Source organism: Streptomyces sp. NPDC059477 (genome assembly GCF_042749375.1).
Taxonomy (GTDB): Bacteria; Actinomycetota; Actinomycetes; order Streptomycetales; family Streptomycetaceae; genus Streptomyces.
Map to the genome: position 1 here is coordinate 1 of NZ_JBHYUG010000036.1, position 57,671 is coordinate 57,671.

Genomic DNA, 57,671 nt, shown 5'->3' on the forward strand with positions numbered 1-57,671 from the left:
TTTCACTCGGTGGCTGGGTGGCCCCCCGGGGGGTGGTTGGGGGGGGGGCGCCGCCGCCCCGCCCCTCCCGGGGGCGGCCCCGGGGCCGGGTCTAAGGCCGCGCTCAGGTCTCCGGGAGGTACGGCACCGGCTCGCTCGCGCCGGCGGGCACCGTGGTCTCGGGAGCGGTGGAGGTGTCCGCCCCCGCCGTGTCGCCGGTCGCGGCCGGGGCGGCCGGGGCCGACGGCAGGGTGAAGGTGAGCGGCTGCCCCGCCGAGGCGGTCCAGCCACTCACCGCGCCCGCGTAGGCGTCACCGAACGCCGAGCCGCCCAGCACGGTGCCGGTCGGCAGGGTCGCGGTGACCTCCACTCCGTTCGGCGCCTCGACGGTCACCGTGTCGCCGACGCGGTACGCGGTGACCTGACCGGCGGCGAGTGCCGCGGCCCAGTCGGCGCGCTGCTGCATCTCGATGCCGAGGTCCTTCATCGGAAGGTTCACCACGGGAGTGTTGTCGGCGAACAGTGCGTCGTAGCCGTCGAGGACACCGTCGAGGACGGGGTAGGCGATCCGGTCCTCGGCCAGGTTCGACTGGTGGATGAAGTGCGGCTGGAGGTCACCCGCCAGGACATGCCCGAGGGCGGTACGGGTCTCCAGCGGCACGATGTAGTCGGCGTAGCCGGTGGTGATGTCCAGCGGTGCCGTGAGGCAGGTGCTGGTGGCCGGATTGTCCTCGCAGATGCCACTGCCGCCCTGTGCGCGGCTGGTGTAGATCCAGTTGTACTCGTCGACCTGCTCGGCGGCACGCCCCGCGTTGTAGAAGATGTTCATCGGGTAGCGCGAGACGGTCGTCGCAGGACCGACCTCACGCTGTACGGGGTCACGGGAGTTGTCCGAGGCGATCCACTCGACCCCGTTCGCCGCGAGCGCGGGAGCGAGGTTCGGGTTGTCCACCGGCTGCTGCGGGGAGATCCGCAGACCGGAGTGCTCGCCGGTCACCAGCTCCTCGTTGTCCAGCTCAAGTCCGGCCGTCTCGCCCCAGACGCGGTTGGTGGCGATCTCGTCGGAGATCTCGGTCTCGCTGACCCACTGGGTACTGCCGTCCGCGTTGGTGGCGCACACCCATGGCACCACGGTCACGTTCTGCACACAGCCGAGGAACGGGTGCGAGTAGGTGTGGTTGATCCAGCGGAAGCTGTCCTTGTCCTCGATGAACTCGTCCGCTAGCTCGTCCACGCCGGCGTTGTCCTCGCGCTGGGTCACGCTGCCCGCACCGTTGTAGACCATGTCGAGCGTGATGCCCTGCTCCTGCTGCCACGCGACGGCCTGGTCGACGTCCGCCGCGGTCATCCGGATCGGATCGGACACACCCTCACCCGGCGGGCAGTCGATGTCGCCCGGCGTGCAGTTGAGATCGGAGTCCCAGCGGTCGTCGGCCGCGAACACATCGTCGACATGTACGGCGAAGTAACTGCGGGAAGCGCCGAGGTGCACCCCGCCCGTCATCCACTCCACGATGCCGCGCGCCAGCAGCCGGAACTGCTGCTGGTACTCGTTGTAGACGAAGGTGACGACGAGTTCGCGCCGCCCGTCGTGCCGGTACTCGCCGACCAGCGAGCCACGGGTCGTCTGCCCCGGGATCGGCGCGTCGACATAGGTGGTGAAGTCGGCGCCGGGCGCGGGTGCCGACAGATAGGCGTAACTCTCGCCCACGGTCGGCGAGTTGTCCTCGAACGGCACGGCACCTTCGAGATACCCGAACGGCCCCGCCGCCCCGGCCGCGGTGACCTGCGCGGTGACCCCGTCCACGCTGCCCGAGTAGCCGCCGTAGACCGGGTATTGCAGTCCGGCCTCCGGGCGGGCGTAGGTGTAGGCGTCGACCTGCGGAATCGCGTACGTCTGCTCGTAGGCGACCAGTGCCGCCATCTCGGCGCTGCCGGCCGCGAACGGGTTGTCGTTGGGCAGCACGACAGCCTGGTACTTGGCGCGCGGCACGCTGCCGGCCGTGTCCGCGAGGAAGTCCGCGTTGATCACGGGTCTCGCGGGATCGGTCAGGTCGATCTCGGTGTACGGCGTTCCGGCGGTGCCGAGTTCGGACGCGATGGCGTCGGTGGCCGGGCCGCCGTCGCTGACGATCAGGACCCGCAGGTCGATGCGGGGCGTGACGGTGTCGGCGTGTGCTGTGGCCGGCGCGACCAGTGCGGCGATGGCCGCGCCCACGGTGAGCGCGGCCGTGCGTATGGATCGCTTCATGCGATGAATTTCCCTCCCCTGGCAGGGGTGGGCCACCGCTCCCCCAAAGAGCGGACACCCCCCCCATGCGCCGCGCCACGCCCCCTGAGACGTTCGTTCGCTGACGCACTCGCAGCGTCCATAGTGATGTTCTTGTGTAGCTTTTGTGGTCACGCAGCGGAACGTGGCGGAAAAGCGCGGGCGACGAATGGGCGCCGAATCGGCCCGCGAGGCCCGTCCGGAGCGTGCGTTCCCGCCAGGATCGGACCCAGATGGATCACGTGTTCGCAGGTCAGGGCTTCTGGCCGCGGATGATGTCGGCCGCGGCGTCTTTTCCCCGCCGTGGCCGCACGTCTTCACCTGGCTTGTAATCGTCTCTGTATTTCGTCTGGTTTACGGTCCATGTGGATCTCGGCATGCGGATGGCGGCCGGCCACACTGTCGGCCGCCTGTGAACCGCCTGTCCGTCAGGTGCAAAGCACCCGGGTCTCCGGGGTGTAGGCCGGACCGCCGCTGATGCTCGTACTGTCGCTGAACTCGATGTAGTAGTACGAGTAGAAGCCGATGTTGCCGTTGCAGCCGGAGGCGGCGTCGACGGACAGGGTGAGGGTCACGGTCCGGCTCTGGCCGGGCGGGATCGTGGCGCCGTAGTTGGTGCCGAGGTTGGCGGGGCCGGTGCCCGAGCACGGGACGGGGCCGCCCGTGGTGGCCAGGGTGCAGCCGGTGAAGCTGTACAGCAGGTCGGGCCGCTGGGTGGTCAGCCATGTCGGGTCGATCGTCTGGTAGACGAACCAGACGTCGTAGCTGTGGTTGTTGGTCAGCGTCATCGACAGTTCCACCGAGCCACCGGGCGTGGTGGTGGCGGCGGACGTGCTGAAGGTGACGTCGGCCTGCGCGGCCGGAGCGGCACTCGCGGACGGCGTGAGGCCGAAAACGGCCAGCGCGACGGCGAGAACGGAGGTGAGTCCGAAGCGTCTGAGCAGAGTTGATCGCATGGCCAGGGAGGCTAGGCAGACCGGATGCGCAGCGTCTGCCCCGAGGCGCGCCCCGAAAGGGCCGCACGGCCGAAAGTGCGCGATGCGTGAAGGCGATGTGAAGGCGTCGTCACGTGTTGTGCGATCGGTATCCGCGCACGCCACGGAGTGTGAGGAGGTGGGGGACCGAGGGGCGGACGGGACTTGGGCGAGGAAGTGCGGCCCGCGACGGAATTGGCGAGTTTCCCACTGGGCGCGGTTTTCCCGTCACACCTCATGTACCGCCGATGTTCACACGGGTTCTACCTGCGGTAGGGCATGGGCCGGGCTGTGAAGACCTGCGTGGCCGCTTGGCGGTAGCCGGCCAACGTGTGTACCTGTCCGTGGCGGACATGGCGACCGGCTCCCTGCCCGTCGCATGTGTGTTCTGGAGGGACGCGGCACGGTTGTGCAACGCACGTTGTCGGCGCGCGGGTTCACACCTGCGTACTACTTCCGACCGCTGCGGAGGGCTGGACGAGAACGCCCGGTGTCGCGGCGAACTCGCACGAACGCAGCGACGAGAGGGGTGGCAAACGCCCCGGCCCGTGGGGGGTTTACGTCATACCCGGCAGGTCTGGGATGGGATTGATGCCGGGACATCCACGACGGGGAGCGTTGTGGCATCCGCCGGGTGCTCCGCGGCGGTGGCTGGTCCGATGAGTCAGGGAGTTGCCGGGCTTGCGCGCGGCGCCACAGCCGGCCGCTCTCCGGATCGCGCGTTCCCTGCTGTAACGGCCCATCGCGCCCGTCCACGTGATCTGGGCGGACTTGTTCGCGGTTCTCAGTCGATACAGAACTCGTTGCCCTCGATGTCCCGCATCGGGATGCAGGAATCGGTGCCGTCGTACAGCGTCCGCACGTGCACCGCGCCCAGCGGGACCAGTCGCGCGCATTCGGCCTCAAGTGCGGCGAGGCGCTCCTCACCCACGAGTCCGGTGCCGACCCGTACATCCAGATGCACCCGGTTCTTGGCCGCTTTCCCTTCGGGGACGCGCTGGAAGAACAGCCGCGGGCCGACCCCCGAGGGGTCAGTACAGGCGAACCATGAGTCCCGCTGCTCCGGCGGCTGCGAGAGCTTGAAGTCGTCCCACGTGGCAAACCCGTCCGGTGGCGAGGGTACGACGTACCCCAGCACTTCGCACCAGAAGCGAGCGAGGCGCTCGGGTTCCGCGCAGTCGAAGGTGACCTGGAACTGCTTGATCGATGCCATCGGCCCACCATAGGGGCACATGCCGCTCACCGGGATCCCAGGGCTTCATCGCCCGGTCCGGGACGAGGCGCGCGGGACGTGAGCAGCAGGAACGGACCAGATCACGCCCTGGGACGACGAGTGAATCGGACCGGAGCACCTGAGACGGGGGCCAATTCGCAGGCTGGGCACGCGGTTGGGCCTTGGTGCGGTGGCGGAGCCCGGGAACCCTTGTGATGCGGTCGCGGGGATCTCAGGGGGGCCAGCCGGACGTCGGCGGTCTGTCCGGGGCCGAGTTCCTCCGCGGACTCCACCCACAGCCGCGCGATGCTCAGCTCTCGTTCTCCGCCGGTGGTGCGGTTGCCGATGTCCCACATCGGTCTGAGCCGGCCGTCCCCGGCGAAGGCACTCGGGCGCCCGCCCTTCCTTGCCTCTGGGAGTCTCAGCGTCGCCCTGACCGTGCCGTGCCGGACTTCCCGGCGACGCCACTCGCTCCAGCGGCGACTGCGGTCGAGCATCATCTGCCGGGCGGCCTCGGCGAGAAGCTCCCAGAAGCCCGGGGGGACCGGATCGACATCCCCGAATTCGATGAGAAGGCCGAGCACCATCTCCCACTCCTGGCGCCCGATGTCCTCGAAACCCTCCGCATCGAACGGACGGGACAACGCACATGCAGAGGGTCACAGTCCGGCGTCGTGGTTTCGCTGGGTCTCGGCGCGGGCCCGGTCCTCGGCGCTGAGGCGGGTGCCGAGGTGGCCGTTCTCGACCAGGGTGGCGAGGGTGTCCATGATGACGCGCGCGCCGAGCTGGGACGTGGTGTCGGCGCTGTCGTAGGGAGGAGAGATTTCCACCAGGTCCATGCCGATGAGCCCCTCCTGGGCCACCATGCGTACCGCCTTGAGGGCTTCGCGGGGTGTCATACCGCCCGGCTCCGGGGTGCCTGTGCCGGGTGCGTAGCCCGGGTCGACGACGTCGATGTCGAAGGACAGGTAGACCGCGTCGACGTCCTTCCAGGCGATCTCCAGGGCGATCTCCATGGCATGGTCGATACCGAGTTCCTCGACGTCGAACATGGAGATGACGGTGGTGTCGCGCTCTGCGGCCACCTGGACGCCGGAGTGGTTCCCGATCCAGCCGCCGATCCCGATCTGAACGAGGTTGGCGGGGGGTACGTTGGGCAGGTCGGTGGCGTGCGACCAGTGGGTGGTGTGCATCCGCTCGTCCATGGTCGTCACAGCGGTGTCGATGTGCCGGTCGAAGTGGATGATGCCGAGTCTGCCGTCGATGTGGCCGGCCAGCGCCTTGGCGTCCGGGTAACCGATGGAGTGGTCGCCGCCGATGATCACCGGGAAGGCGCCGGTGTCGAGGATGTGCGCGATGCCGCGCTCGACCTGGTCGAAGGTCTTCTCGATGTTGGCGGGGATGACGAAGATGTCCCCCGCGTCCCCGACCGTGAGTTCCTCCAGCAGGTCCATCCCCAGATCCGGGCTGTAGGAGTCGTACAGGGCGGAGACGCGCCGTACAGCCTGGGGCCCGAAGCGTGCCCCGGAACGGTAGGTGGTGCCCATGTCGAACGGGGCGCCGACGACGGCGACGTCGTAACGTCCGATGTCGCGTACGTTCTCGACATAGGGCGACTTCAAGAATGTAGGAATGCCCGCGAACATGGGGTCCAGCCCCCGGGAGAACAGCGAGATGTCACGGTCGTTGATCGATGGCGCGGCGGTCAGGCCCAGATCCAGGCTCCGCTCGGTCAGCTCCCTGCGCCTGCGCTCCGGTACGTCCTTCAAGCGCCGCCGGGCACGCATCCCCGACAGAGCCGCGCGGCTGTGTGTCTGCCCGCTCCCGCGCATGGTCGGATTCGGACGCAAGGGGTTCTGGTGATGCCGCTCGTTGAAGGGAACGCCGCGATCCATGAGACACCTCGCCCGTGGACGGAGCAGAAGAAACCGCACCGGGGCCCTGCGTGCCGGGGCGGCCGACACGCCGCAGCCCTCTCACTCCACCAGACTGCGGGAGGGGGCTCCGCCACGCCACTGGGGAGTTACGTCCGGCTCAGGGCCCACCACAAGGGCGCACGCTGGTCGCGCCCGCCCTGGGTGGCCGGACAGCCCGCACCGGGGTGGCGGGGGACCCGTGCGGATCCTGTAGGTGCCGCGGGCACGGGTCGCTGTAGCTTGAGGCGGCGACCGGGCGAAGGTGCAGCCGGTCGTACCGGGCCGAGGCCGCGCGCTCGATCTCATCGGTGATCACAGTGGGCAGCTCCGGGCCGATGCCGACTTGGTGCCATACGGCGCCGAGCCGAGCGGCGACGAGCGGTCCGACCGCGTCCAACGGCTCGGCGACGACCAGGTGCGGAGCCCACTCGGTGGCCTGCCCGATGCCCTCCTCGACGGCGAGGTCGACACGGGCGCCGTCGAAGACCTCACCGATGGCCGAGGGCGACGCATGGAACACATCGGCACCGGTGCGGCGGCCCGCCTCCTCGGAGAACCGTCCGGCATGACGCCCGCGGCGAGGAACTCCACTTCCGGGGGTAGTTCCTCGCCGACCGCGGCCCGGAACTCCGCACTGGACAGCAGTCCCACGGTGTGGCCGGCACTGGCCGCCGCCTGCATGAGCGGAACCAAGGGCAGTATGTGTGTTCGGTGCCCGCGCCGCCCGTGCGGCGGCGGCGGCCCGGACGGCGCGGGCCCGTCAGGCCGGTCGGCTGGTTCAGCCGTGGTACGGGGCGGCGGTGACGTCCAGGACCCAGGTGACGCCGAAGCGGTCGGTGAGCATGCCGTACAGCGGGGCCCACTGCGCGGGCTCCAGGGGACTCACGATGGTCGAGCCCTCGGCGAGCTTGCCCCACAGGGCGCTGACCTCCTCGGCGTCATCTCCCCGCACGGAGACGAAGAACGGGTTCTCGCCCTGGTTCCAGGGCAGTTGCGAGGGCACGTCGTAAGCCATGACGTGGAAGCCGTTGTCGCCGGTCACCTCGCCCCACATCACCCAGTCCGCCTCGCTCTCGTTCCGTACGGCGCCCGCGTCCTTGTAGGTGACCGCGACCGTGCGTCCGCCGAAGACGGACCGGTAGAAGTCCAGCGCCTCACGCGCGGTGCCCCGGAAGTTCAGGTGGGTGGTGGTCGTGACGGACATGACCTGCTCCTTGCCTCGATGTGACAGATGCGCGCCGTCCGGTGCCGATGCCCGGCGGCGGCTGCCGTGACCAGGGGGGTATGCCTCCCGAACGGCTCGTGTGCCACGATGGCAGAGGTAGAGGACAGGATGTGTCCGGTACTCCAGGAAGTGTGGGTGTCATGCATAAAACGTCCGCCCGGCTGCTCGCGCTGCTCTCGCTCCTCCAGACGCCCCGCGACTGGTCCGGCGATGATCTCGCCGAGCGTCTCGGCATCACCTCCCGCACCGTGCGCCGTGACATCGACCGCCTGCGCGAACTCGACTACCCGATCACGACCGTCAAAGGACCCGCCGGCGGCTACCGCCTGGAGGCAGGCACCCACCTGCCGCCCTTGCTGTTCGACGACGAGCAGGCCGTCGCCCTGGCCCTCGCGCTGCGGACCGCAGCCGCCGGCACCACCGTCGCCGAAGACGCTGCCCGCGCGCTGGCCACCCTCAGCCAGGTCATGCCACCCCGCCTGCGCCACCGCATCGACCTGCTGCACATCACCGCGGTCCAACCGCCCCCGGCGTCCGGCGACACCCCCCAGGCCGACGCTCAGGTCCTGATGGACCTGAGCCGCGCCATCCACACCCGCGAGGAACTGCGCTTCGACTACACCCCCACCTCAAGCACCCTCACCTCAAGCAGTCCCAGCTCAAGCGCCTCCACCTCAAGCAGTCCCACCTCAAGCGCCCCGGCCTCAAACACCCTCACCTCAAGCGCCCCGGCCGCCGACACCCGCCGCGTACAACCCCACCACCTGGTCACCTGGCGTCATCGCTGGTACCTGGTGGCCTGGGACCTCCACCGCGAGTACTGGCGCACCTTCCGCGTCGACCGCATCAAGCCCCGCACACCCACCGGCCCCCGCTTCGCCCCGCGCGACCTCCCCGGCGGCACCACCGTCTCCACCTTCATCACCAGCCGATTCCGCGGCAATGACGGCACCACCACCGACTGGCCCTGCCAGGGCGAAGTCATCCTCCACCTCCCGGCCGCCGACGTCGCACCCTTCGCCCAGGACGCGATCGTCGAGGAACTCGGCCCCCACCACTGCCGGCTCACCCTCGGCTCCTGGTCATGGACTGGACTCGCCGCCGCCATCGGCCGCTTCGACACCGACATCGAGGTCATCGGCCCGCCCCAACTGGCCACCGCCTTCGGAAACCTGGCCACCCGCTACGCTCGCGCCGCCCGCCCCACAGGACCCGAGACCGTCCCGGCACCGTGAGACGGCCGACGTCGACCTTGCCCTCGGCCAACCCGCCACCCGGCCTCCCCTCCGGGGGAGAAACCGGCACCACACACCGGCAGTGCCACCCGGCCCCCCACTTCACGGACCCCCATGGATGACCACGCCGGGACGCGATCTCCCACCGCGTCCCGACGAGTGACCCCTAGGACAACGACGAAGGCGGGGTCGGTCGCAGGGCGGAGGCAGCGCTGGTGGTGGCGGGCGCCGGGTGCGATCGGCCGAAGAGACCTATCAGGGCCGTGAGCGCGGAGAGGGCGCCGAGGGTGGCCCAGCCTGCGCCGTAGCCCGCGGTGGGGACGATCTTTCCGAAGGCGATGGGGAGGGCGAAGCCGCCGATCGCGGCGAAGGTGAGCATGAGTCCGATCGCGGTGCCGATGTGCTCGGGGTCCACGCGTGAGATCTCGGCGGGGACACACAGCCACGCCGGGAAGCTGAAGAGGAAGACGAATCCGATCAGGGCCGAGAGGAACCACAGCAGGGGAGCCGACCGGACCGGGACCAGGAAGAGGGCGGCACTCATGGCGAGAAACGGCACCACCATGATCAACCGGTAGTTCCTGAGCCGGTCCGCCGCGTAGCCGCCGAGCAGACTGCCCGGAATGCCCGCCAGGGCGAACACCGCGCCGAGCAGCCCTCCTTGGCCGCTGGTGAACCCGAGTTCGTCGATCGCGTACTCACCGATCAGCTGTGACGCGGTGATGTAGGCCCCGTACACCCCGACCATGGCCGCGCCATAGATCCACAGTTGTCGGTCCCACAGTGCCTTGGCGAGGCCCTCTCTGGTGATCTCGGCGCCGGCGAGTCCCGCCACGTCGGGCGGGGTGGCGAACCACGCGGCGACGGCAGCGGCCACGAAGAGGTTGAAGACTCCGCAGACGATCAGCATCGTTCGCCAGCCCACGGCGTCGGTGAGGGCGACGCACCCGTACAGGCCCAGTGCGGCCCCGACGCTGAACGCGGCGCCTCCGGTGATGCCCAGCGCGAAGTTGATCTCATGGTTGCGGAACCAGACACTGACCGCGCTCACCGACACCGAGAGGAAGATCGAGCCGCCGATGCCCGCCAGCACGCGGTAGATGGCGAGGTCGGTGTACTCGACGGCGATTCCGGAGAGTATGCCGCCGACGCTCTCCAGCGCTATTCCCAGGATGAGGGTGCGCTTGAGACCGAGCCGGGTCGCGAGCAGGCCCGCGGGGATGTGGACGACGCCGTACCCGATCAGGAACAGGGCGATCAGGAAGGCCAACTGGGTGAAGGACGCGCCCAGTTCCTCGCTGACCGGTGTGAAGGCCGAGGCGATGTTGAACCAGTTGAGCGTCAGACCCACGTAACCGGCCACCAGGAGGGCGAGCATGCGCCATCGGGCGGCGTAGATGTCTTCGGACATGGCGGGAGATCCCTTCGAGTAGGTGCGCCCCGTGCGCGGGGCAAGTGGGGGGACCGACCGTCAACCGTGGGGGAGGAGGGAAAGTGCGTTGTGCGTGTACGGGCGGGAGAGGGGCGAGCGGTGCTCGGCGCCTCTCCCGCCGGCCTGCCGGGGACGCCTACCGGGCTATCGCCCTCTCACCGCGATCGCCTCGAACTCGACGATCAGCTCCGGCTGCACCAGTCCCGCGACGAACACAAAGGTCGAGGGCGGGCGGGTCGGCAGCCACCGGTCGCGTACCGACCGGATCTCTTCGAGCGCCTCCGGCCTGGCGATGAAGCCGGTGATCTTGACGATGCGGTCCATCGAACTGCCCGCCGCCTCCAGGGTGCGCGCCAGGTTGGCGAACGCCTGCTCGGTCTGCGCGCGCGGATCGTCCACGCCGACGACGTCGCCCCGCTCGTCCCAGCCGATCTGTCCGGAGGTGAAGACGAGGTCGTCCACGGTGCCGGCCCAGTGCCAGGCCGTGCCCGACAGGACCCCGGGCACCTCGGTGACGAGACCGAAGTCCGCGGCCATGTCAGTCCTCCTCGACGAGCGCGATCGCCCGGACCGGTCCGGCGGTGCCGCCCGCGATCTTCAGAGGCATGGCGATCACCTGGAAGCCGTGCGGGGGCAACTGGTCGAGATTGGCCATCTTCTCCATGTGGACGTATTCCTTCTCCAGGCCGAGCAGGTGGCAGGGCCAGAGGAACTTGGGGTCGTGGCCGTGCTCGTGGTAGTCCGCGGCCCAGGCGGCGTACGGCCGGTCGTAGCTCCACGCGTCGGTTCCCACGGTGGTGACACCCTGGTCGAGCATCCACTCCAGCGCCTCGCGGCTCATACCTCCACCACGGGTCATGTACGCGTCCGTACCGAAGTACTTGTCGTTGCCGGTCATCGACAGCACGATGTCGCCGGGCTTGAGGGTGTAGTCGATGTCGCGGAACTTCCGCTGGAGAGTGCCGAGGGACACCTCCTCGCCGTCCGCGCAGTCCTGGATGTCGATGACCACCCCGTCGCCGATGCACCGCTCCAACGGCCATTCCTCGATGGTCTTGGGGCGGGAGCCGTCCGCCATCACCGGACCGAAGTGCCAGGGGGCGTCCATGTGCGTCCCTGTGTGGTCGGTGATCTCCAGGTTGCAGATGGCGTACGCCTCACCGGGAGTGGGCCAGTCCTGCGGGTCGATGTCGTAGTTGTCCTTGTTCCACTTCGCTCCCTCCGCGTGCGGAACGAGGGTGACTCCCTTGCCGTCGAGGGTCGGATCGGTGTCGACGGTCATCGAGAGGTCGACGATTCTTCTGGCCACGGGACTGCCTCACTATCCGTCTGTATCCACTTAGTGGATATGGAGTCAGGTGGTTGGATGTTGTGTCCGAGAACGTAAGGGTCGTGGCGGAGCCCCGTCAATGGGGGTGCGCCTTTCAATGGCGGTGCGCCTGCTTCTCCTCGCAGGGGCCACCCGTGCGGGAGCCCTGTACGAAAGCCTCGACCCGGGTGCGCAGTTCCCCGGTCGGGGCGAAGCACGCACGACGTAGGGCGGCGGCGTCGCAGGAGGGCCGCAATGGCGTCGGATCGAGCACGTCGCCGACGATCCGCTTGTTGGCGGCGGTCGCCACCGGTGCGAGCCGGGCCGCACGCCGGGCCAGGCGCAGTGCGGCCTCGACATGGCACCGCTCGTCGGTGATTTCCGTGACGGCTCCGGCCTGCCATGCCCGGTGCGCGTCCACGTACCGCCCCAGCAGCAGCATCTCGCGGGTCAGCGAGCCGCCCCAGACCGAGGCGAACCGTCGTATGCCGGTGTCGGAGTACACCAGGCCGAGATCGCCGGCCGGTATGCCGAACGAGGCGCCACGGGTGGCGACGCGTGCGTCGCAGCAGCAGGCCAGCTCCAGGCCACCCCCCAGGGCCGGACCGGTGATCGCGGCGATGACCGGGAAAGCGGCGTTCCTGATCGCGTCGAACACGGCGTGGGTGGGATGGGCGATCAGTTCCTCGGCGCGCGGTTCGAACCCGGGTCCGGCGACGCTGTGCAGGTCGTAGCCCGCGCAGAACGCCGGTCCGGTGCCGGTGAGGACCACGGCACGGGCGTCGATGCCCTCGAACGCCCGGGTCAGCTCGTCGAGCGTGCGGGTGTCGAGTGCGTTGCGGCGGCCAGGCCGGTCGAGAGTGACGACGGTGATGCCCGGTTCCGCCTCGTCGACGCGGATGCGCGCGGGCGTGCTCCGGTCACCGGTCATTCCCGCCCGCCCGCTGTTCGGCCAGCCGCAGGAAGGGTTCCAGCGCCCGGGGGTCGGACAGGGCGGTACGGTCCACCACGCGGTCGGGCTCCGCCCCCATCAGCAGCCGCTTCACCGGGACCTCCAGGGGCTTGCCCGTCCGGGTACGGGGTACCGCCTCGATCTGGTGGACCGTGTCGGGAACGTGCCGTGGGGAACAGTCCGCGCGCAGCCGGGCCGCGATCGCCCGGCGCAGTTCCTCGTCGAGTTCGCGCCCCCGGGCCAGGACCACGAACAGCTCCAGCCGTGACGTTCCGTCCCGATGGGGGAGATCGACGGCCAGGGCGTCGACCACCGCGTCGAGGGTCAGCACGGACCGGTACAGCTCGCTGGTGCCCATGCGGATCCCGCCCCGGTTGATCGTCGCGTCCGACCGTCCGTGGACGATCACTCCGCCGTGCGGCCCGATCTCCAGCCAGTCACCGTGGCGCCACACGGGCGGGTCGACGGCGTAGTGGCCGAAGTAGGCGTCGTGGTAGCGCGTGCCGTCGGAGTCCCCCCAGAATTTCACCGGCATCGAGGGCATCGGCGAGGTCAGCACCAGTTCGCCCATCTCGCCGACCACCGGACGGCCATCCTCGCTCCAGGCGGCGACGGGAGCGCCGAGCGACCTGCGCTGCAACTCGCCCCGCACCACCGGCAGCGTCGGCACCCCTCCGACGAAGGACGTGCACACGTCCGTGCCGCCGCTGCTGGAGAACAGCCAGAGATCCGGGCCCAGTTCCTCGTAGACCCAGTCGAAGAGTTCCGGCGTGAGCGGAGAGCCCGTGGAACCGACCGCGCGCAGCCGCGCCAGTCGTCCGTGCGCGCGCGGCCGTACGCCGTCGGCCCGGGACGCCGCCAGGAAGCCGGCGCTGGTGCCGAAACAGGTGGTCCGCGTGGCCTCCACCACGTCCCACATCGCCGCCGTGTCAGGATGGCGCGGGCTTCCGTCGTAGAGCACGATCGCGGCGTCGGTGAGCAGCGCGCCGATGAGGAAGTTCCACATCATCCACCCGGTGCTCGTGAACCACAGGATGCGGTCATGTGGGCGGGCGTCGACGTGGAGGTGAAGCTTCTTGAGATGTTCGAGGACGATGCCGCCGTGCCCGTGGACGATCGGCTTGGGGACACCTGTGGTGCCCGACGAGTAGAGAATCCACAGCGGGTGGTCGAAGGGCACCCTTTCGAACGAGAGCGGCCCTCGCTCGCGGCAGAAGGCGTCCCAGGTGAGGGCGGAGCCGAGTCCGGTGAGTGGCCGGCCGGGACGCAAGTGGTCGACCACGACGACCCGGTCGAGCGTCGGCAGCCCGCGCACCAGCTCACGCACCGGGTCCAGGCGGTCGACCTCACGTCCGCCGTAGCGGTATCCGTCCACGGTGATCAGTACGCGGGGGCCGATCTGCCGGAAGCGGTCCAATGCGCTCGCCGCTCCTGTCTCGGGAGCGACCACCGACCAGATCGCCCCGAGACTCGTCGTCGCCAGTAGCGCGACGACCGCCTCGATCGTGTTCGGCAGATACGCCGCGACACGGTCGCCGCGTCCCACTCCCGCCGCCACCAGTCCGGCCCTGGCCCGTGCCACACGGTCGTGCAGCTCCGCCCAGGTGATGTCGACGGGCGGTCGGGACTCCGCGGCGCACACGATCGCCACCTGCCCGGGATCGCGGCCGGTGAGGATGTGCTCGGCGTAGTTCAGGGCCACGCCGGGGAACCAGCGGGCACCCGGCATGGTGCGACCGTCGAGCACGATGGTGGGATCGCCGTCGGCACGTACGTCGAAGAAGTCCCAGATCGCTTTCCAGAACGCTTCGATGTTCTCGACCGACCAGCGCCAGAGGGTGTCGTAGTCCGCACAGCCGACGCCGCGCTCGCTCGCCAGCCAGTCCTGGAACCGGGTGAGTTGGCTGGAGGCGATCCGCTGCTCGGAGGGCGTCCACAGCACCGGCCGCTCCTCATCGGCCGCGTTCAGCATGCGAGGACCTTCATCAGATGCTCGGTGTACCGCATGAGCTGGTGATCCTTTCCGGGAGAGGCGATCAGCTGAAGCGCCATGGGGCGGTGGCCCGCCCCCAGCGGCACGGAGACGGCCGGGAACCCGTAGGCACCGGCGGCACGGGTGAAGCGTGAGACGTCGGCCACCGCCGCGGGCTCGGTGACCGCCGGCGCCGTCATCGGTGCCGTGGGCAGCATGATCACGTCGACATGGGTGAAGACGCGCCGAGCCTGGCGGGTCGCCAGCGACAGGGCCGATCGGGCGCGCTCGTACGCGTCCACCGTCATGCGGCTGCCGTGATCGAGCGCCGCCCGTACGTCCGGCTCGTCCGGCTCGATGCGACCGGCCCACCGGGCGGCCAGTTCGCGGGTGAGGACCGGGCCCATGCCGCGTGGCCGCAGCTCGAACCCCACCTCGGCGACCGGGTGACCGAGACCGGCGAGGCGATCGACGGCGGTCCGGAAGGACTCGGCGATCCGGGGCTCCAGGGGGCCGTGCTCCGCCAGGCCCGACGGCACCCCGATGCGTGGCGGGGCACCGCCGCGCCCGGAACCCGGCCGGCCGGCCACATCCGGCCCGTACGGCCCCCCAGCCACATCCAGCCCGTACGGCCCGCCAGCTACGTCCGACCCGGCAGCCACATCCGGCCCGCCCGGCCCGCCCGGCCCGTCCGCCACACCCAGCGCCTCGGCGGCGGACCGGCAGGCGCGGAGCGAGGTGGCGAACACCCCGACGCTGTCCATCGAGGGGGCCAGCGGAGCGCAGCCGTCCAGAGGCACGCTGCCGTGCGACAGCTTCACACCGACCACGCCGCACCACGCGGCGGGTACCCGCACCGAACCGGCGGTGTCACCGCCGATCGCCAGCGGGACGATCCCGGCCGCGACCGCAGCCGCCGACCCGCCGGACGAGCCGCCGGGCAGGGCGCCCGGCACCGCCGGGTTCGGGCACGGCGGCCTGCCGGGAGCCTGCCCGGTCATGCTCCAGGCGAGCTGGTCCATCGCGGTCTTGCCGATGACGACGGCGCCGGCCGCCCTCAGCCGCCGGACGACCGCCGCGTCCGCCGCAGCCCGGTGGATCGGCGTACGCAGCCCCGCGGTCGTGACCAGACCCGCCACGTCGAAGCTGTCCTTCACCGCGACCGGCACACCGGCCAGCGGCCCGACCACCTCCCCCCGCGCCACCCGGCGGTCGATCTCACGGGCGGCCTCCACCGCCCGATGGTCGACCGCCCAGAAGACGCCATCGGCCTCGATGGCCGCCGCGAGCGACCGCCGGCACACCCGCTCCGCGGACAGGGCACCCGAGCGCACCGCCGCCGCGATGGCCGTCGCGTCGCCGGGCAGATGGCCCGGTGCTGTGCCCTTCCGGGTCATGGGGTGCTCCCGGAGAGGACCGGCGGACTCGTCATGGGTCGCACCTCCCGACGGCTTGGGCGACGAGGGAGCGCGCGGGGCCTGCCGCGCCCGCCCGGCCGTCCGGCGGCTCCCGGGCATGGCGCCCGCAGGAGCGGCCTCACCCGGGGTTCCCGGCGGATACGGCCAAGGCGTCACGCGCCTTGAGGAACGGCTCGATGGGCAGGCGGGTGATCCCGGCGCCGACCTGGCCACGGCCCGCTTCCCGGTGCGCGAAGCCGTTGTTGACGACCGGGGTGATCCCGGTCCGGCAGACGAGGCCGACATCGATGCCCACGGGCGTGCCCCGGAAGCCGTCGAAGGGGATCAGGAACCGCCCGCTGCTGCCTCGGCAGATCCGCCGCATCGCCCCGACCAGCGCGACGGCCTCGTCATGGGTGCCCCCGATGAACGAGCTGATCGCCGGGGCCGCGGTCAGGGCGAACGCGCCGAGGCCGACCGTCTCCGTGATGAAGGAGTCGCCCATCGCCGGACAGGCGTCCGCGACGGTGAACCCGGGGAACACCTTCGGTTCGCCCACCGGGGCGGGCGAGGTGAACCAGCCGTCCACCCCGCTCACCCGCAAGCCCAGCGTGCGGCCGTTCGCGCACATCGCGGTGACCAGCCCGCGGGTGTCGTGCGCGCCGTGCGCGGCGTCCCCGAGCACCTTGGCCGCCGCCATCGAGAAGGCGAGGAAGGTGTGCGGATTGCCCGCGAGGAACTCCAGCACCGCGGCAGCCGTGTCCGCGTCGGGGGACACCCGCACGACGGCGGGTGCCAGACGGGCCACGAGGGCGGCGGTGGCGGCGACATTGCGGTTGTGGCACTCGTCCCCGCGCCGCAGGCCCTCCGCCTGGAGAGCGGTGATGTCGACACCGCCCTCGCTCTTGAGCGCCGCGTCCAGCACCGGGGCGAGCACGTCCCCCATCCACCGCAGCCGGGCCAGGACCCGGCCGTTCGTCGAGCCGAACCGCAGCGCCTCGCCGAGGCCCTCGTTGAGCGGGGCGAACGCGGTCCGTCCGTCCTCGCCCGTCACCTCGACGACGGGGGTGGCGGGGGAGACGACGCCCGCCATCGCCCCCACCCCTCCGGCCGAGTGGCACGGCAGCAGGGTCAGGCCACCGGAGTCGAGCAGTTCGCCCGCCGCGCGCAGATCCCCGGCCTCGCCCTCCAGGACGAGTGCGCCGAGCAGGGCACCGCGCATCGGCCCGGGCGGATCGTCCTGGCCCAGCGGGGGACCCGCGTGCAGGAACGTCCTGGCGCCGACGGCGTCCGTCACCTCGCCCGCCCGCCGGACGCCGGTCGCCACGGCCCTGCCCTCGGCGAGCAGTCTCCAGCCGTCGCGGTTCCTCATATGCGCGGCGGTGTCCACAGGACCGGGTCGCTGGCCGGTGTCATCTTCGCGAGCACCAGTTCGTCGAAGGCGTTGGCCGTTCCCCACTGGTCCTGCTCCTCCGGCGTGGTGCCCCAGACCTTGGGTGTCCAGCCGTGCTCCTCGTCGATCCGGATCAGTTCGGTCGTGTACTCCATGACGAAGCCGCTCGACGGCTCCTGGAAGTACGAGTACGTGTTGTCCCCGGCGCCGTGCCGTCCGGGACCCCACAGCGGCTGGACGCCGGCGCGCATGATCCGGCCCGTTCCGCGCATGAACTCGTCGAGGCCGTTGAGTTCGAAGGACACATGGTTCAGGCTCGTGTGCTTCGACCTCGCGAACGCGATGATGTGGTGCCAGCTCCCGGTGCGCATGAAGCAGAAGAAGTCCTGGAGCCAGTCGGAGATCTTGAAGCCCAGCACCTCGCCGTACCAGGCGACCGTCCGGTTCACATCAGGGGTGTTGAACACCACATGGCTGATGAACTTCGGCCTCGACTCGCCGCGTTCGACCGGCCGGTGGGCGCGCTGCTCGACCTCGGTCGCCAGTTCCAGGGCGCGGCCGTCGCAGTCGAAGAAGGCGCAGGCGTAGCCGCCGCCCAGCTCCGGCCGCTCGCCGGGCTCACGGATGATCTGTGCGCCGCTGCGGGCCACGCGCTCGAACAGCACGTCCACCCCGGCCCGGTCGCGCACGTCGAACGTGGTCAGCTCGATCCCGGCGACGTCGTTCCCGCGCAGTTTGACGATGTAGTTACTGGGACACCCGGACCCGAAGTAGCTCCGGCCCCGGTCCTCCTCGACCAGGTCCAGCTGCCAGAGGTCCCGGTAGAAGCCCCGCGCCACCGGCAGATCCGCCACGGCGATCGCGACGGACCGCACGCTCGTGATCGGATGGGGACCGGGGGGCGAGGCGTGGGCAGGGGCGGACGGGGTGGACAGGGACATATGACTCTCGCTTTCTGGCCGAGGGCTCGGCCGTCTTCGCCCCCGGCGGGGGCGGTGACCACGCTCACCAGTCAGTGGCGATGTACTTCGATTCCATGAATTCGAGCATTCCCTCGAAACCGCCCTCGCGGCCGAGACCGCTCTCCTTGACCCCGCCGAACGGCGCAGCGGGATCGGAGAGCAGACCGCGGTTGACGGCGACCATGCCCGCCTCCAGTTCGCCCGCCATCCGCAGCCCTCGGCGCAGATCGGAGGTGTAGACGTACGCCGCGAGCCCGAGAGGGGTGTCATTGGCGGCCCGGACGACCTCGTCGTCGGTGTCGAAGGCGATGAGAGCCGCGACGGGGCCGAAGATCTCCGCACGGACGATGTCCGCCCCGGGCGGGACGTCGACGAGGACGGTGGGCGCGTAGAACGCCCCTTCCCGCCGCGGCCGTTCGCCGCCCGTGAGGATCCGCGCCCCCGCGGCCACCGCGGACTCCACCAGGGCGGCGACCTTGTCGACGGCACGGTCGTTGATCAGGGGACCACATTCGCTCGCGGGGTCGGTTCCCGGGCCGACGGCCAGCGCGGCGAACCGGTCGGCCAGACGACGGGAGACCGCCTCGATGAGGGAGCGGTGGACATAGACGCGGTTGGCGGCGGTGCACGCCTGCCCGCCATTGCGCATCTTCGCGATCATCAGACCCTCGATCACCTCGTCCACGTCGGCGTCGTCGAGCACGATGAAGGGCGCGTTCCCGCCCAGTTCCATGCTGGACTTGAGCACCGTGTCGGCGGCTTCGCGCAGCAGGACACGTCCCACCTCGGTGGAGCCGGTGAACGACAGGGCCCGCACTCGCGGGTCGTGCAGCATCGCGCGCACCACCTCGCCGGACCGGCTGGTGGTGACGACGTTGATCACACCGTCGGGCACACCCGCCTCCGCGCACAGCCGGGCGATCAGATAGGCGGTGAGCGGGGTCTCGGCGGCCGGCTTGAGCACGACCGGGCATCCGGCGGCCAGCGCCGGCGCGATCTTCCGGGTGGCCATGGCGGCGGGGAAGTTCCACGGGGTGATCAGCACGGCGACGCCGATGGGCTCGTAGGCCACCATGATCCGATTGGTGCCGCCGGGCGAGACGCCGAGGTGGCCCGCCGCCCGCACCGCCTCCTCGGAGTACCACCGGAAGAACTCCGCGGCGTAGGCGACCTCGCCCCGGGCGTCGGCGAGTGTCTTGCCGTTCTCCGCCGAGATCAGCCGGGCGATGTCGTCCGCGCGCTCGGTCATCAGCTCCCAGCAGCGCCGCAGGATCTCGGCCCGGTGCCGGGGGCTGGTCGCCCGCCAGGAAGCAAATGCCCCGGCTGCCGCATCGACGGCCGCCAGGCCGTCCTCGACGCTGCCGTCCGGCACGGCGCCGAGCGCCTTCCCGGAGGACGGATCGCGGACCTCGATCGGGTCGCGCGGGCGGCCGGGCGGCGCCGCGCCGATGATGAGATCGGGGAACAGTGGTTCGGTGGACATCGTCATCGAAGATCCTTCGCTCTTGTGGCGGGGGAGCGGCATCAGGCCGGGTTGCGGCCGGTGAAGAACTCGTGGTCCGGGGAGTCGGTGACATCGAGACCGCCGGCCACGGCGGCGGCGCGGAGCTGTGCCATCTGGCCGTCGTTGATACGGGACAGCGGCGCACGCATGGGGCCGCCGTTGAACCCGTTGAGCCACCCCTGGTACTTCCACAGGTAGCGATGGACCATCGCGGTGCCCGCCACGGCCTGTCCGACGACGGCGGAGTCGGCCTCGCGCACCGGGTGGATCCGCCAGTAGATCTCCATCGCGTCGTCGAAGCGGCCCTCGCGCATGAGATCGAAGTAGCGTGCCACCCAGGGGCCGTACGCCTCGTAGTTCGAGGTCCCCATCCACTGCATCCCGTACATCGAGTGCCATGCCGGGGAGTTGGACTCGATCGGGTCCATGACGATGACCTGGTCGCGGTACTTGTGGAAGATCTCGGCGATGCCGCCGACCCCGGGTCCGCCGACCTCGCTCTTCACCGCGACGACATTCGGGATCTCGTCGATCATCCGGCCGATCAGCCGCGGTGAGAAGTGGCTGGGGTGCAGCCGGCGGAAGTTCCACAGGTGCATGGCGAAGACGATGACGCCGAGGTTCGTGCTGTCGGCGACGGCCTTGGTGTAGTCGAAGACCTCCTGCTCGGTCCGCGGGTAGAAGGTGAGCGGGTAGGACAGCAGGACGTACGTCGCACCGCGCTTCTCCGACTCCTGGACCAGGCGGATGTTGTCCTGAAGGGTCGGCAGCGCGGCGTGGACGACGATCTGGAGGTCGTCCCCGGCCTCGTCGACCGAGATCTCGGTGATGCGGAGCAGTTCCTCGAAGGTGGTTCCGCACTCCGAGACGATGAGCGCGGACGACATCCCGAGCTGCTTCTCCAGGTCGATGTCATGCCGGACGGCACGCTCGTTGACCTTGCTCAGATCGCTGGTGAACGTCGGCAGCAGGCATCCGCAGATGCCCTTCATGTTCTCCTTGGCCCAAGCGCGGGCTTCCAGACGTGAGTAGCTCATGGACGGATCTCCGTTCGACGGGACTGACGCGGGTCACGACGGACCGGCACGGACCTGGACGCGACGGAAACGTGTCTCGACGCGCCTGAAGCGGTCCGGACGTCTCGATATCCAGATAGTGGATGACGTAACCGCTTGGTGGATAGTGGCGGAGGCTAGCAACCGGAGATCGGTCGGTCAACAGTTCGCCCGCCGCTGTCGACCGCGGTGACGAGTGGGCGGGATCGGGGCCTTTTCGTGCGCTTCCGGGGGCATTGACACCCGGCATTCACGGTTGTAGCTTCACCGCACCCACTAAGTGGATAGCGTATCCACTATCTGGATATTGCCTGCTCGGAGACAGGAGTCTGCGGATGATCAAGGCAGAAACGACCGAAACCCGGGTGAGCCGGCAGTCGTACTGGGGCGACGACGAGTTCCAGCTGGAGATGGAGCGAATCTTCCGGCGATGCTGGCTCTTCGTGGCGCACGAGAGCGAGATCGCCCGCCCCGGTGACTACGTCACCAGGAACCTGGGCGGTGAGGACGTCATCGTGACCCGCGACGAGAGCGGGGAGATCAGGGCGTTCCTCAACTCGTGCACCCACCGGGGCACCCAACTGTGCCGGGCGGACCTCGGCAACTCCTCGCACTTCAGGTGCAGCTACCACGGCTGGACCTTCGCCAACTCCGGCGACCTCAAAGGCGTCCCGGAACGCAAACAGGTCTTCGACGCCTCCTTCGACAAATCCGCGTTCGGCCTGGTGCGCGTCCCCCATGTGGACACCTTCCACGGCCTGGTGTTCGCCAGCTGGAACCCGGACGCCCCACCACTGGCCGAGGAACTGGGCCCCGCCGCCTGGTATCTGCGCGGGGTCCTCGACAAGGCCGGCGACCTGGTCGCGGCCGGCCCCCCGGCCCGCGCCCGCGTCCGGACCAACTGGAAACTCGGATCGGAGAACTTCGCCGGCGACGGATACCACCTGGCGACCACCCACCAGAGCCCGATCGAACTGGGCACCTACCTCAACACCGACGCGTTCCCCCAGCTCGAAGGGGTGTCCATGGCCGGAATGCGAGGACGGTGCGTCGTCGCGGGAAACGGCCACACCTTCCGCGTACAGCACTACGACCTGCCCGGGACGGAGCCCGTCTTCCTCGGCTACCCGCCCGAGAAGTGGCCGGAGATGGCGGAGAGCCTGGACAGCGGCCAGATCGACCTGATGTCACGGATGTCCGTGCTCCACGGGAACATCTTCCCCAACCTGTCGCTCATCGACGCCGCCGCGCTCACCTCCGGCGACGACACCCCGGCCGTGTCCTACGTCCAGTTCCGTGCCTGGCGCCCCCTCGACAGCATGCACTGCGAGCTGATGCTCTGGGCGCTCGTACCGAAGTGGTACGACGACCAGCAGCGCACCGACTCCCTGCGGGCCAACCTGCGCATGGTCGGCCTGGCGGGCATCTTCGACACCGACGACCTCCAGAACTGGACCAGCGTCGCGGACATGAGCCGGGGCGCCGTCTCACGGACCACGGACTTCGTCTACGAGGGCGGCCTCGCGGCCCCGAAGGACACCGAGAAGCCCTGGCCGGGCGACGTCTACGACATCGACCACTCCGAGACCAATCAGCGCGAGCTGTACCGGCGCTGGGCGGAACTGATGAACGACACCTCGTTCGTCCCCACCGCGGCGGGACGGAGGTCGGCCCGATGAACGCACTGACGGAACACCACCGGCACAGCGGGACACCCGATCCTGAGACATCGAGCGCACTGAGCCACTTCTACGATGTCGAGGCGCGACTGCTGGACACCTACGCATACCCCCAGTGGCTGCCGCTGCTGGAGGACGAGTTCGTCTACCGTGTCCCCGTCACGGTCACCCGCGACGATCCGTCGCTGGCGCCGAACATGCCCGGGGTCCACCTGGTCGACGAGTCACGGGAGTCACTGGCATCCCTGTGGGCCCGCCGCTTCGAACCGGAGCACATCGACTTCGCCTGGGGCGAGGTTCCGCTCCACCGCATACGGCGGTTCGTCAGCAACGTGGTGGCCGAACCCGGCGAACGGGTCGGCGAGTTCATCGTCACCAGCAACGTGCTGATCAGCGTCACCCATCAGTCGCACCCCGCCGTCATCGCACCCGCGGGACGACGTGACGTGGTGCGCCGCCGCCCGGACGGCTGGGGGCTGGTGAGCCGCACCGCCGTCCTGGACGAGAGCGTCGTCAGGCTGCCGCACCTGCGGATGGTGATCTGAGTGCCCCCGCAGACCCCCCGGGCCAGTGGTCCTCCGGCCGACGAGCACAACGTCGTCGAGTCGGAGTTCACCGTGGTGAACGAGTTCACCGCCGTACGCATCAGCAAGGTCAGGACCCGCAACGGCCACCGGGTCGAGATCCGGTCGCTGCGGCTGGGCTTTCACCTCCAGCTCGACCCGCTCGCCCTCGAAAGCATCAGCTGGCAGTCACCCGAAGTGTTCTCCCAGTTCCTCGACCAGCCCTTCGGGCCCGCGCCGGGCCCCACCCCTCGATGACCCGGCCACGGCACCTCACCGCCACCGCCACCGCTACCGAGAGAGACCCCGAACATGCTTCTCCTGACGGACGACGAAGTCCGCGCCTGTCTGCCGATGGACCAGCTCGTCGACGCCCTGCGCGACGGCTACCGCATCGAGGCTGACGGCGGCGTACAGCTGCCCGACCGCGTCAACCTCGCCGCCCGGCCCGGCTTCTTCCGCCTCATGCCCGCCGTCGTCGGCGGCGCCGACGTCATGGGCTTCAAGGTCTTCAACCAGGTGAGCGCAGGCGGCGTCCAGTACCTGATCGGCCTGTACGACGAGGGCTCGGGCGAACTGCTGGCCCAGCTCGACGGCGCCTATCTCACCGCCGCGCGGACCGGCGCGGCGACCGGCGTGGCAGCGGGCCTGCTCGGTCCACGCGGCCCGGTCGAGGTCGGACTGATCGGCTCCGGACTGGAGGCGGAGACGAACCTCGCGGGCACCTGCGCGGCCCTTGACGTCACATCGGTCGCGGTCTTCAGCCCCCACCCCGAGCGCCGGGAGCGATTCGCCCGGCGCATGACCGAGCGGCTGGGAATCCCCGTGGTCCCGGTGGACACCGCCGAACAAGCGGCCTCGGCCGCGGTGGTGGTCGTGGCGACCAACACCGGCATGGGCACCGGCCGAGTGGCCCTGCGCGGGAAGTGGCTCAGCCCCGGCGCGACCGTCCTGTCCATCGGCTCCACCATGCCGGAGCTGCGCGAACTCGACGTCGAGGTCATGGACCGCGCCCGCCTGGTCGTCAGCGACGCACCCGAACAGGCCCGCGGCGAGTCCGGGGACCTGATCGCCGCCGACGAGGCCGGAGCACTCAGCGGCAAGCTGCGGTCACTCGCCGAACTCGCCGCCCCCACCGCCCACCGGGCACCCCGCGAGCACCCCGCGGACATCGCCGTCTACAAATCCGTCGGCACCGCACTGCAAGACCTCATCGCCGCCCGCCTGGTGTACGAGCACGCGCGCACCGCCGGCACCGGCATCGACGTCGACCTCCTGCGGGTCAAGAAGCCGGCGGGGTCGTGAGCGCCCCCGACGCCGCCCGGCGCGTCGCCCTGGTCACCGGCGCCGCCAGCGGAATCGGCGCCGCGACCGCCCGGGCCCTAGCCCGCGCCGGATACGCCGTGGCGGCCTGTGACCTGTCCGGTCCCGGAGCCCGCGAGACCGCCGACGGCATCCGCTCCACCGGCGTGAGAGCCACGGCGTACCAAGTGGATGTCACCGACGGGACGGCGGTCGCCGACGCGGTACACGCCACCCAGCACGAACTGGGCCCGCTGGACGTCGTCGTGCACGCGGCAGGCATCTTCGACCAGAACCAGCCCTTCACCGAACTCACCGACGACGTATGGGAGCTGGTGCTCCGCGTCAACGTCAGGGGCACGGCCAACACACTGCGCGCCGCACTCCCCGCCCTGGCCGCCCGGGGCCACGGCAGCATCATCACGGTGGCCTCGTCGGCGGGACTCGTCCCCCGGGGCGGCGGCGCCGCGTACATCGCCTCCAAACACGCGGTGGTGGGACTGACCATGAAGGTGGCCGCCGAGGCCGCCGCCCAGGGCGTCCGGGTCAACGCGGTCGCCCCCGGCTGGATCCCGACCCGGCTCTTCGAGACCAGCGCGACCGCGCTGCGCGCCGGGACGGCCCGGCCGGGCGAGATCCCCGAGGAACCGGCCCCCGTCGGCGGCACGGTCCCGATGGGGCGGCCCGGCACCGCCGACGAGGTCGCGGACGGGATCGTCTTCCTCGCCGACGACCGCTCCCGCTACATCACCGGCACCGTCCTGCCGATCGACGGCGGCTATCTCCTCGCGTGACGAGGCCGCGTCCCCTCCCGTAACAGCCGGTGTCCCGGCGCATTTCACGATCCAGAGGTACTGCCATGAAAGTGACCGCCCATCTCACCAAGTGCCGTGGCTACGGCAGTTGCATGCTTGAGGCCCCCACCGTGTTCGACCTGGACGAGGACGAGAACCGGGTCGTCGTACTCGATGAGGAACCGGCGGAGGAACTGCGCGGCACCATCGAACGCGCCGTACGGTCCTGTCCGGCCCGCGCCCTTCAGGTGACCGGCTGATGGCCCCGCCCCGGCAGGTGACGATCGTCGGCGCCTCCCTCGGCGGGATGTCGCTCGCCCAGGAACTGCGCCGGCTCGGCTACGACGGAGGGGTGACGGTGATCGGGGCCGAGCCGACCCGCGCCCACTACGACCGCACCCAGTTGTCCAAGGACCTGCTGACCGGCCGCGCCGAACCCGATTCCCTCTACCTGGCGACCGAGGACGAGATCGCCGCTCTCACGCTCGACCTGCGCACGGGCCGCCGTGCCACCGCGCTGCGCACGGGCGAGGGCGGCACGACCGTCACCGTCGACGACGGCACGTCCCTGGGCGCCGAGGTCGTCGTGATCGCCACGGGTTCCGCCGCCCGCCGGCCACGGTTCCCGTCCGACCTGCGGGGTGTGCACTGTCTGCGCAGTCTGGAGGACGGCCTCGCACTGCGCGCCGCGCTGGCCGACGCGGAGCGGGTCGTGGTCCTGGGAGCGGGCTTCATCGGCTGCGAGGTCGCCGCCGCCGCACGGGAACTCGGCCGCGAGGTGACCGTGGTCGACATCCAGCCGGTGCCGATGCACGGGGTCCTGGGACCCGTCGTCGGCGACCATTTCAGGCGGCTGCACCAGGCCCGGGGCACCGCGTTCGAACTCGGCACCGGCGTCGACGGTCTGGTCGGGGACGGCCATGTCCGTGGCGTACGGCTGGCCGACGGCCGGGTCCTGGACGCGGACCTGGTGGTCATCGGGTTCGGCGGCGTCCCGGAGACCCGATGGCTGGAGGGATCGGGCGTGGCGATGGACAACGGGGTGCTCTGCGACGACGCGGGCCGCACCACGGCCGCCGGTGTGTTCGCCCTCGGGGACGCGGCCCGCTGGCACTCCCCCCGGCACGGCCGCCCCGTACGGTCGGAGCACTGGAACCACGTGGGGCTCCAGGCGTCCGTGGTCGCGGAGAACATCGTCGCCGGTGCGGTGACCACACAGTCCGCCCCGGCGGCCCGGCTCGACGCGCTGCCCTCCTTCTGGACCGATCAGTTCGGCTCCCGGATGCAACTGGTGGGGGCACCCGCCCCGGAGGACAGCGTCCACATCCTCGCCGGCGCACCAGGGGAGTCAGGTCTGGTCGCGGTGTACACCCGCGACGGACATGCCACGGCCGCCGTCGCCGTGGACGCGCCACGCGCACTGATCCGCCATCACGCACAGGTGGCGGCCGGTGCCCCCTGGCCGCCCGTGCAGGCCACACCCCACTGACCGGCACGGCCTGAGCCCCGTGGAAGACCGCGGGCGCACCGGGCGTGGCGCGCACTGCCTCCGGCGTCGCGGTGACAGCGGCGCCGGATCACTACCGGGGCGCGACCTTGCCCCGCCACCCGAGCAACTGGGACAGCGACGTGGCCAGACCGAGGGTGACGTCCCGGACCTCCGCGGGGTCGGGCCCGTCCTTGCGCGCGGTGACGATGGACGCCGACCCCACCACAGCGCCCCCGGCGTTGCGCACCGGGGCTGCGGTCGCCGTCGTCGCCGAGGTGATGTCCGGGTCGGTGGTCACCACCCCTGAGTTCCGCGCCCCGTCGAGGACGGTCAGCAACCCGGCCGCGTCGGTGATGGCCGTCTCGTCCTCGACGGACGTGAAGTGGGCTACGTAGGCGGCGCAGAAATCGTCCGGCGCGAAGGCCAGCAGCACCAGCCCGCGCGCGCCGATGTGCAGCGGGTACGGGCGATAGGTATTGGCGTACGAAAGGCTGGGCACCGGATCCCGTGGCTCGACACTCGCGATCGCGATGGAGGCGTAGGACTCCCGCTCGGCGATCTGCACGAAACCGCCCACCCGGTCGGCCGCGGTCCGCATCAGCGGCTCACCGGTATGGAAGAGCGGGTGCTCATTGAGATACGACGACCCGATCGCGAACAGCCGCCGGCCCACGTAGTGCAGCCCGGTCGCGTCGTCACGGTGCACGAATCCGTGCTCACGGAGGTACACGAGGGTGCGGTGGGCGGTCGCCCACTTCGAGGAGGTACGTTCGGCCAGCTCCGTCGCCCGCATCGGTTTCTCGGCGAGGTACTCCAGCATCTGCATGGCCCTGTGCATGCTCTGCATCGAGCTGGACGTGGACCCGCGAGCGGTGTCCCCACTTTCGAACATCGCAAAAATCTACCACGGGCGACAACAGCCCTGATCATCGGCGCCGGGACCGGGCCGGTACCCGACTCCTTGTGGAGGCGGGGTACCGACCGGACCGGGCCCCGGCCGTTCACCGGCCGGGGCGCGTCCTCCCGCGGATCACCACCTCATACGGTGGCGTCCAGGTCGGGCAGCGGGTGGCGGGCGCACAGGCTGCTCACCTCCGCGCGCGCCCGGGCACGGACGGCCTCGTCGAGGTGCCAGGTGCGGGTGTCCGTGGCCTTGACCGAGGACAGGACCCGGTCGACCAGGGCGGCGCACTCATGGACGGCGTCGGCGTCCATACCGCGTGCGGCCAGGTGGTTCGTGCCCAGCCGCAGACCGCTGGTCACCCGTGGGCCGTGCGGGTCGTCGGGGATCTTGTTCTTGTTCACGATGATTCCGCACGACTCCAGCGCCTGCTCCGCGACCAGTCCGGTCAGTCCCCTGCGGCCGATGTCGATGAGCACCATGTGGTTGTCCGTGCCGCCGGTGAGGACGTGATGACCGGCGTCGGACAGCGCCGAAGCCAGGACCGTGGCACCGGAGACGATTCGCCGGGCCAGTTCCCGGAACTCGGGCTGCGCCACCCGCGCCAGCGCCCTGCCCTTGGCCGCGACGGCCTGGAGCTGCGGAGTGCCCTGCACATAGGGGAAGACCGCGCTCTGCAAGGTCTCGGCGAGGGTCTTGCGCGAGCCCGGTACGGGAGTGTCGGCGTCCCCGCCCATCAGGACGAGGCCGCCACGGGGGCCGTAGAGCTGCTTGTAGGTGCTGGTCGTGGTCACGTGCGCCACATCGACGGGGCTGGGGTGCAGGCCCGCCGCCACCAGGCCGGAGATGTGGGAGATGTCGGCGAGCAGGAAGGCTCCGACCTCGTCGGCTATCGCCCGGAACCGGACGAAGTCGATCTCGCGGGGGTAGGCGCTCGCGCCGCAGACGATCAGCCGGGGCCGGTGCTCCTTGGAGAGGCGTTCGACCTCGTCCATGTCGATCCAGCCGGCGGCGTCGGTGCCGTAGCCGACCGATGTGAAGTAGGTGCCGGACACCGAGGCACGGGAGCCGTGGGTGAGATGACCGCCCGCGCTCAGCTCCATGCCGAGAAGTACGTCGCCGGGGCTGAGCAGACTGAACATCACGGCCTGGTTGGCGGTGCTGCCGGAGTGGGGCTGGACGTTGGCGTACCGGGCGCCGAAGGCGGCCTTGGCGCGGCGGATCGCCAGCCGTTCCACCTCGTCCACCACCTCGCAGCCCGCGTGGAAGCGGGCCCCGGGGTATCCCTCGGTGGTGACATTGCCGAGGACCGTTCCCTCACAGGCGGTCACCGAGGCGGGCGCGACGCTGGAGGCGGCGATCATGGCAAGGGTCGAGGACTGGCGCAGGTGCTCGCGCTCCAGCAGGTCGTACAGTTCGCGGTCCTGGTCGTGCAGCTGACGTAAGCCGAGCTGCGCGTAGGTGGCCAGGGGGCTGGAAGACAGGGTCATCGGTTCTCCACTTGTGCCAGGAGGCCGGCGAGGGCCGGCTCTTCGGGGTTCTCGGCCAGCCGATGCATCGCGGACAGGACCTGCCGGAGCAGTTCATCGGCGGTTCCGCGGCCGTACCGGGTCTCGTCGACGACGACCTCCAGGAGCTGACCACGGCCGCGCGGATCGTCGATGACCTCGACGCGGACCGCCAGGCTCGATGTGTCCCTGAGGTCCTCGTCGGTGGTGACCAGGCCGGTGTCCAGGAGCCGGTCCCGGACATGGAAATGGACGTAGTTGAAGGCGGTGTCGAAGGGGACACCACCGAGCAGCGCACGCACCTCGGCGTCCGGGAAGCGGCGGTGGCCGAGCAGCCCGCTCTCCGCCTCGAAGGCACGCCTGGCCGCGGTCCGCCAGGAGGCTCCGGCCAGATCGAGGCGCAGCGGGAGGGTGTTCAGGAACAGGCCGAGGGTCAGCTCACTGCCCACCGTCTCCGGCCGGCCGCTCACGGTCAGTCCGACGGTGACCTCGGTGGCGCCGGCCAGGACCGCCTGGGCCGCGCAGTCCGCCGCCAGGTACAGGCTCTTCACCGGAACACCCCACGCGACACCGAGCCGCTGGACGCGCTCGACGTCGTCGGCCGGGATACGGGCCGCGGCCTTGCGGTAGGGATCGCCCGTGCCGTCGCCCCGCTCGGGAAGCGTCGCCGCCGGCCCGCCGCCCAGCTTCTCGAAGAACCGCCGGGACGTGTCGTCGCGCAGTGCGGCGCGCTCCAGGCGTACGTACTCCTGCGCGGGTGCGGGTGCGGCGAGTTCCAGGTGCTCGCCGCGCAGCAGCGCCGCGTACAGCCGGATCAGCTCGCTGGCCAGGACGGTCTCGCTCCAGCCGTCCAGCGCCGCGTGGTGGAACGCGTAGGCGAGCCGGAACTCCGAGGTGCCCGTGCGGGCCGCGTGCACCCGCCACAGCGGTGCCCGCTCGGGGTCGAAGGGGGCCTGAAGAGTCCGTACGACGGCGTCGTACCGCTCGGACATCGCGGCCGGGTCCAGGTCCGACCAGTCCGCCGACTCGACGGGGACGACGACCTCCCGCTCCACCACCTGCATGGGCTCGCTGAAGGTGGTCAGGTCGAAGCGGGTGCGCAGCATCGGGTGGCGCAGGGTGACGGCCTCGACGGCCCGTCGGAGCACGGCCGGGTCCAGCGGGAGCGTGACCGAGCGGGACACCACGTCGATGTAGAGATGCCCCCCGCTCAGCAGGTTCTCGTAGATCAGACCCAGTTGCAGCCGGGTGGCCGGATACACCGCATCCGCGCTGTCCGCGACCAGCGCCAGGTCCTGGGGGGAGACCAGCTCCTGGCTCTGCCCTTCGTCGGGTGTGCCCGCCGTGCCGTCGCCGCAGGCGCCACGGGGCGTGGGGTTCTTGAACAGGTCGAGGAGAGTCAGTCGCAGTCCGCGTTCCTTGGCCACGCCGACGACCTGGACGGCGAGGAGCGAGTCCCCGCCCAGAGAGAAGAAGTCGTCGTCCGGGCCGACGCCGTCGACTCCGAGGATCTCCTCCCAGACGCGCGCCAGGACGGCGGCGTCGGCCCCTCCTGGCCGGGGCGACTCTTCGATGGCTGTGTCACTCACTGTCCGTTCCTTCTTCTCGTCGGGCGTAAGGCTGTCGTGGAGGTACGGGCTGTCGTGGGGATCAGGGCTGTCATGGGCGTTCGGGCGAAAGGGCCGGGTGTCACAGCCGGCCGAGGTCGGCACCGGTCACCGTCACCGTCCGGACACCGGGTTCCTGGGGGAAGGCGAAGGTGTAGCGCAGCCTGGACTCGATGTCCGCGAAGACGGCGGCGAGTTCGGTCAGGCCGCTGGTCTCGCCGATGACGGTGTCGAGTTCCTGGGTCTGCACGCCTCCCGCGAGCCGGGTGCCCGGCCGGGCGTAGGGGCGGTGCACCGTCACCTCGGCGAGGGCCCGGATCTCGTCGGCGCCTTCCACCGCGACCAGTTCGCAGGGGTCGCGGGGAGCGGGATGGATGATCTGGTAGACCGCCCGGCCCGGCGGCAGTGCAGGGATGTCGACCCGCTCGCCGAGGGCGATCCGGCCGGCCAGCCCGATCAGGTCGGTGCCGGTGGTGCGGCGGGACAGTTCGTTGATGCCGCCGCCCAGCCGCCCGTTCACCTCGATGAACCGGGGTCCCTCGGGGGTGAGTTTGGCCTCGGTGTGGGTCAGGCCCGTGGTGATGCCCAGCGCCCTGACCGCCCGCCTGGCCAGGTCGAAGACCCGCTCCGTCTCCTGCGGGTCCAGGGGTGAGGGCCAGAACCTGCCGGTCTCCCGGAACGGGGGAACCATGGGGAACTTGCCGGTCACCGCGATATCGGTGATGTCCCCCTGCTGCACGAACTGCTCGATCGAGACGTAGTCGCCGAAGGGCGCGCAGTCCCGCCCCACCAGGTACTCCTCCAGGACGAGAGCCCCCGCGGGGTCGTATCCGGGTGTTCCCGCGGCCAGCAGCCGTTCCGTCGTCCGCCGTCCCCCGGCCTCGTCCTCGATGAGGAAGGTGTTGCGGCTGGCGCCTCCGAAGGCGGGCTTGAGGACCGCGGGGAGGCCCACGTGCGCGACCGCGTCCGCCCACTGGGCGACGGTGTCGATCCGGTGGAAGCGCACGGAGTCGACACCCGCCGCCCGCAGCGCGTTTCGCTGGTTCCACTTGTCGGTCAGCAGTGCGGTGGTCGCCGGCGAGTGCTGCGGCAGCCCCAGCCGGTGGGCCAGCTCCCCGGTGAGACGCAGGGCCTTCTCGCTGAACGTCACGATGCCGCCGGGGCCATGACCGGCGAGCCGGACCACCGCCTGTTCGAGGTCGTCGATCCAGACGAGAGGCGCGAACTGCGTGAGCAGCGGCTCCATCGCCCGGGTGTGCTCGTTGCGTTCCGCGGCGAAGACCCAGCTGGCCCAGTCGCCCAGCCCCACGGCGATGTCACCCGGGTGCGCCGCACCGGCGTCGTACACCACGATCAGTGGCTTCACCGGAACTCCTTTCGTGCGCGGTCACCGTCCAGGACGGTGTGGATCAGCTCGGTCACCCGGGTGAGGCCGTCCCGGAAGTAGAAGTGGCCGCCCGGCAGCGTGCGGGTGATCAGGCCCGCCGTGGTGCACTCGGACCACGTCTCCAGATGCCCGGCGTCCACCCAGGCGTCGTCCGCGCCGCCGATCGCGAGCAGCGGGCAGGACAGGGGCAGGCGTCCGGGGACGTGCCGGGCGAGCATCAGGTAGTCGGCGCGCAGGACGGGCACGATCAGGTCCAGGACGGCGGGGTCGAGGAGCAGCTCGGGATCGAGCGGGCTGTAGCGGGTGATCTCCTGGAGCCACTGCGCGTCGGACATGGCCAGGACCTGCCCGGCATCCACGCGGGGTGCGGACGGCGCCCGGGCCGCGGAGGCGACCAGCAGTTCCACCTCGCGGCCCGCGTGCTCCAGGTGCAGCGCCAGCGCGTGGCCGAGCACACCGCCCAGGCTGTGGCCGACGATGACCACCGGCCCCGTGGAATGCCGCTCGATCTCCCGGCCCGCCTCGGCGGCCAGCTCATCGATACTGGTCGGCGGCGCTTCGGCGGCGCGTGGGCCCCGGCCGGGATATTGCAGGACGAGGGCGCTCTCGCCGGCGCGCAGGAGCTGTGCGGGCCAGTCGCCCATGGAGTAGGCGCTGCCCCCGGCGAACGGAGCCAGGACATAGGTGCGGGTGCCCGCCGCCGCGCCGTAGTGCCACAGCAGCGGGGTGGGTTCGGTGTGCTTCACGAGGCGGCGGGCGCTACGGACTTGGGGCGGATGTCGGTCCACACCGTCGCGACATGGGCCAGGCACTCCTCCCGGCTGCCGCTGACCCCGATCGTCCGCCAGCCCGCGGGCAGGGCCTTGGCCTCGGGCCATATCGAGTACTGCTCTTCTGCGTTCACCACAACGGTGTGGGTCATCGGGTGGGCTCCTCACTGGATGGGTGCGGGGACGCGTCGGCGGCGGCACGCAGGGCTTCGGAACAGGACGCGACGAGCGCGTTCCTGCGGGGTGCGGCACAGACCTCGCCGCTGAAGCGCCACAGGACGGTCAGCCGGCCGTCGACGATGCTGGGATAGATCTCGATGGGATGGGAACGGGGCATGTCCGCGGGCCGGTCGTCCCCGGAGATGTCGGTGCGCACGTCCCCGAGCGGCCCAGGCGCCTGGCCATGGCCCGTGCGGTCGCCGCCCTCGTCGCCGCCCGCGTGCAGATAGCCCGGTTCCCCCCAGTAGTTGAAGAGCACCTCGGGCACGGGGAGGGCGGCGAGCCGGGCGCGCAGCGCCGGATCGGGGTGCAGATGGCGCAGCAGGTCGAGGTCGAGGCCCCGGCCGGGGATGCTCCGGACCAGCTCGGCCACGGCACGGGCCTGGTGCACATCGGCGGGGTCGGTCGGCATGGGCAGCGCGAAGGGGTAGGCGGTGTTGAAGAAGCCGACGGTGCGGCTCAGGTCGACGTCGTCGAACAGGTCTTCCCGGCCATGGCCGCCGAGCTGCACCAGGAGGTCACCGGCCGGTACCTCCAGCCACGTCCTGAAGCCCGCGCCGATCGCGGCCAGCAGGCATTCGTAGACGGTCAGTCCGCGGCGGGCCGCTCCCTCGACGAACCGGCGCGTCCACTCCCTGTCGAAGATGTCGGTGTGCTCCTGGGTGTTGCCCTCGGTCCCCGGGGAGCAGGCGTGGACGACCGGTACGCAGCGGCTCCAGTCACGGGTCAGCCAGTACCCGGCGTCCAGGCGGCCCGGTTCACCGCGTACGAACTCCACCAGGCGCCTGGCCCACGCGGTGTACGGCGTGCCGACCGGATCCAGGGCGTCGGCGTGGCCGTCCCGCAGGATCGCGGAGAGGTCCTCGGTGATCACGTTCCAGGAGTAGAGGTCCACCACCGCGTGGTGGACGACCATGACCAGCCGGTCGTCCTGCCCCTCGGGGAGCCGGAGCAGCCCGGCCCGGCACACCGGTCCCGCCCGCAGATCCAGGGCCGCGTGCAGTCGCGTCGCCGAGGCGTGCATCCGCGACTCCAGGGCGTCCGCCGGCACCTGGGTCAGGTCGAACTCCGTCAGCGGCGGCGGTACGTCGGTGACGGTCTGCGCCAGCGGGCCGCCCTCGGGGTCGACGCGGGCCCGCAGCATCGGATGGCGCTCGGCCAGCAGCTGAACGGCGTGCCGCACCTCATCCGTGGTGACCGGGCGCCGTACGGCGTACAGGACTCCATGGTTCCAGTGGTCGGGACGCGGCACGCCCCGGGCGAAGAAGTTCAGCTGGGCGGGGGTGAGCGGGGCGGGCGAGACATCGGGGCCGCCCGCGGCGCGGGGCCCGGCGGTGGTTAGGGACCTCCGTTGCGCGACCGTGGCCAGTTCCCCGACGGTGCGGTGCTCCAGCAGATGCCGGGGGCGCAGCTCGATGCCACGGCGCCCGGCCGCCTGGACGACGCGGATCCCGGTGATGGAGTCACCGCCCAGCGCGAAGAAGTCGTCGGTGACGCCCACGCGTTCGAGCCTGAGGACGGTGGCCCACAGCTCGCACAGCTCCGCTTCCAGGGCGGTGCGCGGAGCCGTGTACGCGGCGGTCGGCACGGCCCGCTGGGCGGCGCGGGCCCGCAGCGCCTTGCGGTCCACCTTGCCGTTGCGGTTGCGGGGCAGCTCATCGAGTGCCACCACTTCGTTCGGCACCATGTACGCGGGCAGCCGGTCGGCGGCGAATCGCTGGAGCTGCGCGGCGGTCGGCGCGCTGCCGGAGGTGAGCGTGACGAAGGCGACGAGCCGCTCCAGGCCGTCGTCCTTGAGGAGTTCGACCACGGCCCGCGCCACCTGGGGATGGCCCTCCACGGCGTGCTCGATCTCGCCCAGTTCCACGCGGCGGCCACGGAGCTTGACCTGGTTGTCGGCCCGGCCGAGCAGCTCGACCGATCCGTCCGCCCGCCATCGGCCGAGGTCTCCGGTGCAGTACATCCGCCGTCCCGGTACGGGGGAGAACACGTCCGGCACGAACCGTTCCGCTGTCATCGCGGGCTGGCCCACATAGCCGCGGCCCACACTCTCCCCGCCGATGTACACCTGGCCGGTGACACCGGGCGGCACGGGCTGAAGATCCGCGTCGAGCACATGCACGCGGACATGGGGCAGCACCTTGCCGACGGAGGTGTACATGCCCTCGTCGGCCGTGACGGGCCCGCCCGTGCTGTCGTCGGCGACCTCCGCGGGCCCATAGGCGTTGAGCAGCTCCACGCCGGGCATGACACTGTGCCACCGGGAGGCCAGTTCGCCGCTCAGCGGCTCTCCGGTGGCGATGAGACGGCCCAGGGTCGAGCGGACCGCCGCCGCGGAGTCGGGGGCGGCCTCGAAGTGCTCCAGGAGCACGGCGACGAAGGTCGGTACCAGCGCGAGACAGCCGAACCGGTGCTCCACCGCCATCGTGGCGAGTGCCGCGGGATCGCGCACCACGTCGTCGGGGACCACGCAGACCGTCGAGCCGGACGTCAGCCCCGCGAACATCTGCCAGATGGACAGGTCGAAGGTGAGCGGCGCGGTCTGCGGCACCTCCACCCCCGGGTCCAGGCCGTAGTCCGGCACCCGGGTGGCCAGCAGATTGAGGAAGGAATGGTGCTCGACACCCGCACCCTTCGGGGTGCCCGTCGAGCCCGACGTGAAGATGATGTAGGCCAGATCGGCGGGGGCCGCCGGAGGGCCGAGGAGTTCCGCCACCGCCCCGGGGTCGTACGGCCCCGGGGCGGACTCGGCCTCGTCGCGCAGCAGCGCCGGAAGCAGCCGGGGCGCGTCGAGATCCTGCGGCAGCTCCACCTCCGGGTCCGCTACGACGACACGGGCGCCGCGCATCAGCCGGTCCCTGCGTCCGGCGGGCATCGTCGGGTCCAGCGGGACGTACACGCCGCCCGCGAAGAGGACACCGACGGCCATCACGAGGAACCACGCGCTGCGCCGCGCGACCAGGGCGACCTGGCTCTCCGCTCCGACGCCCGCCGCGCGCAGGTTCCGTGCGACGGCGGTGGCGTACGAGCACAGTTGCCGGTAGGTGAACGAGTCCGTCCCGTCGTGGATCGCGACAGCGTCGGGGCGCTGCGCGGCCTGGGCCAGCAGCAGGTCCCGGTAGGGCCGGCCGTTGTCCAGGTGGGAGGTCGTGTTGAAGGTGGTCAGCACCTGGTGGCGGGTGGCCGCGTCGAGGACACCGAGGTCGGTGAGGCGCCGGTCGGGGTCGGCCAGCCCCTGCTCCAGCACGGTGACCACGCCCGTCACCAGCGCGTCCAGCCGGGCGGCGGACAGCAGCCGCGAGGTCACGGTGACCTCCGTGGCGCCCAGGCGCAGGGAGGCGGAGGGCTCGGGGGCGGTGCCCCCGGGGTCCGGACCGTCGACGCCGACCGTGAGTGTCAGGTCGTCCTCCAGGAGGCTTCGGTACGTCGCCACGTCGACCTCGCTGTGGGCGAGGACCTGCGCGGCCGAGGACCGTACGGTGCCCAGCCACTGCCGGAAGGTCATCGCCGGGTCGGGGCGCAGCAGTACGGGCGGCTCGTGCTCCAGCGGGGCACCGGCCAGCAGGGTGACGGCGTCCTCGGCACCGAACCGGCGCAGTACGAGGCCCGTGGCAGCCGCGACGGCGGTCCAGCGCAGGAGCGGCTCACCGCCGGTGACGCGGTCGAGGTCCGCCCGCGTGGCGGGGGTGAGCCGGGCTCGCGCGGTGGCCGGGGGACCGGGCGCGACCTGGTGCGAACCGCCTCCCAGGGCTTGTGCCGTGGCGAGGGATCCGGCGCGCAGGTCGTCCCGGCGGTGCAGCCAGAACTCGCGCGAGGCGAGACCGGCGGAGTCGGTGGTGGTGATCACGTGGGGGTTCTCCTCTTGACAGGCCTTGGGTTCGGCAGGCCGTCGGCCGTTCAGAACGTGAAGTCCGGCACGTCCGGCGCTCCGGCCGTCCGGGCCGGCGCGTCGAACAGGTCGAACAAGGTGGCGTCGGAGCCCCGCTCGGCCAGGTTGCGCAGCAGCGTGCGGTACTCGTCGAGCCAGGCGGCGACCGTTTCCCGCCGGAACAGGTCCGTGGCGTACTTCAGGCCGGCCCACAGGGCGTCCCCGTACTCCATGACCGACACGCTGAGCGGAAACGTCGGCGCCGACGGGTCGACATCGAGCAGCTCCATGGCCGGGCCGCCCGGCCCGAGACCACGCGGGGGCTCGACCGCGTTGTGGAAGCTGAAGTTGGTGGTCGCGGCGGGCTCCGCCGTGTGCGGCCGGGCGATCCGTACGATCCGGTCGGCGGGCAGGTCACCGTGCGACAGCGCGGACAGCTGGGCGTCACGCACGGCCATGAGCAGGGCGGAGAACGGCTCGTCCGGAACCAGGGCGGCCCGGATCACCACGGTGTTGGCGTAGCAGCCGATCACATCGTCATGACCGGGCACCCGGCCGGTGACCGCGCTGGCGACGGACAGGTCACGGCTGCCGCCGATCTTCCAGAGCAGTGCCATCCACCCGGCGAGCAGCACCATGTTGAGCGTGCCCCGGCCCTGGCGGGCGATCTCGCGCAGCCGGGCGGCGAGGCCGGGCTCGATCGGGAAGGGCAGATCGGCGCCACGGTCCGGGAGCCGGGAGGAATCGGCGTCCGCGACATCGGTCGGCAGTGCCACCGCGGGTATCCCCGCGAGGCGGTGCCGCCAGAACTCGACCAGTCGCCGGCCGCGTTCGCCCTCGATCAGCGCCCGCTGCTCGCGGACGTAGTCGAGATAGGTGTGCGCGGGCGCCGGGCGGTCGCCGTCGCCGCTCAGATCGTCCATCAGGATCCGCCACGACCAGCCGTCGAAGAACAGGTGGTGGAAGGTCAGCACGAGGACCTGCTGGTCCCGGTCCTGGAACCGGGCCCGCACCAACTGGTAGCGGGCCGGTGTGCCGCCGTAGAGGTCGAGCGGCTCGGCCACCAGCTCCTTCAGCCGGGTCAGCAGCAGGTCACGGCCGTCGGTGGCCGTCGTCCCGGGGAACGCCATGGTGCGTTGTTCCAGGGTGAGCCGCGCCTGTTCGGGCGGGCTGATGACCTGTACGGGTCCGTCAGCGCCGTCGTGCAGGGCGACACGCAGCATGGGGTGGCGGCGGACCAATGCCTCCAGCCGCCCGGTCAGGCTCTCGGCGGCCACCGGGCCATCGAGGAGGAAGGCGCTCGCCACGTTGTACGCACATGATTCGGGGGAGAGCTGCACGGCTGCCCAGATCGCGGTCTGCTGCCCGGAGAGCGGGCCTTCGACCGGGGTGGGTCCGGTGGCTGCCTCGGCGCCCTCGACGGCCGCGGGTCGGTCGGCGGTGGTTGCGCTTGCCGCGAGGCCGTTCCGGTCGGTGGCGGTCGTTGCCGCCGATGCGGCCGAGGGTTCCGGGTCGAGCGAGGCGGCCAGCTCGCCCAGGGAGGAGAAGTCGAAGAGGTCGATGACATCGAGGGCGGTGCCGAGACGGTCGTTCAGGCGGGTGATCAGCTGGACGCCGTTGAGCGAGTCTCCGCCCACCTCGAAGAAGTCGTCGCCCAGGCCGAGCCCGGGTTCCTTCAGAACGTCCCTGGCCAGTTCGAGCACCACCGCGGCCGGCGTCGTGTCGGTGGCGGTCGGCTCCGGACCCGCGTCGGCCGGGACGCCCGACAAGCTGTCCGACGGGTTGGCGGCCGGGCTGTCCGATGGGCCGTCCGCCACGGGAGTGGCGAGCGCGGCGTCCGGCCAGCAGCGCACCTCGGCGAACGGGGCGGCGGGCAGTTCGATCCGGCGCCGGGGCCCCCGCCCCAGGCCCTTGTGCCAGTCCAGGGCCAACCCCAGGCGGTGGCAGGCGGCGAGCAGTTCAGCCGGGGAGCGCGGGGTGACGGTCTCGTAGCGGGGGCCGGTCCCCTCGGCCAGCAGGACCGAGAGGGCGCTGCCCGGTGCCAGGTCGACGACGGTCGCGGTGCCGGCCAATCCGGCGAGCGCCGCCCTGAGCCGGCCCGCGTCGGGTGGCGTGGCGTACGACTCCTCGTCCGCCTGGGTCAGCGCGGTGGGCAGATCCAGCGTGCCCCGTGTGTACCGGTCCGCCAACGCGCCCACTCCGTGGGCCAGTACGAGATCCGGGGTGATCGCGAGATCGGTGAGCAGCGCCTGCGTTCCCGCGAGGCGCAGCAACTGACGCTGCCTCGCGGTCCAGCGCTCCGCCGGCCGGTTGCTCAGCGCCTCGTCCAGGACGCGGCCGAACCCGGGGAACGTGTGCGCCATGTCCAGCAGATGGCCCGTGTCCAGGTCTGCGGCGGTGTCCAGGGGCGAGCCGAGGGCGAGTACGAGCGGGGCGGCGACCGCGGCGACCGTGGTGCCGGCGGTGGACGTGTCGTCGGGCGCCGAGGCCTCTTCGGCCAGGAAGCCGTCCAGCTCGCCGAGCAGTTGGGTGGCGTCGGTCACGGCCCAGGCCCTGCGGTGGGCGAAGCGGTCCCCGTGCTCGCGCCCGAGTGCGAGGACATCGGCCGCGTCCGCGAGGGGAAAGCGCCGCGGATCGGCGGCGACGGCCTGCCGGAGCCGCGCGGCGTACCGCCGCAGCCCGGACGCGTCGCGGGCGGAGAGGACGATGGCGTGGTCGGCGTGGTCGACATGGGCGGCGCGACTGGAGTGGCTGGTATGGCCGGCGCGGCCGGTGTGGCCCGCAACCGGGGCCCGGGTCGCCGCCCGGGTGCTGGCGCCCTCCTCGACGACGACATGCGCGTTGGTGCCGCTGAGGCCGAACCCGCTCAGGCCACTGCGCCGGGGGAACGCACCCGTCGGCCACGACTCGCACCGGTCGGTGACGCGCAGCGCGGTGCCGTCCAGGCCGAGCAGCGGGTTGGGCGCGGTGAAGCACGCCGTGGGGAAGATCTCCCCGGAACGGAACTGCGCGATGATCCGCATGAGGCCCGCGAAGCCAGCCATGCAGTCCAGATGGCCGAAGTTGCCCTTGGCGGAGGACACGGGGAGCGCGGCGGCCCGGGTCGTACCCGGAAAGTCGGCCGCCACCTCGGACAGCGCGGCGGCCAGCCCCTGGATCTCGATCGGGTCGCCGATCCTGGTGCCGGTGCCGTGTGCCTCGACGTAGCCGATGGTCGCGGGATCCACGCCTGCGTCCCGCAGCGCGGCGGCGATGACCTGGGCCTGGCCCGCCGGGCTGGGCGCCGTCAGGCCGCCTGCCCGCCCGGCGTCCTGGTTGACCGCGCTGCCACGGATCACCGCGTGCACGGTGTCGCCGTCACGTACCGCGTCCGCCAGCCGCTTGAGCAGGACGAAGCCGCCGCCCTCGCCGAAGGTCGTGCCGTCCGACTTCTCGTCGAAGGGGCGGCAGCGGCCGGTGGCGGAGAGCACTCCCAGACCGTCCGCGGCCCGGGGCCGGGACGGTGGGCGGCCCAGGACGAGTTCGTAGCCGCCGACCAGGGCCGACTCGCACTCGCCGTACGCCAGTTTCCGGCGCGCCTCGTGCAGCGCGACGAGGAAGGAGGAGCAGGCGGTGTCGATGACCATCGCGCTGCCGCGCAGATCGAGGTGGTAGGCGATACGGCCGGCGGCTAGGCCCGGATGCTGCCGGTGAGGGCGGCACCCTGGCGGCGGCCGGTCTCGCCCAGCAGCTCGTACAGGGTCGGTTCCGGTCCGCCGTACCCGGCGGTGTGGACACAGACGTCGTGGCCGCGCAGCTCCGCCGGGGCATAGCCGGCCTGGCCGATCGCGCGCACGGCGAGCTGGAGCATCTTGCGCTGCCGGGGGTCGATCAGCTCGGCCTCGGCGCGGGACAGCCCGAACAGACGGTGGTCGAAGCCCGTGATGTCGTCGACCCAGCCGCCCTCCTGGTCGCTCTCCAGGTGCCTGACCCCGGTGGCCCGTGCCCGGGCGGCGGGCATCGGCCCGAGACAGTCGCGCCCGGTGCGCAGGATCTCGGTCAGCGTGTCCCAGTCGTCGCACCGGGGGAACTCGAAGGCGAGGCCGACCACAGCCACCGCGGTGGTGTCGTTTCCCGTGTCCATGAGGCCCTTCACAGCTCGACGGTCTTCACGAGCGGTTCCGTCCCCCGGTCGTCCCCGCCGTCCAGGGCGGCGGCGAGCGCGGCCACGGTGGGATGCTGGAAGATCTGATGGATGGTCATCGCGGGGTAGGTGCGGCGCAGGCCCGCGAAGACCCGCAGCGCCTTGAAGGAGTCGCCGCCGATCTCCATGAACCGCTCGTCGCGGCCGACCTGGGACCGTCCCAGTACGGAACTCCACAGCGCGGCCACGAAGCGCTCGGCGTCGGTGCGCGGCAGGGCGCCGGCCGGCCGGTCGGGGGCGGCGGAGCGCGCGGCCGAGGCGCGCAGGGCGGCCAGGTCGGCCTTCCCGTTCACGGTGACGGGGATGGCGGGGACGATGCTGACGCGGCTGGGGACGAGCGCCGGGGCCAGGCGCTCGCGCAGGTGCCGGCTGATCTCCTCCGAACCGAGCGGGGAGGTTGATACGACGTAGGCGACCAGCTCGGTGGGAGCGTCGGGGGCGGGTTCCTCACCGATGACCAGGGCCTGCCGGACACCGGGTAGGGCGAGCAGCGCCGATTCGATCTCACCGGGCTCGACGCGGTTGCCGCGGACCTTCAGCTGGCGGTCGGCCCGCCCCAGATACTCGTAGACGCCCTCGCTGTCGCGGACCATCAGGTCATCGGTGCGGTAGAAGCGCTCGCCGTCCGCGTCACGGATGAACTTGCGCTCGGTCAGTTCCGGATCGCCGCGGTAGCCGTGGGCCAGACAGCGGCCCCCGATGTAGAGGATGCCCGGGGTGCCGTCGGGCACGGGCTCGCCGTTCTCACCCAGCAGGCGCAGCGAGACACCCTCGATGGCCTTGCCCACCGGGACCCGGGCTCGCCGGGTGTCCGCCTCCCGCACCTGGTGCAGCATCATCTCGATGGTCGCCTCGGAAGGGCCGTAGCCGTTGAAGACATGCAGGTCGGGCCGGGCCTTGAGCATCGCGGCGGCCAGCCGGGGCGGGAACGCCTCGCCCGCGAGGACGGCCATGCGGCGGGGCAGCAGCGACGCGATGTCCCGCTGCCCCGCCAGCGCCTCCAGCAGGGAGGGGGTGTAGGTGATGGCGTCCACCGGGTGGCTCTTGAGTTCGGCGGCGAGGGCGTCGGCGTCGAGCGTGGTGTGGCGGTCGTAGATGTCCAGCCGGGCACCGCTGAGCACGGCGCCGAAGACGGAGATGAGCCCGAGGTCGGCGGCGAAGGTCGTGGTGAGGCCGAAGCTGCGCGGGGTGGTGATCGGCGCCATGTGACGCCAGAAGCCGAGGTGATGGTTGAGCACGGCCGCGTGCGGAACCTCGACCGCCTTGGGCGTGCCCGTCGATCCGGACGTGAACACGAGATACGCCGAGTCCTCGGGTCGCGTCTCCTGGGCCGGCTCGTAGGCAGCGGTGGGCAGTGAGCCGTCCAGCACACATGCCGCGGGCGCGCCCTGGGGCAGGCGGGACCGGTTGCGCCGGTCCACGAGGACGGCCCGGGCTCCGGTCGAGGTCAGCAGCGCCCCGATCCGGGCGTCCGGGTCCGTGGGGTCCAGGTGCACATGGATCGCGCCCACCGACCACGCGCCGAGGAGGGACACCACGGACCACACCGAGCGGTCCACCAGGGTGACCACCACGTCTCCGCGCCCGATGCCGCGGTCCCGCAGCCACAGCGCTAATCCGCCGGCCGCCGCCGCCAGCTGACGGTAGCTCAGTTCGGTGTCGCCGTGCCGTACGGCGGGGTGTGCCCCGTATCGCTCGGCCACCTCGTGGAAGAGGGCGGCGACCGATCGGTGGCCGGACGCGGAGGGCGGCGTCAGTGGTTCGGCGTGCACGAGCACTCCTTGGCTAGGTCAAGAATGGAGTCGTTCATTTCTGGCACGGCGTCCGACAAATGGGAGAGCCTCAGCCGGGACCCGGCCCGGCGGAGGCGGGGTCAGCGTTATTCAATGCCGCGGCAAAATTTGAGCAAAGTCCCGAGGGGGTGCGGCGGCTGCCAGTAGGTTCCAATGTCGTTGCATGGAGCATTAAAGCACGGACCAATCAAATTGCAACAGTGCCGAATTGCGTTCTGGATGTGTGCCGTAAAGCTGCTCTAATATGTTTCGCCTGAGGGGTGGAATACCCTCGGTGTCCACGTTGCCGGATGGGGGAGTGATGTAGGGAATGTTGCCAGCCGTACGGACTTGAGTTACGGTCTGTTCATCTGATCGGCGAACGGGGCAGTATGTGAGCCGATAGATCCGACGGGCCGCCCGATTAAACGCAGGAAGGTTATGCGTGTGGGCTGTTCACCTGTCTCCTTGTGCAGCTCAAAGGGCTGTGCGGACGCCATGACAGCGTTGTCTGGCCGCGTCTCGACGTATCCCTCGGCATTTCATCGAGGCCCTCGCGAATCTCAGGGTCGGGCGGGCGGGCCCTCTTCCGTTACGCCCTCCCGGCTTCTGTGGCAGTGCGCAAGAAATTGGAGGACCGAATAGGCATGTTAGTGAAAGAATCATCGAATGAATCAGCCGGTGCGTTGGCTGCGAAATCCATTCATGGCTTATTCGTGCAACGGGTGGATGAGAGTCCGAACGCCGTGGCGGTCACCGCACATGACGAGCAGCTCACCTTCGCCGAGCTGGATTCCCGGTCCGATTTCCTGGCCGTTCGGCTCCGTGCCGCGGGGATCGGCGCGGAGGACACCGTAGGGATCTGCCTGGAACGCTCAGCGGGGTTGATAGTGGCCCTGCTCGCCGTTCTCAAATCCGGCGGGAACTACCTCGGGCTGGACACCAAACAGCCCCGGGAACGCCACCTCGCTCTTCTGGAGGACTCGGGCGCGAAGGTTGTCATCACCGCCCCCGAGTTCGTCGAGCGGCTCGGCCCCTCGGCCACCGTACTTCTCCTGGACGCCACCCCCGCACCCGCCGCGAAGCCCCCCATGACGCCACCGGATCCGGAGACGTCGGCGCGGAACACCGCGTACATCGCGTACACATCGGGATCGTCCGGCAAGCCCAAGGGTGTGTGCGTGCCCCACCAGGGTGTTCTCCGCCTGGTGCGGGACCCCGACTTCGTGGCGATCCGGCCCGACGATGTCTTTCTCCACTTCGCACCCGTCGCCTTCGACGCGTCCACCTTCGAGATCTGGGGCGCACTGCTCAACGGCTGCCGGCTGGTCGTGGCACCGCCGGGCGACATCACGCCCGCCGACCTCGCCGCGTTCATCCGGGAGAACCGGATCACCATCGCCTGGCTGACCGCGGGCCTCTTCCACGCCGTCGTCGAGTCCGGCATCCAGAACCTGCGCGGACTGCGTCACCTGTTGGCCGGCGGCGATGTGCTCTCCGCCGCCCATGTCGACCGCGCGCTGAGCGAACTGCCCGGGACCACCCTGACCAACGGCTACGGGCCGACCGAGAACACCACCTTCACCGCCTGCCACGCGTTCACCGGTGCGGTGGGGGACGGCCCCGTGCCGATCGGGCGGCCCATCCGCGGTACCAGCGTCCACCTGCTCGACGACACCTATGAGCCCGTCGCCGACGGAGAGGTGGGCCGGCTCTACGCGGCGGGACTCGGCCTCGCCCACGGCTATCTGCACGCTGCCGCGCTGACCGCCCAGCAGTTCGTGCCGGACCCCTTCTCCGACGTGCCCGGCGCGCGCATGTACGACACGGGCGATCTGGCCCGCCGCCGGTCCGACGGCACACTTGAGTTCCACGGCCGGGCCGACCAGCAGGTGAAGATCCGGGGCTTCCGCATCGAGCCCGGCGAGATCGAGGCCGTGCTGCGCGCCGACCCCGAGATCGCCGACGCCGCCGTCGTCGCGCAGCACACCTCGGACACCGAACGCCATCTGACGGCGTACTACGTCAGCGACGAGGTCGTCACCACCGCCGAACTGCGCCGCGGCCTCGGACGCAGCCTGCCCGCCTACATGATCCCGGCCCTCTTCGTCCGGCTCCGCGCGCTGCCGCTGAACGCCAACGGCAAAGTGGACCGGGCACAGCTCGCCGCGATGCCCCGGCCGCAGCGCCCCGAGATGATCAGCTCCTACCGCGCGCCGACCACCGGCATGGAGAGCTGGCTCACCGAACTCTGGGCCGACTTCATGGGATTCTCCCCGGTGGGGGTCGACGACGACTTCTTCGAACTCGGCGGCCACTCCCTGATGGCGGCCCGCATCACCGGCGAGATCAGCGCCGAGTACGACGTGAACCTGCCCGCGGTGGCCTTCTACGAGCACCCGACGATCGATGAACTGGCAGCCCACCTCACCACCCTGACCACCGCCCACGAGAGCGACGGCACGCGGGCCGGGTGACCTCTTCCTCCTGGAGAGAGCGAGACCGATGAGAATCAGCACCCCCCACCCGGGCGGCCCCGGCCCCGACATCGATCTGGACGCGGTGAATCTGGCCGACCCACAGCTCTACGCCGCCGGCGACCCGCACGCGATCTGGACGGTCATGCGGGAACGCGCCCCGGTGCACCGCCAGATCCTCCCCGACGGCCGGTCGTTCTGGTCGGTGACGAAACACGGGGACGTCAATGACGTCCTGCGCGACCACACCCGGTTCACCTCCCACCGCGGCACGGTGCTGTCCGTCCTGGGCGGTACCGACCCGGCGGGCGGCAAGATGCTGGCGGCCAGCGACCCGCCCGTGCACACCGCGATGCGTGAACCGCTGAACAAAGCGCTCTCGCACCGCACGCTGAAATCCCGCCAGCCACAGATCCGCCGGGTGGTGCACCGGCTGCTCGCCCCCCTGCTGGACGGAGGCACCTGGGACGTGGCCGCAGCCGCCGCCGGCTTCCCGCTGGCGTTCACCGGCGCGCTGATGGGGCTGCCCGAGGCCGACTGGCCACGACTCACCCGGCTGACCACCATGGCCGTCGCCCCGGACGACCCCGACTACCGGGAGAGCACCGGGGACAGCACGCTGACCGCCGCCCACCACGAACTGTTCGCGTACCTCTCCGGCCAGGTCAAGCGACGGGTCCGGCACGGAGTCACCGAGGACGACCTGATCGGCTTCCTCATGGAGATGGAACTGGACGCCGACGGAAGAAGGCTGCGCCACGACGAGATCGTCTACAACGCCTACAGCCTGCTCCTGGGCGCCAACGTCACCACACCGCACACGATCGCCGCCACCGTCCTCGCGCTGATGGAGCACCCCCACGAGTACCGGCGGCTGCTCGCCGATCCGTCGCTGACCAACAGCGCGGTCGAGGAAGGGCTGCGCTGGGCCTCGCCTGCCAATCACTTCCTGCGCTACGTCACCCAGGACATCACCCTGCGCGGCCAGGAACTGAAGGCCGGCGACGCGGTGGTGGCCTGGCTGGGCTCGGCCAACCGCGACGAGGAGGTCTTCGCCGACCCGTTCCGCTTCGACGTGACCCGCTCCCCGAACCGCCATGTGGCCTTCGGATTCGGACCCCACTACTGCATCGGGGCCCCCTTGGCCCGCATCGCGCTGCGGCTGCTGTTCGAGGAGATCGTCACCCTCGTCGAGGCGTTCGCTCCCGCCGGGCCTGTCGAGCACCTCATGTCGAACTTCGTCGCGGGAATCAAGCGGATGCCCGTCACCGCGATCTTGCGCGAGGGCGCCGCACAGACCCTGGCGGAAGCGGTCGCGGCGGACGGCCCGGTGCCGGCCTGACGCCCGCACGGCCCACATTCCCCCTGAGAAAGCGATAGGGACCATGCCTCCTGCCAACCGACCGAACAAGATGCTCCTGCGCCCGCCGAAGCAGGACAGCGCGGCGAGACTCTTCTGTTTCCCGTACTCCGGCCTCGGCGCGTCGATGTACAACAAATGGCCGCAGCAGATCGGCGACGTGGAGATCTGCCGCGTCCAGTTCCCCGGCCGTGAGAACCGCTTCCGCGAGCCCCACTACGGCACCTACGAAGAACTGGCCGAGCAGGTCACCGCGGGGCTGCTGCCGTACTTCGACCGGCCTTTCGCCTTCTTCGGTCACTGCGGCGGCGCCCTGCCCGGGTTCGCCACCGCCCTGCACCTGGCCCGCGCGGGCCTGCCCACCCCGGACACGCTCTTCATCTCCTCCCAGGTCGCCCCGCACGACGGCCCGTTCGGGCGTTTCCTCCACCTCACCAACGCGGAACTGGCGGTCGAACTGGCCAAACTGACCCGGGCGATGGGAGGCACTCCGAGCCCGGACATGATTCAGATGAGCCTGCGTGTCCTGCGGGCCGACATCACCGCCAATCAGCGCTACCACCTGACCGAACCGGTGGTGCTGCCCTGCGCGGTCCATACGATCGGATGGAGCGAGGACAAGGAGATCCGCCCCGACCAGATGGGCGGCTGGCCCGCGTACACCACGGACGGGCGGTTCGCCGAGACGATCCTGGAGGGCGGCCACCACACCTTCCTCGACGCTCCCCCCGCACTCCTCACCACCCTGACGGAGCGTCTGCGCTCCGCGGCGGCACCGTCCGGATGAGCACGTCACCTCCTCCCGACGGCTTCAACACACTCTGTGATCGGCGGACTCTGACCACATGCCCCCTCTCCCCACGACCGCGCTGACCCGTATCCCGGGATTCCGGCGCCTGCTCACCGGACGCACACTGTCCATGCTGGCCACCTGTCTCGTGCCCACCGCACTGACCCTGGCGGTCATCGATTCGACCCTCTCGGCGGGTGACCTCGGGCTGGTACTGGCCTGCGAGCTGATCCCGCAGCTGCTGCTCCTGCCGATCGGCGGAGTCCTGGCCGACCGGCTGCCGCCCCAGCGGGTGGCGTTCGCCGCCGACCTGGTGCGCGGACTGGCCCAACTGGGCATCGGCATAGCCCTGTTGAACGGCTCGGTGAACCTCCTCTACCTCTGCGTCCTCTCCTCCGTCACCGGCGTCGGCGTCGCCATCGGCACCCCCACGGTGTCGCCCCTCGTCACCGCCGTGGTGCCCCATGAGGCCCGGCTCCGCGCCAACAGCTACCTCGGCACGACCCGGGGCATCGCGCTGGTCGCCGGCCCCGGCATCGTCGGAGTCATGGTCATCACCATCGGCGTGGGCTGGTCGTTCGTGCTGACCGCGGCACTGTTCCTCCTGGCCGCCACCACCCTGGGCGGCCTGAAGGTGACCCGGCACGAGCGCCCGGCCGGCCACAGCACCTTCCGCGGCGACCTGGCCGAGGGCTGGCAGGTGGTCCGCTCGCACCGCTGGTTCTGGACCAACCTCGTCGGCCACGGCGTCTCCAACCTGACCGCGGGCGTGCTGGCGACGCTCGGCCCGCTGATCGCGGTCCGTGAACTGGGCGGTGACACGTCCTGGGTCATCACCTACCAGTGCGGGATGGTGGGCATGCTGCTCGGCGCCTATCTCGCACCCAGGCTGCCCATTTCACGGCCACTGGTCGCGACCTCGCTCGGCGGCGCCGCCTTCGCCCTGCCCCTGCTCACGTTCGCGGTACCCGCGCCGACCGCGGTCAACTCGGCCGCCTATTTCGTGGCGATGCTGGGGCTGGGCGTACTGAACACCGTGTGGCAGACCGTCATACAGCAGCGGTTCGAACCGCACACCCTGGCCCGCGCGGACTCCTACGACGCCCTGCTCTCCTTCGCCGCCCGCCCGCTCGGCCTCGCCCTGGCCGCCCCGGTCGCGGCCACGACCGGCAATGCCGCCGTGCTGGTGGTGGCGGCCGTCCTGGTCGGCGCGGGCAGCCTCGGCCTGCTGGCCCTGCGCGAGGTACGCACGATGCGCTTCGTCACGCCCGAGGAAACCGCACCCGAGACAGTGCCGGCCGCCGCGAAGACGGCGGACAGTTCCTGATCTCTGGCGCGAGAACAGGGTGGGCAGCGGTCGTTCAACAGGCTGACTGTCTTGAGCGCGGCGGGTACCGCGGCCCACCCACGCGAGCCGCGCCCGGCTCTCCACCGCCGGGCGGTGCGCCGAGCTTCGCTGGAGGCGGCGCAGCCCTCAGTGAGTGGCTTCGAGCCGGTCGCGGTAGTGGCGGGGGGAGACACCGAGCCGGGCCACGAAGGTCCGCCGCAGTGTCTCCGGGCTGCCGAACCCGGCGGCCCGTGCGCTCTCGGCCACGCTGTGACCGGCGTCGAGCAGGGCCTTGGCGTGGTCCAGCCGTACCCGTTCGACGAACCTGGCTGGCGTAGTGCCGAGTTCGGCGTTGAACAGACGGGTGAGATGCCGTGGACTCACACCGGCGAGGGCGGCCAGCGAATCCGTACTGTGCTCCTGCGCGGGCTGCGCCGAGACGAGGTCGGTGACCGCCCGCAGGGTGGGCGTGCGCGGCACGCTCACCGTCAGCGGTGCGGAGAACTGGGACTGCCCTCCCGGGCGCTGCATGAACATGACCAGGTTGCGGGCGACGTGACGGGCGAGATCCGGGCCGTGGTCACGCTCGACGAGGAAGAGCGCGAGGTCGATACCGGCGGTGGCACCCGCGGAGGTGAAGACGCCGCGATCCTCGACGAACAACGCGTCGGGCTCGACATGAATGTCGGGGTAGGCGCGCGCGAGCAGCCGCGCGTGGCGCCAGTGTGTGGTCGCGCGATGCCCCGCGAGCAGCCCTGCGGCAGCGAGGACGAACGAGCCGGTGCAGATCGAAACCAGCCTGCGGGTACGCGCGCGCAACTGCCGGACGGCCTCGGTGAGATCCGACGGAATCGGCTCGGTGACGAGTGGGTCCCCGCCCGAGACGACGACCGTGTCGGCGTCGACTTCCGCCGCGGCCGAGTCCACGGACAGGCGCGTACCGATCGACGTACGGACCGGCTCTCCGGACGGCGACGCGTAGCGCAGCGAGTAGCGGGCGCCAAGGATATTGGCCTCCGCGAACACCTCTGCGGGGCCGGAGAGGTCGAGCATCTTCATGCCGTCGAACGCGAGGAAGGCGACACGATGGAGGGCCGTGCGGTGATGGGCCGTGCGGTGGTGTGCCATGCGGTGGTGGGGACCTTTCTTCGAACGGAACCGGGACACCGGACGTGCATCCCGAAGTCCGTGCCGTCGCCGGGCCCGCACCGAGGAGCCGTGACGGGAACCGCCGGCCCGCCCCGCCGCGAACAGTGAGGGGCGGGCCGGCGCAGGAGCCGTTCGTCCGGCCGCGGGCTCAGAGCGCGCCGAAGGCCTCGCAGGCCTTCCGCACCCCTTCGCCATAGGCGGGATCGGCGTTGCCGCAGTTCTCGATGTGCTTCAGCACCGTCTTGTGCTGCGCACCCTTGATCGCCCGTGCGGTGTTGTCGAAGAGCGCCTGCCGCTCTCCCGGAGTCATCGACCGGAACAGGATGCCGGGCTGGGTGAAGTAGTCGTCGTCGTCCTCGCGGAAATCGAAGTGATCGGCCGTTGACCCGATGGCCTGTGCGGGGTCGGCGTAGCTCGGCTGCTCCGCCCACCGGCCGAAGTTGTTGGGTTCGACACCCGGGACACCACCCTGGTTGCCGTCGACGCGCATCGCCCCGTCGCGGTGATAGGTGTTGACCAGCTTGGCGCCACGCGGGTAGTTGACCGGCACCTGGTGGTGGTTGACGCCGACCCGGTAACGCGCGGCGTCGCCGTAGGAGAACAGCCGTCCCTGAAGCATCTTGTCCGGGCTGAAGGAGATGCCGGGGACAAGGTTGGCCGGGGTGAAGGCGGCCTGCTCGATATCGGCGAAGTAGTTGTCCGGGTTGCGGTTGAGTTCGAATTCACCGACCTCGATGAGCGGGTAGTCCTTCTTGCTCCACACCTTGGTGAGGTCGAACGGGTGGAATCGATAGGTTCCGGCGTCGGACTCGGGCATGATCTGCACGAAGAGAGTCCACTTCGGGAATTCGCCGCGCTCGATCGATTCGTACAGGTCCCGCCCGTGCGACTCGCGGTCGTGGGCGATGACGTTCGCCGCCTCCTCGTCCGTCAGGTTCTCGATACCCTGCTGGGTGCGGAAGTGGAACTTCACCCAGTTCCGTTCACCGGCCGCGTTGATGAGACTGAAGGTGTGCGAGCCGAACCCATGCATGTGCCGGTAGGACCTGGGAATGCCCCGGTCACTCATGACGATGGTGACCTGGTGCAGGGACTCGGGAAGGCCCGTCCAGAATCCCCAGTTGTTCTCGGGATTGCGGAGATTGGTGCGAGGGTCCCGCTTGACCGCGCGGTTGAGGTCCGGGAACTTCAACGGGTCGCGGTGAAAGAAGACCGGTGTGTTGTTGCCGACGACGTCCCAGTTGCCTTCCTCGGTGTAGAAACGCACCGAGAAACCCCGGATATCGCGCTCCGCGTCGGCGGCGCCCCGCTCGCCCGCGACGGTGGAGAACCGGGCGACCATCTCACATTCGTTGCCGACCTCGCCGAAGATCGCGGCCTTGGTGTAGTGAGAAATATCGTGCGTGACCCGGAACGTGCCGAACGCGCCCGATCCCTTGGCGTGCATACGTCGCTCGGGGATGACCTCACGGTCGAAGTGGGCGAGCTTCTCGATGAGCCACAGATCCTGCAACAGCAGCGGACCCCGGGCGCCGGCGCTCATACTGTTCTGGTTGTCCGTGACGGGTGCTCCCGCCGCGGTGGTCAGCGGGTTGGTGTTCTCTTCGAAAGCCATTTCATCTCCTAAAGGTTGATGGGCGTCGTGTTCAAGTCATGTCGCTGTTCGGGGGAGTTGCTGCACGAAAGGCACAATCCCCAGAAGACCACTTCGGCTTCGAGGACGACGAACCCGTCGGTCGCCGACGGCGTCAGACAGGGCCGCCTCCTCACGGCACAGTCGACATCGGCGACAGCACCGCAGGCCCGGCACACGGCATGGTGGTGATTGTCACCGGAGCACAGCTCGAAGAGTCCGGGCGAGCCGGACGGCTGGAATTTCCGGACGAGTCCGGCCTCGACCAACGCGGCCAATACGTTGTAGATGGCCTGGGGCGACGCCGCGCCGATCTCCTCCCGTACGGTGCGGGCGACGAATCCGGCGTCGGAGTGCGGGTGCTGCTCCAGTACGTTCAGCACGGCAGTTCGCTGCGCGGTGACGCGCAGGGAGGCCCCCCGCAATCGTTCCGCCTGATCTCTGACAAGCAACTGGCATCACCTCACTGCTTCCGGAGTGTCGTGCTGGATGCTCTCGGCGAACTCCGATGAGCGTCCCTGCGATCACGTCAGGTGCGAGGAATCCAGAGCCATGCACCGACTTGACTGACTCCAGTGTTTGGGTGACCCGGACCTTTGCCCACCACGTGAACGGACCTCCATCCCACGGATCCGGACAGGCGCGGCCCGATACAGAGCGGCGAAGCTCCGCCGGAGGCGGCGGTCCTTCGAACGCCCGACAACACCAACGAACGGTCACGCGCCGGAGTCAGTGGCACGGACTCCGGCGCCCGTGGCGCTGAGGCGGCACTGCTACGGGATGGTCGAAACCCCAAGGTGACGCACGGCGGGGTGCTGCCGGTGCGTCATCGCTGCCACGCGTTGCGCGGGCGCGTATGGGGCAGTGCGGTGATCGATGGGCATCGCGGCTTGAGCGTGGAGCGGGCGTCCGTCCGAGATGCGGGCCCCGGCGATCCGCGGCTGCGCCAGGCAACCTCCCGCATCACCGGGATCGTCGCGCCCATTCTCACCCTCGCCTCGGCTGTCCGCCGCTGAGAGGCCCGCCTTCCCTGGCACACGGCAACTCCCCCTCCAGATGACGGCGGTTGTCGCACCTTCGCCTGTGAGCGTGCCCTACCGCTAGGCGCCGCGATGATGCCCGGAGGGCTCTGGCCATGGCAGGCGAAACACCCGCCGCCCCGCTGGCGAAGGCGACACCACCGGAGGCATCCAACTCGTCAGATAAGCTGCCGCCTCCAGTAGTGGCGTCTTGGTGAAGAGGTTGTGAATGAAGACAGGTAGACGGACCGTCGCGGTGGCCACGCTCGTGGGGGCGCTGGGGCTCTCGGTGCTGAACGCGCCGACGGCTCAGGCGGCGAACACGGGCATCACCGTGTCGGGCATCGTCATCAACAACGGCAAGCCGATCGTCGTCGGCACGTCGCAGGAGATAGAGCCGCCCATCAGCTTCAACATCACGCTGCCTGCCGGGTACAGCACCGCAGACCCCTTCCGCTACGACGCGTACCCCTTCCTCTACCGCGGCAGCATCAAGACGGCGGCCGACACCGGAGAGAACTTCATCCAGCCGGGCAGCTACACCTGCTACGAGATCGACTCCAAGCGCGCCGAGTGCGAGGGCAACCTCTACATCGACCCGCACCCGAGCCAGGAACACGCCGATTCCAACAGCGACGCCACGGCCTGGAAGGTCGGCGTCTCACTGAAGCTGTTCAAGGCCAACGGCGGCCTCAAGGCAGAGGAGTTGGAGACGCGGTCCGCGACCGTCCAGCTCAGGCGCGCGGCCAAGGCAACCGCCAACGCCTCGCCGGAGCCGGTCACCAAGGGCAAGCCGATCACCGTCACGGGCAAGCTGACCCGGGCGAACTGGAGCACGAAGAAGTACGACGCCTACAGCGGCCGTACGGTCAGCCTCCAGTTCCGTGCCAAGGGTGCCGATGCCTTCAAGACGGTCAAGAAGGTCACCACCAGCAGCACCGGGAGTCTGAAGACCACGGTCACCGCCTCGGTCGACGGCTCCTACCGCTGGGTGTACTCCGGCGACTCCACGACCGGCGTCGCCACCAGCACGGCCGACTACGTTGACGTGCGCTGACGCCCTCGGCACACTGCCCCGTCTCCGGCCGATCACGCCGCCGGGCTGTTCAGCCAGGCTCTGACCTGCCGGTACGGGACGAACCCGCAGATCCCGTGCCCGGACTGCCAGGCGGCACACCATCCGGGCACGGGCAGAGGGGCACCGCCCCAGGAGGAGCCGGATCGGGAGAAGTCCGGTGAGACTGGCCGGTGTAGATGGCCGCCGGGCCGTACCCGGTGGTGTTGATGCCGAACATCAGGACGTCGGCGGGCATCGCGTCCGACACGGACGTCACGGCGCGGGAGCCTGGCCGGCCTCACCGATCCACGAGCACAACACACCGACCCGCCCCGGCCCAGCGGGTGCTGGAACGTGCCGTCGGCGAAGCCCACCAGGTAGACAGTGCAACCTCGCCTAGGACCTGCACCACCGCACCCCCCATCCCCCACCCCCACTTGGGTGAAATCCCTCCCCTCCCGCACCACATATGACAAGGTGCTGTGAAGGTGGCGGGGAGATTCCATGGGGGTACGGCATATGTCAGAGCTGCGGAAGGGCGAGAACACGGCGGTCGGCTCCGGGCGGATGATCGCCGAGCTGCACACCGTGGGCGCTCCGGTCGATCTGAGCGCTCTGCTGGTCGGCGCGGACGGCAAGGTCAGGTCCGATGACGACCTGGTGTTCTACAACCAGCCCTCCGGCGAGTCCGGCGCCGTCCGGCACCTGGCCGCCGATGGCGAAGGACCCGAGCGCATCGAGATGGACCCGGCGGCCCTCCCCGCAGGCGTGGACCGGGTCGTCCTGGTGGCGAGTTGCGACCCGGACGACACGGCTCGCACCTTCAGAGAGGTCAAGGAGGTACGGGTACGAGCCGCCCAGCAGGGCGCCGATCCCGTCCACTTCCGCCCGCCAGCCCTCGTCGACGGTGAACGGGCCGTGCTCCTGATGGAGCTGTACCGCAGAGGCTCGGCCTGGAAGCTCCGGGCCATCGGCCAGGGCTACGCCAACGGCCTGGCGGGCCTGGCCGCCGACTACGGCATCGAGGTCGAGGAGCCGGAGGAGACAGCTGCCCCGGTGGCATCGGCCCCGGACGAACCCGCCCGCAGCGCATCGACCCCGGCGAAAAACGTACCCCCACACCCTCCCATGAGCCTGCACAAGCCTCCGCTGGGCAGGGTCAGTCTCGACAAGGGCAGTCAGGTCTCCATCGGCCTGGACAAGAAGGACCGCGAACTGGTGGTCACCACGTCCCTGGAATGGGACGGCGGCAGCGAGCAGCGCCGCCGACAGGGTGCGGACCTCGACCTGTACGCCCTGTTCGTGCCCGCCTCGAAGGCACTGCGGGGAAAGAAGGCGCCCGGCACCGTCGTCAGGTCCGGCCATGTGGCGAAGGGCGAGCCCCTGCGGCCCGGGACGCCCGCCACGGCTGCCACCCCGGCAACGGCGAAGAAGGGCAAAGGAGCGGACGTCGTCTACTACAAGCGACTCGGCTCGATGAAGAGCCGACCCTACATCCGGCTCGACGGCGACTCCCGCGTCCCGGGCCGTGAGTCCCTTCGTATCGTCCGGCCCGACGAGCAGGGCTACGTCCTGCTGTGCGCCTACTCCGCCGTCGGTAACGGTGTCGGCTCCTTCCGCAGTTTCGGCGCGAAGGTCGTGGTCGAAGACGGGCGCGGCTCGACGGTCACCGTCCCGCTCTACGAGAACACCAAGACGCGCTACTGGGTCGCCATCGCCCTGGTCGACTTCACCGCCTCCGACGGAGCGGCGATCCACCACATCGAGGCGTACAGCGCCCGCATGACGGAACGGCGCCCGGTCCTCCACCCGGACGGCACCATCGAGATGAACGCGGGACCGGTGGAATTCAAGAGGCGCTGACCGTCCCCGATCACTTTGCCCACGGATTCAGGTCGGCGAAGGCTCGGTGCCACCCTTTCCTCCCCCCGCAGTCGGCGCCTCCTGCCAGCACCAGCACGGGCTACCTCGTGCTGGCCGGTCCGGAGGAAGACGAGTTCTGGTGGGGCCGAATGACGGGGAACGTCACCCCGGTGAGGTCTTCGGAGACGGCCCACAGCCGCTGCTGGACGGCTGCCTCGTACGACTCCGGGCTGGAGGTGACCAGCCGGGGGTGGCCCTTGATCTCGTTGCGCCCGCCGGGACCGTAGTACTGGCCGCCGAGCGCGGCGGGGTCGGTGGCGGCGCGCAGGGTCGGCAGCGCGCCCATCGCCGGAGGCTGGGTGATCAGCGGCGCGAGCCAGGTGAGCGGAAGCTGGAGGGCCGCGGGGGTGTTGCGGGCCAGTTCGGTGCTGGACATGCCGGGGTGCGCGGCCAGCGCGACGGTGGTGCCGTGCGGGGCGAGCCGACGCTGTAGCTCGTACGTGAACATCAGGTTGGCCAGCTTGGACTGACCATAGGCGGCGACCCGGCTGTACGAGCGCTCCCACTGCAGGTCGTCGAAGTGGATCGCGGCCCGGATACGGTGGCCGATGCTGCTGACCGTCACGACGCGCGAGCCGGGCACCGGCAGCATCAGGTCCAGCAGCAGGCCGGTGAGCGCGAAGTGGCCGAGATGGTTGGTGCCGAACTGCATCTCGAAGCCGTCCCGGGTGGTCTGCTTCGGGGTGTACATCACGCCGGCGTTGTTGATCAGCAGGTCGATCCGGTCGAGCCGGGACCGCAGCGCCGCCGCCGCGGTGCGGATGGAGTCGAGCGAGGTCAGGTCCAGCGCCTGCACGGTCACGTCGCCGGTCATCCGGGCCGCGGCCTGCTCGCCCTTGCCGACGTTGCGCACGGCGAGCACCACGGACGCCCCGTGCTCGGCGAGCGCCTTGGCGGTCTCGTACCCCAGTCCGGTGTTGGCCCCGGTCACCACGGCCACCCGCCCGCCCTGGTCCGGAATGTTCGCTGTCGTCCACTTCTCGCTCATGTCGGGCTCCCACCAGGCTAACGTACCGAAGGTATCTTGTGTCATCGACGTTAAAGTACTTTCGGTACGTTGTCAACGTACCGCAGGTACCCAAGTTAGGCTGGTGATCGTGACTTTCCAGCGGGCGCGCACCGAAGAGCAGCGGGAGATACGCCGACGGGCGATCCTCGACATGGCGTCGGCGATGCTCGACGAGATGCCCGTGGCCGCGGTCACCCTGAACGAGCTCAGCCGTCGGGTGGGCCTGGCGAAGCCGAACGTGCTGCGCTACTTCGAGTCCCGAGAGGCGGTGCTGCTGGAGCTGCTGGACCAGTTCCTGCGGGAGTGGCTGACGGAACTGGCGGACGAGTTGGCCGCGGGTGTCGACGAAGAGCTACCCATGCCGGAGCGAGCGACAGCGGTGGCCGAGATCCTCAGCACCTCACTCTCCGGCCGTATGGTGCTGTGCGAGCTCTTCGGCGCACAGGGCAGCGTCCTGGAGCACAACGTCTCCGTCGAGGTCGTGGCACGCTACAAGCGCGCCTCCCTGGACCGCCTCACCACCATGACCGCGCTGATCCAGAAGTACCTGCCGGAGCTGGGCGAGAACGCGACGCTGTTCAGCCTGCACACCATGGTCATGGCCGGCGCGCTGTCGGCGTACAGCACACCCCCACCCAGCCTGCGAGCGGCCTACCAGGCCGAACCCGACCTGGCCCGCTTCCACCTGGGGCTGAAGGACAACTTGAGGCTGGCCCTGACCGCAACCCTCCTGGGCGCGCTGCCCCGCCACTGACACGCGTGGCACCGGACCGGCCCCGACCACTTCGGTCTCTGCGTCAACGCTCTCCCGAAATGTGCGGAGCTGCGGCAAGCGCGGCCGTCCCGGGCCCGCTCGCCGCCCGCTTGCCCTGCTCATGCGCGCCGGAGCCCCGCAGCCGGCGGGGGCGGCCGGCTGCTCACATGGCTGCCGCCTCTCCCGAGTGGCCGTACATGGCCTTGGAAGCGTCGTGGATCAGCGTGTGGACCCTGGAGCGTAGCTCCGCGAACTCGGGTAGCGCGCGGGTCCGGAGCCGGTCGCGCACGGGTCCGAAGGGGACCCGGAGCGTATCGACCACTGAGGCGGGGGAGCCGCCGAGG

46 protein-coding genes (1 of these 46 running past the window's edge) are annotated in these 57,671 nt (G+C 70.5%); 15 read left to right on the forward strand and 31 right to left on the reverse strand.

Features of this window, described 5'->3' with window-relative positions:
• Nucleotides 1–103 precede the first annotated feature (103 nt).
• The 6 genes from ACFXAZ_RS19445 to ACFXAZ_RS19470 form a co-directional block, all read right to left on the reverse strand.
• Nucleotides 104–2,230: a hypothetical protein gene (locus ACFXAZ_RS19445; protein ID WP_384592320.1), complete on the reverse strand. Its 2,127-nt coding sequence runs from the start codon at nt 2,228–2,230 to the stop codon at nt 104–106.
• Between the two features lie 446 nt (nt 2,231–2,676).
• Entirely contained in the window at nt 2,677–3,204 is a 528-nt protein-coding gene (locus ACFXAZ_RS19450; RefSeq protein ID WP_384592323.1) for a hypothetical protein, read from the reverse strand.
• Between the two features lie 802 nt (nt 3,205–4,006).
• Complete coding sequence (locus ACFXAZ_RS19455; RefSeq protein WP_384592329.1) at nt 4,007–4,435, reverse strand: VOC family protein; 429 nt, start codon at nt 4,433–4,435, stop codon at nt 4,007–4,009.
• A gap of 659 nt (nt 4,436–5,094) precedes the next feature.
• A complete protein-coding gene (speB, locus tag ACFXAZ_RS19460; RefSeq protein ID WP_384592332.1) occupies nt 5,095–6,330 on the reverse strand; it encodes an agmatinase in 1,236 nt (411 codons plus the stop codon).
• Nucleotides 6,331–6,469: 139 nt separating this feature from the next.
• Complete coding sequence (locus ACFXAZ_RS19465) at nt 6,470–6,871, reverse strand: hypothetical protein (protein ID WP_384592335.1); 402 nt, start codon at nt 6,869–6,871, stop codon at nt 6,470–6,472.
• 258 nt (nt 6,872–7,129) lie between these two features.
• Entirely contained in the window at nt 7,130–7,555 is a 426-nt protein-coding gene (locus ACFXAZ_RS19470; RefSeq protein ID WP_384592338.1) for a VOC family protein, read from the reverse strand.
• 161 nt (nt 7,556–7,716) lie between these two features.
• Here ACFXAZ_RS19470 and ACFXAZ_RS19475 point away from each other — a divergent pair, with 161 nt between their 5' ends.
• Nucleotides 7,717–8,811: a helix-turn-helix transcriptional regulator gene (locus ACFXAZ_RS19475; RefSeq protein WP_384592341.1), complete on the forward strand. Its 1,095-nt coding sequence runs from the start codon at nt 7,717–7,719 to the stop codon at nt 8,809–8,811.
• Between the two features lie 166 nt (nt 8,812–8,977).
• Here the strand turns inward: ACFXAZ_RS19475 and ACFXAZ_RS19480 are convergent, their stop codons facing one another.
• The 10 genes from ACFXAZ_RS19480 to ACFXAZ_RS19525 all read right to left on the reverse strand — a co-directional run bounded on the left by ACFXAZ_RS19480 (nt 8,978) and on the right by ACFXAZ_RS19525 (nt 20,769).
• A complete protein-coding gene (locus tag ACFXAZ_RS19480) occupies nt 8,978–10,222 on the reverse strand; it encodes a nitrate/nitrite transporter (RefSeq protein ID WP_384592344.1) in 1,245 nt (414 codons plus the stop codon).
• Nucleotides 10,223–10,387: 165 nt separating this feature from the next.
• Nucleotides 10,388–10,780 (reverse strand): RidA family protein, encoded by a 393-nt coding sequence (locus ACFXAZ_RS19485; RefSeq protein ID WP_384592348.1) that lies wholly within the window; start codon nt 10,778–10,780, stop codon nt 10,388–10,390.
• 1 nt (nt 10,781) lies between these two features.
• Nucleotides 10,782–11,552: a cyclase family protein gene (locus tag ACFXAZ_RS19490; RefSeq protein WP_384592351.1), complete on the reverse strand. Its 771-nt coding sequence runs from the start codon at nt 11,550–11,552 to the stop codon at nt 10,782–10,784.
• A 115-nt stretch (nt 11,553–11,667) separates the two neighbouring features.
• Entirely contained in the window at nt 11,668–12,483 is an 816-nt protein-coding gene (locus ACFXAZ_RS19495) for an enoyl-CoA hydratase/isomerase family protein (protein WP_384592354.1), read from the reverse strand.
• Nucleotides 12,473–14,476, reverse strand: a complete 2,004-nt coding sequence (locus tag ACFXAZ_RS19500; RefSeq protein WP_384592357.1) for an acetoacetate--CoA ligase — start codon at nt 14,474–14,476, stop codon at nt 12,473–12,475. Before ACFXAZ_RS19500 ends, ACFXAZ_RS19495 begins: the two co-directional genes overlap by 11 nt.
• Nucleotides 14,470–15,873, reverse strand: a complete 1,404-nt coding sequence (locus tag ACFXAZ_RS19505; RefSeq protein ID WP_384592360.1) for an amidase — start codon at nt 15,871–15,873, stop codon at nt 14,470–14,472. The genes ACFXAZ_RS19500 and ACFXAZ_RS19505 overlap by 7 nt, the downstream gene beginning before the upstream one ends.
• Before the next feature lie 139 nt (nt 15,874–16,012).
• A complete protein-coding gene (locus tag ACFXAZ_RS19510) occupies nt 16,013–17,245 on the reverse strand; it encodes a DUF1116 domain-containing protein (protein WP_384592363.1) in 1,233 nt (410 codons plus the stop codon).
• Entirely contained in the window at nt 17,242–18,141 is a 900-nt protein-coding gene (locus ACFXAZ_RS19515) for a VOC family protein (protein WP_384592366.1), read from the reverse strand. Before ACFXAZ_RS19515 ends, ACFXAZ_RS19510 begins: the two co-directional genes overlap by 4 nt.
• Before the next feature lie 130 nt (nt 18,142–18,271).
• Complete coding sequence (locus tag ACFXAZ_RS19520; protein WP_384592369.1) at nt 18,272–19,711, reverse strand: NAD-dependent succinate-semialdehyde dehydrogenase; 1,440 nt, start codon at nt 19,709–19,711, stop codon at nt 18,272–18,274.
• Between the two features lie 41 nt (nt 19,712–19,752).
• Nucleotides 19,753–20,769, reverse strand: a complete 1,017-nt coding sequence (locus ACFXAZ_RS19525) for a dihydrodipicolinate synthase family protein (RefSeq protein ID WP_384592372.1) — start codon at nt 20,767–20,769, stop codon at nt 19,753–19,755.
• Nucleotides 20,770–21,122: 353 nt separating this feature from the next.
• Between ACFXAZ_RS19525 and ACFXAZ_RS19530 the strand changes: the two genes are divergently transcribed.
• From ACFXAZ_RS19530 to ACFXAZ_RS19560, 7 genes are all read left to right on the forward strand, one after another.
• The gene (locus ACFXAZ_RS19530; RefSeq protein ID WP_384592375.1) at nt 21,123–22,466 is read left to right on the forward strand and encodes a Rieske 2Fe-2S domain-containing protein; all 1,344 of its coding nucleotides are present in this window, start codon (nt 21,123–21,125) and stop codon (nt 22,464–22,466) included.
• Nucleotides 22,463–23,011 (forward strand): aromatic-ring-hydroxylating dioxygenase subunit beta, encoded by a 549-nt coding sequence (locus ACFXAZ_RS19535; RefSeq protein ID WP_384592378.1) that lies wholly within the window; start codon nt 22,463–22,465, stop codon nt 23,009–23,011. Before ACFXAZ_RS19530 ends, ACFXAZ_RS19535 begins: the two co-directional genes overlap by 4 nt.
• On the forward strand, nt 23,012–23,287 hold the full coding sequence (locus tag ACFXAZ_RS19540) for a hypothetical protein (RefSeq protein WP_384592380.1): 276 nt from the start codon (nt 23,012–23,014) through the stop codon (nt 23,285–23,287).
• 54 nt (nt 23,288–23,341) lie between these two features.
• Nucleotides 23,342–24,334: an ornithine cyclodeaminase family protein gene (locus ACFXAZ_RS19545; RefSeq protein ID WP_384592382.1), complete on the forward strand. Its 993-nt coding sequence runs from the start codon at nt 23,342–23,344 to the stop codon at nt 24,332–24,334.
• Entirely contained in the window at nt 24,331–25,125 is a 795-nt protein-coding gene (locus ACFXAZ_RS19550; RefSeq protein WP_384592385.1) for an SDR family NAD(P)-dependent oxidoreductase, read from the forward strand. The genes ACFXAZ_RS19545 and ACFXAZ_RS19550 overlap by 4 nt, the downstream gene beginning before the upstream one ends.
• A 65-nt stretch (nt 25,126–25,190) precedes the next feature.
• Nucleotides 25,191–25,385, forward strand: a complete 195-nt coding sequence (locus ACFXAZ_RS19555) for a ferredoxin (protein ID WP_384592388.1) — start codon at nt 25,191–25,193, stop codon at nt 25,383–25,385.
• A complete protein-coding gene (locus ACFXAZ_RS19560) occupies nt 25,385–26,614 on the forward strand; it encodes an NAD(P)/FAD-dependent oxidoreductase (protein ID WP_384592391.1) in 1,230 nt (409 codons plus the stop codon). The genes ACFXAZ_RS19555 and ACFXAZ_RS19560 overlap by 1 nt, the downstream gene beginning before the upstream one ends.
• A 91-nt stretch (nt 26,615–26,705) precedes the next feature.
• Here ACFXAZ_RS19560 and ACFXAZ_RS19565 read toward each other — a convergent pair whose 3' ends face one another.
• From ACFXAZ_RS19565 to ACFXAZ_RS19610, 10 genes are all read right to left on the reverse strand, one after another.
• A complete protein-coding gene (locus ACFXAZ_RS19565) occupies nt 26,706–27,506 on the reverse strand; it encodes an IclR family transcriptional regulator (protein ID WP_384592395.1) in 801 nt (266 codons plus the stop codon).
• A 146-nt stretch (nt 27,507–27,652) separates the two neighbouring features.
• Nucleotides 27,653–29,005, reverse strand: coding sequence for a serine hydroxymethyltransferase (gene glyA / locus ACFXAZ_RS19570; protein WP_384592398.1), 1,353 nt, complete (start codon nt 29,003–29,005; stop codon nt 27,653–27,655).
• Complete coding sequence (locus tag ACFXAZ_RS19575; RefSeq protein ID WP_384592401.1) at nt 29,002–30,612, reverse strand: condensation domain-containing protein; 1,611 nt, start codon at nt 30,610–30,612, stop codon at nt 29,002–29,004. Before ACFXAZ_RS19575 ends, glyA begins: the two co-directional genes overlap by 4 nt.
• A gap of 100 nt (nt 30,613–30,712) precedes the next feature.
• Nucleotides 30,713–31,996 carry an acetyl-CoA carboxylase biotin carboxylase subunit family protein gene (locus ACFXAZ_RS19580; protein ID WP_384592404.1) on the reverse strand — a complete coding sequence of 428 codons (1,284 nt, stop codon included), beginning with the start codon at nt 31,994–31,996 and terminating at the stop codon, nt 30,713–30,715.
• A complete protein-coding gene (locus ACFXAZ_RS19585) occupies nt 31,993–32,763 on the reverse strand; it encodes a thioesterase II family protein (RefSeq protein WP_384592407.1) in 771 nt (256 codons plus the stop codon). The genes ACFXAZ_RS19580 and ACFXAZ_RS19585 overlap by 4 nt, the downstream gene beginning before the upstream one ends.
• Nucleotides 32,760–32,939 (reverse strand): MbtH family protein, encoded by a 180-nt coding sequence (locus ACFXAZ_RS19590; protein ID WP_384592410.1) that lies wholly within the window; start codon nt 32,937–32,939, stop codon nt 32,760–32,762. Before ACFXAZ_RS19590 ends, ACFXAZ_RS19585 begins: the two co-directional genes overlap by 4 nt.
• Entirely contained in the window at nt 32,936–36,853 is a 3,918-nt protein-coding gene (locus ACFXAZ_RS19595) for an amino acid adenylation domain-containing protein (RefSeq protein WP_384592413.1), read from the reverse strand. Before ACFXAZ_RS19595 ends, ACFXAZ_RS19590 begins: the two co-directional genes overlap by 4 nt.
• A 50-nt stretch (nt 36,854–36,903) precedes the next feature.
• Nucleotides 36,904–40,500, reverse strand: coding sequence for a condensation domain-containing protein (locus tag ACFXAZ_RS19600; RefSeq protein WP_384592416.1), 3,597 nt, complete (start codon nt 40,498–40,500; stop codon nt 36,904–36,906).
• Nucleotides 40,501–40,544: 44 nt separating this feature from the next.
• Nucleotides 40,545–40,997, reverse strand: a complete 453-nt coding sequence (locus ACFXAZ_RS19605) for a beta-ketoacyl synthase N-terminal-like domain-containing protein (protein ID WP_384592419.1) — start codon at nt 40,995–40,997, stop codon at nt 40,545–40,547.
• 8 nt (nt 40,998–41,005) lie between these two features.
• The gene (locus tag ACFXAZ_RS19610; RefSeq protein ID WP_384592422.1) at nt 41,006–42,829 is read right to left on the reverse strand and encodes a non-ribosomal peptide synthetase; all 1,824 of its coding nucleotides are present in this window, start codon (nt 42,827–42,829) and stop codon (nt 41,006–41,008) included.
• Between the two features lie 725 nt (nt 42,830–43,554).
• Between ACFXAZ_RS19610 and ACFXAZ_RS19615 the strand changes: the two genes are divergently transcribed.
• The 4 genes from ACFXAZ_RS19615 to ACFXAZ_RS19630 are packed head-to-tail and all read left to right on the forward strand — an operon-like array spanning nt 43,555 to nt 48,783.
• Nucleotides 43,555–45,306: an amino acid adenylation domain-containing protein gene (locus tag ACFXAZ_RS19615; protein ID WP_384592425.1), complete on the forward strand. Its 1,752-nt coding sequence runs from the start codon at nt 43,555–43,557 to the stop codon at nt 45,304–45,306.
• A gap of 28 nt (nt 45,307–45,334) precedes the next feature.
• A complete protein-coding gene (locus ACFXAZ_RS19620) occupies nt 45,335–46,648 on the forward strand; it encodes a cytochrome P450 (protein WP_384592428.1) in 1,314 nt (437 codons plus the stop codon).
• Nucleotides 46,649–46,691: 43 nt separating this feature from the next.
• Entirely contained in the window at nt 46,692–47,453 is a 762-nt protein-coding gene (locus ACFXAZ_RS19625; RefSeq protein ID WP_384592431.1) for a thioesterase II family protein, read from the forward strand.
• 58 nt (nt 47,454–47,511) lie between these two features.
• A complete protein-coding gene (locus ACFXAZ_RS19630; RefSeq protein ID WP_384592434.1) occupies nt 47,512–48,783 on the forward strand; it encodes an MFS transporter in 1,272 nt (423 codons plus the stop codon).
• 147 nt (nt 48,784–48,930) lie between these two features.
• Here ACFXAZ_RS19630 and ACFXAZ_RS19635 read toward each other — a convergent pair whose 3' ends face one another.
• From ACFXAZ_RS19635 to ACFXAZ_RS19645, 3 genes are all read right to left on the reverse strand, one after another.
• Nucleotides 48,931–49,911, reverse strand: a complete 981-nt coding sequence (locus ACFXAZ_RS19635; protein ID WP_384592437.1) for a GlxA family transcriptional regulator — start codon at nt 49,909–49,911, stop codon at nt 48,931–48,933.
• Nucleotides 49,912–50,080: 169 nt separating this feature from the next.
• Nucleotides 50,081–51,547, reverse strand: a complete 1,467-nt coding sequence (locus ACFXAZ_RS19640; protein WP_384592440.1) for a catalase — start codon at nt 51,545–51,547, stop codon at nt 50,081–50,083.
• A gap of 8 nt (nt 51,548–51,555) precedes the next feature.
• The gene (locus ACFXAZ_RS19645) at nt 51,556–52,017 is read right to left on the reverse strand and encodes a Fur family transcriptional regulator (RefSeq protein WP_384592443.1); all 462 of its coding nucleotides are present in this window, start codon (nt 52,015–52,017) and stop codon (nt 51,556–51,558) included.
• 796 nt (nt 52,018–52,813) lie between these two features.
• Here ACFXAZ_RS19645 and ACFXAZ_RS19650 point away from each other — a divergent pair.
• Both ACFXAZ_RS19650 and ACFXAZ_RS19655 read left to right on the forward strand, forming a co-directional pair.
• A complete protein-coding gene (locus ACFXAZ_RS19650; protein WP_384592446.1) occupies nt 52,814–53,641 on the forward strand; it encodes a hypothetical protein in 828 nt (275 codons plus the stop codon).
• A gap of 519 nt (nt 53,642–54,160) precedes the next feature.
• Nucleotides 54,161–55,504 (forward strand): TerD family protein, encoded by a 1,344-nt coding sequence (locus ACFXAZ_RS19655; RefSeq protein ID WP_384592449.1) that lies wholly within the window; start codon nt 54,161–54,163, stop codon nt 55,502–55,504.
• 100 nt (nt 55,505–55,604) lie between these two features.
• Here the strand turns inward: ACFXAZ_RS19655 and ACFXAZ_RS19660 are convergent, their stop codons facing one another.
• Nucleotides 55,605–56,552, reverse strand: coding sequence for an SDR family NAD(P)-dependent oxidoreductase (locus ACFXAZ_RS19660; RefSeq protein WP_384592452.1), 948 nt, complete (start codon nt 56,550–56,552; stop codon nt 55,605–55,607).
• Nucleotides 56,553–56,661: 109 nt separating this feature from the next.
• On the opposite strand from ACFXAZ_RS19660, the gene ACFXAZ_RS19665 reads away from it, so the two are divergent.
• Nucleotides 56,662–57,327 carry a TetR/AcrR family transcriptional regulator gene (locus ACFXAZ_RS19665; protein WP_384592455.1) on the forward strand — a complete coding sequence of 222 codons (666 nt, stop codon included), beginning with the start codon at nt 56,662–56,664 and terminating at the stop codon, nt 57,325–57,327.
• A gap of 163 nt (nt 57,328–57,490) precedes the next feature.
• Here ACFXAZ_RS19665 and ACFXAZ_RS19670 read toward each other — a convergent pair whose 3' ends face one another.
• Nucleotides 57,491–57,671 carry the 3' end of an ABC transporter ATP-binding protein gene (locus ACFXAZ_RS19670; protein WP_384592458.1) on the reverse strand. Its footprint extends 659 nt past the window's final position, so 181 of the gene's 840 nt are visible here — the last part of the coding sequence; its start codon lies off the right edge, out of view; its stop codon occupies nt 57,491–57,493.

Excerpts from the sequence above, each read along its gene's own strand:
- ACFXAZ_RS19545 (WP_384592382.1), top strand. The coding sequence starts at position 23,342 with ATGCTTCTCCTGACGGACGACGAAGTCCGCGCCTGTCTGCCGATGGAC.
- ACFXAZ_RS19505 (WP_384592360.1), bottom strand. The coding sequence starts at position 15,873 with ATGACCCGGAAGGGCACAGCACCGGGCCATCTGCCCGGCGACGCGACG.
- ACFXAZ_RS19650 (WP_384592446.1), top strand. The coding sequence starts at position 52,814 with ATGAAGACAGGTAGACGGACCGTCGCGGTGGCCACGCTCGTGGGGGCG.
- ACFXAZ_RS19630 (WP_384592434.1), top strand. The coding sequence starts at position 47,512 with ATGCCCCCTCTCCCCACGACCGCGCTGACCCGTATCCCGGGATTCCGG.
- ACFXAZ_RS19600 (WP_384592416.1), bottom strand. The coding sequence starts at position 40,500 with ATGGTCATCGACACCGCCTGCTCCTCCTTCCTCGTCGCGCTGCACGAG.
- ACFXAZ_RS19565 (WP_384592395.1), bottom strand. The coding sequence starts at position 27,506 with ATGTTCGAAAGTGGGGACACCGCTCGCGGGTCCACGTCCAGCTCGATG.
- ACFXAZ_RS19535 (WP_384592378.1), top strand. The coding sequence starts at position 22,463 with ATGAACGCACTGACGGAACACCACCGGCACAGCGGGACACCCGATCCT.
- ACFXAZ_RS19620 (WP_384592428.1), top strand. The coding sequence starts at position 45,335 with ATGAGAATCAGCACCCCCCACCCGGGCGGCCCCGGCCCCGACATCGAT.
- ACFXAZ_RS19520 (WP_384592369.1), bottom strand. The coding sequence starts at position 19,711 with ATGTCCACCGAACCACTGTTCCCCGATCTCATCATCGGCGCGGCGCCG.
- ACFXAZ_RS19500 (WP_384592357.1), bottom strand. The coding sequence starts at position 14,476 with ATGCTGAACGCGGCCGATGAGGAGCGGCCGGTGCTGTGGACGCCCTCC.
- ACFXAZ_RS19485 (WP_384592348.1), bottom strand. The coding sequence starts at position 10,780 with ATGGCCGCGGACTTCGGTCTCGTCACCGAGGTGCCCGGGGTCCTGTCG.
- ACFXAZ_RS19605 (WP_384592419.1), bottom strand. The coding sequence starts at position 40,997 with ATGGACACGGGAAACGACACCACCGCGGTGGCTGTGGTCGGCCTCGCC.
- ACFXAZ_RS19660 (WP_384592452.1), bottom strand. The coding sequence starts at position 56,552 with ATGAGCGAGAAGTGGACGACAGCGAACATTCCGGACCAGGGCGGGCGG.
- ACFXAZ_RS19590 (WP_384592410.1), bottom strand. The coding sequence starts at position 32,939 with ATGACCCACACCGTTGTGGTGAACGCAGAAGAGCAGTACTCGATATGG.
- ACFXAZ_RS19560 (WP_384592391.1), top strand. The coding sequence starts at position 25,385 with ATGGCCCCGCCCCGGCAGGTGACGATCGTCGGCGCCTCCCTCGGCGGG.
- ACFXAZ_RS19470 (WP_384592338.1), bottom strand. The coding sequence starts at position 7,555 with ATGTCCGTCACGACCACCACCCACCTGAACTTCCGGGGCACCGCGCGT.
- ACFXAZ_RS19445 (WP_384592320.1), bottom strand. The coding sequence starts at position 2,230 with ATGAAGCGATCCATACGCACGGCCGCGCTCACCGTGGGCGCGGCCATC.
- ACFXAZ_RS19495 (WP_384592354.1), bottom strand. The coding sequence starts at position 12,483 with ATGACCGGTGACCGGAGCACGCCCGCGCGCATCCGCGTCGACGAGGCG.
- speB (WP_384592332.1), bottom strand. The coding sequence starts at position 6,330 with ATGGATCGCGGCGTTCCCTTCAACGAGCGGCATCACCAGAACCCCTTG.
- ACFXAZ_RS19480 (WP_384592344.1), bottom strand. The coding sequence starts at position 10,222 with ATGTCCGAAGACATCTACGCCGCCCGATGGCGCATGCTCGCCCTCCTG.
- ACFXAZ_RS19530 (WP_384592375.1), top strand. The coding sequence starts at position 21,123 with ATGATCAAGGCAGAAACGACCGAAACCCGGGTGAGCCGGCAGTCGTAC.
- ACFXAZ_RS19655 (WP_384592449.1), top strand. The coding sequence starts at position 54,161 with ATGTCAGAGCTGCGGAAGGGCGAGAACACGGCGGTCGGCTCCGGGCGG.
- ACFXAZ_RS19625 (WP_384592431.1), top strand. The coding sequence starts at position 46,692 with ATGCCTCCTGCCAACCGACCGAACAAGATGCTCCTGCGCCCGCCGAAG.
- ACFXAZ_RS19475 (WP_384592341.1), top strand. The coding sequence starts at position 7,717 with ATGCATAAAACGTCCGCCCGGCTGCTCGCGCTGCTCTCGCTCCTCCAG.
- ACFXAZ_RS19635 (WP_384592437.1), bottom strand. The coding sequence starts at position 49,911 with ATGGCACACCACCGCACGGCCCATCACCGCACGGCCCTCCATCGTGTC.
- glyA (WP_384592398.1), bottom strand. The coding sequence starts at position 29,005 with ATGACCCTGTCTTCCAGCCCCCTGGCCACCTACGCGCAGCTCGGCTTA.
- ACFXAZ_RS19525 (WP_384592372.1), bottom strand. The coding sequence starts at position 20,769 with ATGAGCTACTCACGTCTGGAAGCCCGCGCTTGGGCCAAGGAGAACATG.
- ACFXAZ_RS19555 (WP_384592388.1), top strand. The coding sequence starts at position 25,191 with ATGAAAGTGACCGCCCATCTCACCAAGTGCCGTGGCTACGGCAGTTGC.
- ACFXAZ_RS19510 (WP_384592363.1), bottom strand. The coding sequence starts at position 17,245 with ATGAGGAACCGCGACGGCTGGAGACTGCTCGCCGAGGGCAGGGCCGTG.
- ACFXAZ_RS19450 (WP_384592323.1), bottom strand. The coding sequence starts at position 3,204 with ATGCGATCAACTCTGCTCAGACGCTTCGGACTCACCTCCGTTCTCGCC.
- ACFXAZ_RS19455 (WP_384592329.1), bottom strand. The coding sequence starts at position 4,435 with ATGGCATCGATCAAGCAGTTCCAGGTCACCTTCGACTGCGCGGAACCC.
- ACFXAZ_RS19640 (WP_384592440.1), bottom strand. The coding sequence starts at position 51,547 with ATGGCTTTCGAAGAGAACACCAACCCGCTGACCACCGCGGCGGGAGCA.